The sequence below is a fragment of the Falsiroseomonas sp. genome (assembly GCF_041690465.1).
GTDB lineage: Bacteria > Pseudomonadota > Alphaproteobacteria > Acetobacterales > Acetobacteraceae > Falsiroseomonas.
This window is the reverse complement of the sequence record NZ_JAWLHG010000028.1, coordinates 1-55,918: the sequence shown is the minus strand read 5'-3', so window position 1 is coordinate 55,918 and position 55,918 is coordinate 1. Positions and strand designations below refer to the sequence as shown.

General features: G+C 71.6%; 55 protein-coding genes. 37 read left to right on the top strand and 18 right to left on the bottom strand.

Going from position 1 to position 55,918, the window contains the following annotated elements:
- Nucleotides 1–156: 156 nt before the first annotated feature.
- From mbfA to ACESM1_RS21725, 3 genes are all read right to left on the bottom strand, one after another.
- Entirely contained in the window at nt 157–1,146 is a 990-nt protein-coding gene (mbfA, locus tag ACESM1_RS21735; RefSeq protein ID WP_372623306.1) for an iron exporter MbfA, read from the bottom strand.
- Between the two features lie 107 nt (nt 1,147–1,253).
- Nucleotides 1,254–1,817, bottom strand: a complete 564-nt coding sequence (locus ACESM1_RS21730) for a cytochrome b (RefSeq protein ID WP_372623305.1) — start codon at nt 1,815–1,817, stop codon at nt 1,254–1,256.
- Nucleotides 1,818–1,833: 16 nt separating this feature from the next.
- Nucleotides 1,834–2,157, bottom strand: a complete 324-nt coding sequence (locus tag ACESM1_RS21725) for a PepSY domain-containing protein (protein WP_372623304.1) — start codon at nt 2,155–2,157, stop codon at nt 1,834–1,836.
- A gap of 155 nt (nt 2,158–2,312) precedes the next feature.
- Between ACESM1_RS21725 and ACESM1_RS21720 the strand changes: the two genes are divergently transcribed.
- The 3 genes from ACESM1_RS21720 to ACESM1_RS21710 are packed head-to-tail and all read left to right on the top strand — an operon-like array spanning nt 2,313 to nt 4,602.
- Nucleotides 2,313–2,600: a PepSY domain-containing protein gene (locus tag ACESM1_RS21720; RefSeq protein WP_372623303.1), complete on the top strand. Its 288-nt coding sequence runs from the start codon at nt 2,313–2,315 to the stop codon at nt 2,598–2,600.
- A complete protein-coding gene (locus ACESM1_RS21715; protein WP_372623302.1) occupies nt 2,600–3,259 on the top strand; it encodes a response regulator transcription factor in 660 nt (219 codons plus the stop codon). The genes ACESM1_RS21720 and ACESM1_RS21715 overlap by 1 nt, the downstream gene beginning before the upstream one ends.
- A complete protein-coding gene (locus tag ACESM1_RS21710; protein WP_372623301.1) occupies nt 3,256–4,602 on the top strand; it encodes a sensor histidine kinase in 1,347 nt (448 codons plus the stop codon). Before ACESM1_RS21715 ends, ACESM1_RS21710 begins: the two co-directional genes overlap by 4 nt.
- A gap of 153 nt (nt 4,603–4,755) precedes the next feature.
- On the opposite strand, the gene ACESM1_RS21705 is transcribed toward ACESM1_RS21710, so the two are convergent.
- Complete coding sequence (locus ACESM1_RS21705; RefSeq protein ID WP_372623300.1) at nt 4,756–5,175, bottom strand: c-type cytochrome; 420 nt, start codon at nt 5,173–5,175, stop codon at nt 4,756–4,758.
- 537 nt (nt 5,176–5,712) lie between these two features.
- Here ACESM1_RS21705 and ACESM1_RS21700 point away from each other — a divergent pair.
- Both ACESM1_RS21700 and ACESM1_RS21695 read left to right on the top strand, forming a co-directional pair.
- Complete coding sequence (locus tag ACESM1_RS21700) at nt 5,713–6,516, top strand: IS5 family transposase (protein WP_372623299.1); 804 nt, start codon at nt 5,713–5,715, stop codon at nt 6,514–6,516.
- A 246-nt stretch (nt 6,517–6,762) separates the two neighbouring features.
- A complete protein-coding gene (locus ACESM1_RS21695) occupies nt 6,763–7,773 on the top strand; it encodes a manganese catalase family protein (RefSeq protein WP_372623298.1) in 1,011 nt (336 codons plus the stop codon).
- 569 nt (nt 7,774–8,342) lie between these two features.
- On the opposite strand, the gene ACESM1_RS21690 is transcribed toward ACESM1_RS21695, so the two are convergent.
- The 4 genes from ACESM1_RS21690 to ACESM1_RS21675 form a co-directional block, all read right to left on the bottom strand.
- The gene (locus tag ACESM1_RS21690) at nt 8,343–10,715 is read right to left on the bottom strand and encodes a heavy metal translocating P-type ATPase (RefSeq protein ID WP_372623297.1); all 2,373 of its coding nucleotides are present in this window, start codon (nt 10,713–10,715) and stop codon (nt 8,343–8,345) included.
- Between the two features lie 438 nt (nt 10,716–11,153).
- On the bottom strand, nt 11,154–12,086 hold the full coding sequence (locus tag ACESM1_RS21685; RefSeq protein WP_372623296.1) for an AEC family transporter: 933 nt from the start codon (nt 12,084–12,086) through the stop codon (nt 11,154–11,156).
- Nucleotides 12,087–12,136: 50 nt separating this feature from the next.
- Nucleotides 12,137–12,757, bottom strand: a complete 621-nt coding sequence (gene gmk / locus ACESM1_RS21680) for a guanylate kinase (RefSeq protein ID WP_372623295.1) — start codon at nt 12,755–12,757, stop codon at nt 12,137–12,139.
- Nucleotides 12,758–12,762: 5 nt separating this feature from the next.
- Nucleotides 12,763–13,665 carry a YicC/YloC family endoribonuclease gene (locus tag ACESM1_RS21675; protein ID WP_372623294.1) on the bottom strand — a complete coding sequence of 301 codons (903 nt, stop codon included), beginning with the start codon at nt 13,663–13,665 and terminating at the stop codon, nt 12,763–12,765.
- A 39-nt stretch (nt 13,666–13,704) separates the two neighbouring features.
- On the opposite strand from ACESM1_RS21675, the gene ACESM1_RS21670 reads away from it, so the two are divergent.
- Together ACESM1_RS21670 and ACESM1_RS21665 are read left to right on the top strand one after the other, a co-directional pair.
- Nucleotides 13,705–14,490 carry an SDR family NAD(P)-dependent oxidoreductase gene (locus ACESM1_RS21670; RefSeq protein ID WP_372623293.1) on the top strand — a complete coding sequence of 262 codons (786 nt, stop codon included), beginning with the start codon at nt 13,705–13,707 and terminating at the stop codon, nt 14,488–14,490.
- Nucleotides 14,491–14,595: 105 nt separating this feature from the next.
- Complete coding sequence (locus ACESM1_RS21665) at nt 14,596–15,090, top strand: Hsp20/alpha crystallin family protein (RefSeq protein WP_372623292.1); 495 nt, start codon at nt 14,596–14,598, stop codon at nt 15,088–15,090.
- Nucleotides 15,091–15,171: 81 nt separating this feature from the next.
- On the opposite strand, the gene ACESM1_RS21660 is transcribed toward ACESM1_RS21665, so the two are convergent.
- From ACESM1_RS21660 to ACESM1_RS21645, 4 genes are all read right to left on the bottom strand, one after another.
- A complete protein-coding gene (locus ACESM1_RS21660) occupies nt 15,172–16,038 on the bottom strand; it encodes a DMT family transporter (protein WP_372623291.1) in 867 nt (288 codons plus the stop codon).
- A gap of 169 nt (nt 16,039–16,207) precedes the next feature.
- On the bottom strand, nt 16,208–17,194 hold the full coding sequence (gene mltG / locus ACESM1_RS21655) for an endolytic transglycosylase MltG (RefSeq protein ID WP_372623290.1): 987 nt from the start codon (nt 17,192–17,194) through the stop codon (nt 16,208–16,210).
- Nucleotides 17,195–17,287: 93 nt separating this feature from the next.
- A complete protein-coding gene (gene fabF / locus ACESM1_RS21650; RefSeq protein ID WP_372623289.1) occupies nt 17,288–18,571 on the bottom strand; it encodes a beta-ketoacyl-ACP synthase II in 1,284 nt (427 codons plus the stop codon).
- A gap of 191 nt (nt 18,572–18,762) precedes the next feature.
- Nucleotides 18,763–19,002 carry an acyl carrier protein gene (locus ACESM1_RS21645; protein WP_372623288.1) on the bottom strand — a complete coding sequence of 80 codons (240 nt, stop codon included), beginning with the start codon at nt 19,000–19,002 and terminating at the stop codon, nt 18,763–18,765.
- Between the two features lie 244 nt (nt 19,003–19,246).
- Here ACESM1_RS21645 and ACESM1_RS21640 point away from each other — a divergent pair, with 244 nt between their 5' ends.
- On the top strand, nt 19,247–19,756 hold the full coding sequence (locus ACESM1_RS21640) for a 2'-5' RNA ligase family protein (protein WP_372623287.1): 510 nt from the start codon (nt 19,247–19,249) through the stop codon (nt 19,754–19,756).
- Between the two features lie 29 nt (nt 19,757–19,785).
- Here ACESM1_RS21640 and fabG read toward each other — a convergent pair whose 3' ends face one another.
- From fabG to fabD, 3 genes are read right to left on the bottom strand one after another with little or no spacing between them, the layout of a single operon-like run.
- Nucleotides 19,786–20,526, bottom strand: a complete 741-nt coding sequence (gene fabG, locus ACESM1_RS21635) for a 3-oxoacyl-[acyl-carrier-protein] reductase (protein ID WP_372623286.1) — start codon at nt 20,524–20,526, stop codon at nt 19,786–19,788.
- A gap of 17 nt (nt 20,527–20,543) precedes the next feature.
- Entirely contained in the window at nt 20,544–21,440 is an 897-nt protein-coding gene (locus ACESM1_RS21630; protein WP_372623285.1) for a GNAT family N-acetyltransferase, read from the bottom strand.
- Nucleotides 21,437–22,396: an ACP S-malonyltransferase gene (fabD, locus tag ACESM1_RS21625; protein WP_372623284.1), complete on the bottom strand. Its 960-nt coding sequence runs from the start codon at nt 22,394–22,396 to the stop codon at nt 21,437–21,439. Before fabD ends, ACESM1_RS21630 begins: the two co-directional genes overlap by 4 nt.
- Nucleotides 22,397–22,802: 406 nt before the next feature.
- On the opposite strand from fabD, the gene ACESM1_RS21620 reads away from it, so the two are divergent.
- From ACESM1_RS21620 to radA, 13 genes are all read left to right on the top strand, one after another.
- Nucleotides 22,803–22,991 (top strand): hypothetical protein, encoded by a 189-nt coding sequence (locus ACESM1_RS21620; protein WP_372623283.1) that lies wholly within the window; start codon nt 22,803–22,805, stop codon nt 22,989–22,991.
- A gap of 362 nt (nt 22,992–23,353) precedes the next feature.
- A complete protein-coding gene (rpsF, locus tag ACESM1_RS21615; RefSeq protein WP_372623282.1) occupies nt 23,354–23,827 on the top strand; it encodes a 30S ribosomal protein S6 in 474 nt (157 codons plus the stop codon).
- Between the two features lie 6 nt (nt 23,828–23,833).
- Nucleotides 23,834–24,121, top strand: a complete 288-nt coding sequence (rpsR, locus tag ACESM1_RS21610; RefSeq protein WP_372623281.1) for a 30S ribosomal protein S18 — start codon at nt 23,834–23,836, stop codon at nt 24,119–24,121.
- A 36-nt stretch (nt 24,122–24,157) separates the two neighbouring features.
- On the top strand, nt 24,158–25,126 hold the full coding sequence (locus tag ACESM1_RS21605) for a hypothetical protein (protein WP_372623280.1): 969 nt from the start codon (nt 24,158–24,160) through the stop codon (nt 25,124–25,126).
- A 14-nt stretch (nt 25,127–25,140) separates the two neighbouring features.
- A complete protein-coding gene (rplI, locus tag ACESM1_RS21600; protein WP_372623279.1) occupies nt 25,141–25,710 on the top strand; it encodes a 50S ribosomal protein L9 in 570 nt (189 codons plus the stop codon).
- Between the two features lie 151 nt (nt 25,711–25,861).
- On the top strand, nt 25,862–27,103 hold the full coding sequence (locus ACESM1_RS21595; RefSeq protein ID WP_372623278.1) for a class I SAM-dependent methyltransferase: 1,242 nt from the start codon (nt 25,862–25,864) through the stop codon (nt 27,101–27,103).
- Nucleotides 27,104–27,177: 74 nt separating this feature from the next.
- Nucleotides 27,178–28,731: a replicative DNA helicase gene (locus ACESM1_RS21590; RefSeq protein WP_372623277.1), complete on the top strand. Its 1,554-nt coding sequence runs from the start codon at nt 27,178–27,180 to the stop codon at nt 28,729–28,731.
- Between the two features lie 145 nt (nt 28,732–28,876).
- A complete protein-coding gene (gene alr / locus ACESM1_RS21585; RefSeq protein WP_372623276.1) occupies nt 28,877–29,968 on the top strand; it encodes an alanine racemase in 1,092 nt (363 codons plus the stop codon).
- 4 nt (nt 29,969–29,972) lie between these two features.
- Nucleotides 29,973–30,758 (top strand): MlaE family ABC transporter permease, encoded by a 786-nt coding sequence (locus ACESM1_RS21580; protein WP_372623275.1) that lies wholly within the window; start codon nt 29,973–29,975, stop codon nt 30,756–30,758.
- Nucleotides 30,755–31,552, top strand: coding sequence for an ABC transporter ATP-binding protein (locus ACESM1_RS21575; protein WP_372623274.1), 798 nt, complete (start codon nt 30,755–30,757; stop codon nt 31,550–31,552). The genes ACESM1_RS21580 and ACESM1_RS21575 overlap by 4 nt, the downstream gene beginning before the upstream one ends.
- An 82-nt stretch (nt 31,553–31,634) precedes the next feature.
- On the top strand, nt 31,635–31,835 hold the full coding sequence (locus ACESM1_RS21570) for a type II toxin-antitoxin system HicA family toxin (protein WP_372623273.1): 201 nt from the start codon (nt 31,635–31,637) through the stop codon (nt 31,833–31,835).
- Between the two features lie 14 nt (nt 31,836–31,849).
- On the top strand, nt 31,850–32,296 hold the full coding sequence (locus tag ACESM1_RS21565; RefSeq protein ID WP_372623272.1) for a type II toxin-antitoxin system HicB family antitoxin: 447 nt from the start codon (nt 31,850–31,852) through the stop codon (nt 32,294–32,296).
- Nucleotides 32,297–32,376: 80 nt separating this feature from the next.
- Complete coding sequence (radA, locus tag ACESM1_RS21560) at nt 32,377–33,813, top strand: DNA repair protein RadA (protein ID WP_372623271.1); 1,437 nt, start codon at nt 32,377–32,379, stop codon at nt 33,811–33,813.
- A 3-nt stretch (nt 33,814–33,816) separates the two neighbouring features.
- Here radA and ACESM1_RS21555 read toward each other — a convergent pair whose 3' ends face one another.
- Entirely contained in the window at nt 33,817–34,380 is a 564-nt protein-coding gene (locus ACESM1_RS21555) for a hypothetical protein (protein WP_372623270.1), read from the bottom strand.
- A 121-nt stretch (nt 34,381–34,501) separates the two neighbouring features.
- Between ACESM1_RS21555 and ACESM1_RS21550 the strand changes: the two genes are divergently transcribed.
- The 4 genes from ACESM1_RS21550 (at nt 34,502) to ACESM1_RS21535 (ending at nt 37,689) form a co-directional block, all read left to right on the top strand.
- Nucleotides 34,502–35,062: a CvpA family protein gene (locus ACESM1_RS21550; protein WP_372623269.1), complete on the top strand. Its 561-nt coding sequence runs from the start codon at nt 34,502–34,504 to the stop codon at nt 35,060–35,062.
- A 9-nt stretch (nt 35,063–35,071) separates the two neighbouring features.
- Nucleotides 35,072–36,586 carry an amidophosphoribosyltransferase gene (gene purF / locus ACESM1_RS21545; RefSeq protein ID WP_372623268.1) on the top strand — a complete coding sequence of 505 codons (1,515 nt, stop codon included), beginning with the start codon at nt 35,072–35,074 and terminating at the stop codon, nt 36,584–36,586.
- The gene (locus tag ACESM1_RS21540) at nt 36,583–37,311 is read left to right on the top strand and encodes an SDR family NAD(P)-dependent oxidoreductase (RefSeq protein ID WP_372623267.1); all 729 of its coding nucleotides are present in this window, start codon (nt 36,583–36,585) and stop codon (nt 37,309–37,311) included. Before purF ends, ACESM1_RS21540 begins: the two co-directional genes overlap by 4 nt.
- 126 nt (nt 37,312–37,437) lie before the next feature.
- Entirely contained in the window at nt 37,438–37,689 is a 252-nt protein-coding gene (locus ACESM1_RS21535) for a hypothetical protein (protein ID WP_372623266.1), read from the top strand.
- A gap of 24 nt (nt 37,690–37,713) precedes the next feature.
- Here ACESM1_RS21535 and xrtA read toward each other — a convergent pair whose 3' ends face one another.
- A complete protein-coding gene (gene xrtA, locus ACESM1_RS21530) occupies nt 37,714–39,231 on the bottom strand; it encodes an exosortase A (protein WP_372623265.1) in 1,518 nt (505 codons plus the stop codon).
- Between the two features lie 264 nt (nt 39,232–39,495).
- On the opposite strand from xrtA, the gene ACESM1_RS21525 reads away from it, so the two are divergent.
- The 6 genes from ACESM1_RS21525 (at nt 39,496) to ACESM1_RS21500 (ending at nt 47,996) form a co-directional block, all read left to right on the top strand.
- Complete coding sequence (locus ACESM1_RS21525) at nt 39,496–40,683, top strand: glycosyltransferase family 4 protein (protein ID WP_372623264.1); 1,188 nt, start codon at nt 39,496–39,498, stop codon at nt 40,681–40,683.
- Nucleotides 40,684–40,917: 234 nt separating this feature from the next.
- A complete protein-coding gene (locus tag ACESM1_RS21520; RefSeq protein WP_372623263.1) occupies nt 40,918–43,068 on the top strand; it encodes an NAD-dependent epimerase/dehydratase family protein in 2,151 nt (716 codons plus the stop codon).
- Between the two features lie 5 nt (nt 43,069–43,073).
- Complete coding sequence (locus tag ACESM1_RS21515; protein ID WP_372623262.1) at nt 43,074–44,174, top strand: glycosyltransferase; 1,101 nt, start codon at nt 43,074–43,076, stop codon at nt 44,172–44,174.
- Nucleotides 44,175–44,178: 4 nt separating this feature from the next.
- Nucleotides 44,179–44,907, top strand: coding sequence for a YdcF family protein (locus ACESM1_RS21510; RefSeq protein WP_372623261.1), 729 nt, complete (start codon nt 44,179–44,181; stop codon nt 44,905–44,907).
- 87 nt (nt 44,908–44,994) lie between these two features.
- Nucleotides 44,995–46,788 (top strand): right-handed parallel beta-helix repeat-containing protein, encoded by a 1,794-nt coding sequence (locus ACESM1_RS21505; protein WP_372623260.1) that lies wholly within the window; start codon nt 44,995–44,997, stop codon nt 46,786–46,788.
- Between the two features lie 50 nt (nt 46,789–46,838).
- The gene (locus ACESM1_RS21500) at nt 46,839–47,996 is read left to right on the top strand and encodes a M20 family metallopeptidase (RefSeq protein ID WP_372623259.1); all 1,158 of its coding nucleotides are present in this window, start codon (nt 46,839–46,841) and stop codon (nt 47,994–47,996) included.
- A 9-nt stretch (nt 47,997–48,005) separates the two neighbouring features.
- Here the strand turns inward: ACESM1_RS21500 and ACESM1_RS21495 are convergent, their stop codons facing one another.
- A complete protein-coding gene (locus tag ACESM1_RS21495; RefSeq protein WP_372623258.1) occupies nt 48,006–49,610 on the bottom strand; it encodes a dihydroxy-acid dehydratase in 1,605 nt (534 codons plus the stop codon).
- 302 nt (nt 49,611–49,912) lie between these two features.
- Between ACESM1_RS21495 and ACESM1_RS21490 the strand changes: the two genes are divergently transcribed.
- From ACESM1_RS21490 to ACESM1_RS21465, 6 genes are read left to right on the top strand one after another with little or no spacing between them, the layout of a single operon-like run.
- Nucleotides 49,913–50,842 carry an alpha/beta hydrolase gene (locus ACESM1_RS21490; protein WP_372623257.1) on the top strand — a complete coding sequence of 310 codons (930 nt, stop codon included), beginning with the start codon at nt 49,913–49,915 and terminating at the stop codon, nt 50,840–50,842.
- 41 nt (nt 50,843–50,883) lie between these two features.
- Nucleotides 50,884–51,897: a tripartite tricarboxylate transporter substrate-binding protein gene (locus ACESM1_RS21485; protein WP_372623256.1), complete on the top strand. Its 1,014-nt coding sequence runs from the start codon at nt 50,884–50,886 to the stop codon at nt 51,895–51,897.
- Nucleotides 51,898–51,899: 2 nt separating this feature from the next.
- Nucleotides 51,900–52,418 (top strand): hypothetical protein, encoded by a 519-nt coding sequence (locus tag ACESM1_RS21480; protein WP_372623255.1) that lies wholly within the window; start codon nt 51,900–51,902, stop codon nt 52,416–52,418.
- Between the two features lies 1 nt (nt 52,419).
- Entirely contained in the window at nt 52,420–53,919 is a 1,500-nt protein-coding gene (locus ACESM1_RS21475) for a tripartite tricarboxylate transporter permease (RefSeq protein ID WP_372623254.1), read from the top strand.
- The gene (locus ACESM1_RS21470; protein WP_372623253.1) at nt 53,916–54,599 is read left to right on the top strand and encodes a substrate-binding domain-containing protein; all 684 of its coding nucleotides are present in this window, start codon (nt 53,916–53,918) and stop codon (nt 54,597–54,599) included. The genes ACESM1_RS21475 and ACESM1_RS21470 overlap by 4 nt, the downstream gene beginning before the upstream one ends.
- Before the next feature lie 22 nt (nt 54,600–54,621).
- Complete coding sequence (locus ACESM1_RS21465; protein ID WP_372623252.1) at nt 54,622–55,617, top strand: aldo/keto reductase; 996 nt, start codon at nt 54,622–54,624, stop codon at nt 55,615–55,617.
- The last annotated feature ends 301 nt before the right edge of the window (nt 55,618–55,918 follow it).

Genomic DNA, 55,918 nt, shown 5'->3' with positions numbered 1-55,918 from the left:
CCCCTCGGCGCAGACCCCGCTGCGGAGCGCAACGGCGGAGGGAGTGCGCCGGGATTCGAACCGTCGCGGCCGCCCCGACAGGCGCCATGCGCCGGGCGAAGCCGACCACTGCGGGCCCTGCTGCGGGCGGGCACACCGGCCATCCGTCCGAACGGGCTACGCCCCCCCGATCAGGATTCCGGTGGCCAGCACAAGCCCGCCGCCCAGCAGGATCTGGAACATGGCGCGCCCGATCGGCGTCTCCATGTAGCGGTTCTGGATCCAGACGATCGCCCATAGCTCGACGAAGACGACCACGAGAGCGATGGCGGTCGCCGTCCAGAAGGACGGGATCAGGTAAGGCAGCGCGTGGCCGAGCCCGCCGATCGCCGTCATCACGCCCGAAGCGAGGCCCCGCTTCCACGGTGCGCCCCGGCCTGAGAGCTTGCCATCGTCATGCGCGGCCTCGGTGAAGCCCATGGAAATCCCGGCCCCGAGCGAGGCCGACAGGCCGACCAGGAAGGTCGTCCAGGGGTCCTGCGTCGCGAAGGCCGTCGCGAAGATCGGCGCCAGGGTGGACACCGATCCGTCCATGAGGCCAGCCAGGCCAGGCTGCACCCAGGTCAGCACGAATTGCCGCCGGGCGACGCTGTCCTCCTCGGCGCCGGCGCCGCCGCCCAGACGGTCCGCGATCAGCGCGTCCGCCCCCTTCTCGTGCTGCGCCTCCGCCGCCTCGAGGTCGCCGAGCAGGCGGCGCACCTCGGCATCCGTGCTGCGGGCGGCGGCGGCGGCGTAGAAGGCCTGTGCATCCCGCTCCATGATGCGGGCCTCTTCCCGGATCCGATCGAGGCCCAGGTTCTCGATCAACCAGACCGGCTTGCGCCAGTAGAAGTCGGCGACATGCTCCCGCCGGATCGGCAGGATCAGGTCGCTGTAGCGGGCACGATAGAGGTCGATCAGCCGACGGCGGTGGTCGTTCTCCTCGGCGGCCATGGCGTCGAAGACCTCGGCCGAGGCGGGGTAGCTCTCGCGCAGCCGGCTCGCATAGAGCGCGTAGATGCGGCCATCCTCCTCCTCCGAGGCGATGGCGAGCGCGAGGATCTCCTGCGCGGACAGGCTGTCGAAGCGGCGGCGGGCGCCGCCGAGCGTGGCAAGGAGCGATCGCATCCGGACGAGTCCCTCATCGGCTATCGCACCACGGCGCCCGCGCCGCTGGCGGCGTCGGGCGCAATGGCGCGCGCAGGGCAGGCAGGTGGCAGGCCCCTGCGATCCTATCAGGAGCCGGGCGGCATGATCGACCGGCCGCGCAGCCAGGGCAGCATCCGCGCCAGGGATCCGTCCCTGAGCACGAAGTGGTGCCAGAGCGCTGCCGCCACATGCAGCGCGATCGCCGCCAGCAGCAGGTTGGCCAGCACCTCATGGGCCTCCCCCCACAGCCGGCGGCCGGGGATGGGCATCGGCGCGGGCAGCGGCAGCCCGCCAAGCACCGTCACCGCCCTGCCACGCGCCCAGCGATCGAAAAGCCCGCTCAGCGGCAGCGCAACCGTCAGGCCGAGCAGCGCCAGATGCATCGCGGTAGCTGCCAGGCGCTGCCAGCCAGGTGCCTCGGTGCGTGGCGGCGGCGCAACCGTTCGCCAGGCGACGCGCAGCGCCGCGAAGCCGAGCACGAGGACACCGAGGCTGTAGTGCACCTGCATGGCCAGGTCGCGGCTGCCGCCGCGCGGGAACTCCTCCATGGTGCTGCCGACCACCCAGGCCGACAGCACCAGCAGTGCAGTGCCCCAATGGATGGCGCGTGCCGTCGCGCCACAGGGCCGCACCTCGACATTCGTCGCCATCCTGCGGGTCCTCCGATCAGCGGTCGCGGCGGGTGACGGCGCCGGTGGCGGCATCCACACGCAGTTCGACGCGCCGGCCCTCGGCGGTCGTCGACTTCACCTCCCAGGCGCCACGCTCCCACTCGATGCTGCGCACGGGACCGTAGCCGGCGGCGCGGACCGCCGCCGCCGCGCCGGCGGCGTCCACCGCCGCGCGGGCCAGGGCCTCGCGCTCCGCGCCGCGGCGCTCCTCGGTGCGGCGCCCATCGCGGTTGTCGTCGGCCGACGCCATGGCCGGGGCGAGGGGAAGGGCGGCGGCGATGGCAAGGGCCAGGGCGCCGGCAGGAAGGAAGCGCGTCATCGGGAAATCTCCAACAGGTCTGCATTGCGGGACATCCGCAATGAGGGGCAGTCTCCTGCCCCGCACCTGAACCGCCGCTGAGCCGTCCGTTCAGCCAGCGTTCAGCTTGCCCCTGCGAGCCTTTCTCGATGCGTCGTGCTCTCCTGCTACTGCCGTTGCTCCTGCTCCCCGCGCTGCCGGTTCGGGCCGATGACCGGCGCGACCATGAGCGTGCCCGCGCCGCGCTCGCTGCCGGCGAGATCCGCCCGCTCGCGGAGCTGCTGGCGGAGGTCGAGCGGCGCTACGTCGGCCGCGTCATTGAGACCGAGTTGGAGCGCGACGATGGCCGCTGGATCTACGAAATCACGCTCCTCCCGCCATCCGGCCGCGTCTTCGAGCTGAAGCTCGACGCCGCGACCGGCGCCCTGTTGCGCGCCCGCGGGCCGGTGCAGGAGCGGCGCTGATGCGCGTCCTTGTCGTCGAGGACCATGTCGCGCTGGCACGACAGGTGGCGGACGCGCTTCGCGATGCCGGCTTCGTCGCCGACCAGGCCGCGGATGGCGAGGAGGGCCACTTCCTCGGCGACACCGAGCCCTATGATGCGGTCGTCCTCGATCTCGGCCTGCCCGTGCTGGACGGGCTGACGGTGCTGCGGCGCTGGCGCGCGGCGGGCCGCGACATGCCGGTGCTGATCCTGACCGCGCGCGATGGCTGGACCGAGAAGGTCGCGGGCCTGAACGCCGGGGCGGACGACTACCTCGCCAAGCCCTTCGTGATGGCCGAGCTGGTCGCGCGCGTGCAGGCGCTGGTACGCCGCGCGCATGGGCGGAGCCGGCCCGAGATCGCGCTCGGCCGCCTTGTCGTGGACACCGCCGCGCAGCGCGTGCTGTTGGACGGCGCCGGCGTGAAGCTGACCGGGCTGGAGTACCGGCTGCTCGCCTACCTTGCACTGCATGCAGGGCAGGTGGTGTCCAAGACCGAGCTGACCGAGCACCTCTATGCGCAGGATTTCGACCGTGACAGCAACACGCTCGAGGTCGTCGTGGGACGGCTGCGCAGGAAGCTCGGCGATGGCTTCATCGAGACGATCCGCGGCCAGGGCTACAGGCTCTCGGCCGGATGAGGTGGCCGCGGTCCCTCGCGCTGCGGCTCGCCCTGGCGGCGGGGTTGTGGGTGGCGGCCGGGCTCGGCGCCGCCGCCTGGTTCGTCGCCGACATCGCCGTGCACCAAGTTGAGGCGGCTTTCGACGGGCGCCTCGCCGCGCTTCTCGACGCCGCCGTGGCCGTGGCGGCGACCGATGCCGATGGCGGGATCGTGCTCTCGCGTGCGCCTGCGGGCGCGGATTTCGAGCGCCCTTTCAGCGGTGCCTACTGGCAGGTGACGGCGCCCGATGGATCGGTGAAGACCTCCCGCTCCCTGTGGGACCAAGTGCTTCCCGCTGCGGCGACGGGCCATGACGGCGTGCTGCTGCGCGATGCCTCGGGACCACGTGGCGAGATGCTCCGCGTCGCGGAACGGGACCTTCTGCTGCCCGGTGCATCGGCGCCGGCGCATGTCGCGGTCGGGCTGTCCCGCATGGAGACGGAGGCCGAGATCGCGCGCCTGCGCCGCACGCTGCTGGTCACCTTCGCGGTGCTGGGCCTTGGCCTCGTCGGCGGCGTGGTGGCGACGGTGGTGGCCGGCCTCGCCCCGCTGCGACGGGTGCGCCGGGCCCTGGTCGAGGTCCGCGAGGGCCGGCGCGCGGCGTTCGAGATCGACGCGCCCTCGGAGATCGCGCCACTCGTCGCCGAACTGGATGCGCTGGTCGCCGCGAACCGCGCGACGGTGGAGCGCGCCAGGTCGCATGTCGGCAACCTCGCCCATGCGCTGAAGACGCCACTCGCGGTCCTGCGGAATGCCCTGGACGGCGCGGCGCCGGACCTGCCCGTCGCGCGGGGCGAGGCGGCGGCGCTGGAGCGGCTCGTGCACCACCATCTGGCGCGCGCGAGGACCGCGGCCCTCGCCTCCGCGGCCGCGGGGGCCGTGCCGATGGAGGCGGCCACGCAGGTCGCAAGGGCGCTGCGGCGGCTCTTCGCGGAGCGTCATCTCGCAATCGAGGTGGGCGGCGATGCGGCGCTGCGCGTGCGCCTGGACCCGCAGGACCTGACGGAGATGCTCGGGAACCTGATGGAGAATGCATGCACCTGGGCGCGCTCCCGCATCACGGTATCCGTGGCCGCAGCGGGACGCGAGGTGATCATCGCCGTGTCGGATGACGGGCCGGGCCTGCCCGACGGGGATCGGGACGCTGCGCTGGGCCGCGGCGTGCGTCTTGACGAAGCTGTGCCCGGGAGCGGGTTGGGCCTTGCGATCGTCGCGGACCTTGCGGCGCTGCATGGCGGCCGGCTCGATCTCGGGCGTGCCGCCGATGGCGGGCTCCGTGCCGTGCTGCACCTGCCTGGACAGGCGATGACCGTGGGGGCGTGACTGCGGCACCTCTGCCATCCACCCTGCCGAGATGGCGTCCGGTGGCGCGCCGCTTGACGACCGAGACGGTCGCTCACGGCTGCGCCGCCTGCCCGGTCGAATTTGGGGCCGCTCCAATCGGGGCGAGGGCAACCCACCCCGCTTCGCGCGTCCCTATTGCTGGATCGAGTTCAGGTAGAGGACGAGTTCGTAGATGCGACCCTGGACATAGACCTCGCGCACGGTCGTGCCAAAACGGTCACCCGCCTCGAAGCCGAACATGTCGCCCCAGAACGGCATCTCGCGGCCGCCATGCAGTGCGATGTCCTCACGCCCGTCGATGATCTGGCCGACGCGGAAGAACGGGAACGCGCCGTTGTTGCGCCGCGCGAGCGTCGTCAGGTCGGACGGCTTGGTGGCGAGAAGGTGGGCCACCGGCCCGCCGCCCTTGCCGTCGTTGCCGTGACACTGGGCGCAGGCAGTTCGGTAGAATTCCACCGCTCGTGCGGGCGGCTCCGGCGCCTGGGCGGAGGCAGCGCCGACATTGATGGTCACGGCAAGCCCACAGCCGAGAGCGAAACTGGAGATGCGCACGATCGTCCCTCCTTGTTTGTTTGCAGCGGTGTTTGTTTGCAGCGGTGTTTGTTTGCAGCGGTGTTTGTTTGCAGCGGTCGGAAGTGTGCGACAGAGAGAATATAACATCCTGTGCACGCTCCGCCTGCTGACCTCTGCGTGCTCCGCCTGCTGATCGATGTAAATTGATGCTGCGGGGCAGTTTCCCCTTTCAGTAAGCTTCTCCAGAAATCGGACATCGCTACGGTCCCTCCCGGGCTCACTCCGGCGGAGGCCGCGTGTCGTTCCCGCTCCTCAACCGCTTCCGCAGCGCCCTCGGCCGCAGGAGTACCGACAACAGGCCCGCCTGAATCGCCTCTTACGAGACCTGGGCGCAGCTGTGTTCATGCTGATTCTTTTGTGGGATCGAACACGGGGAGGATGCTGTGGCGCGGCGGCGATCGGCCAGGGGGACCTCATTGCGCGGCAGGAGCCGCGGGCGGCGTCGTTGCTGTCTGAATCGGCGCGCTGCTCGATTGGGTTCAGATCGAGCGTGCCCTTGCCGGTGTCTCGGCTGCGGTGAAGGGCGAGCCCGGCTGGCCGCCGCTGGCGCTGTTCCGGGCGCTGCTGCTGGCGACCCGGCACGACCTCTCCGACGTGAGGCTCGCCGAGGCGCTGGACGACCGTGCCAGCTTCCGCCGCTTCTGCGGCTTCGCCGCGCACGAGGCCACTCCCGAGCGCACCGCCTTCGTCCGCTTCCGGCGCGAACTCGTCAGGCGGGGTCTGGATCGCGCGCTGTTCGAGGAGGTGACCCGCCAGCTCGAGGCCAGGGCGGTGACGGTGAAGACCGGGACGCTGATCGATGCGACGTTCATCGCCTCGGCCAGCCACGCGGATGGCGAGGCGGCCCGGGCCGCTCATCAGCGGCGCAGGGCGATCCACGGCTTCAAGGCGCATGTGAGCGCCGATGCTGACACGGTCCTCGTGGAGGAACTCGCGGTGACGCCCGGCAACGTCCATGACGGCGGTGCTGGGGGTGCTGCCCTGCCCGAGGATCCGGGCGACGTCCATGCCGACAGCGCCTATCGTGGCGAGGTCTTCGCCTCCGCAATACGGGCCAAGGGAGGCACGCCCAGGATCGTCGCGACGGGCATGTGGGGCCGGCCTGGCGACGACACGGCGCGCAAGCTCTGCCGCTGGAACCACGACATCCAACGTGTCCGCTGCCGGATCGAGAAGGTCTTTGGGACCTGGAAGCGCAGCTATGGCCTGCGACGCATGCGATGGCGAGGGCTGGCCAAGGCGGGCCTGCAGGTCCGCCTTGCCGTCATCGCCTACAATCTCCGGCGCACCCTTGCTCTGCTGCAGGCCTCGGCCGCCTGATGCGGGACGAGTCTGCCCGCATGACCACCAGCGCTCCGCTCAGAGCAGATCGGCCAGGCATCGCCGCCTTCGACCGCCGTCAGAACCCAGAAACATGCGACCACGGAGCGCTTGACCTCCCTGACCGACCGCATCGTGCCGGCCGGTCAATCCGCCCAGCGCGGCAACCCTTGCAGGCGGCGCCCGTTGGCCACCGAGTCGGCGCAAGCAGATCCGCCTGCGGCAGAACGAAGGAGGCCTGCGGCCATGTTCCATCATGCCAAGGAACTGCAGTTCAACGCGCGGGTCAGTCGGCCCGATCCGCGTTTCGCAAGACTGCTGCTCGAACAGTTCGGCGGCGGGAACGGAGAGCTGAAGGCGGCCATGCAGTATTTCGTGCAGGCTTTCGCCGCCCGCCGCCCATACCCCGACAAGTACGACATGCTGATGGACATCGCGACCGAGGAGCTCTCCCACCTCGAGATCGTCGGCGCCACCATCACCATGCTGCTCGACGGGGTGAATGGCGAGCTGAAGGACGCAGCCGGAACCGAGTCGATCTCGACGCTGAGGGAAGCGGCCGAGGCCAACCCCATCTCCAAGCTGATGAGCGGCGGCACGGGCGAGAAGGAGCGGCTGATCCACGAGGCGCTGTTCAACCCGCAATTCCTGGTGCTGACCGGCGGCGGGCCGGCGCTGACCAACAGTCAGGGCGTGCCCTGGCAGGGCTCCTATGTGAACGCCAATGGCGACCTGACGGTGGATCTGCGCTCCGACATTGCCGCCGAGAGCCGGGCGAAGATCGTCTACGAGTACCTGATGAAGTTCACCGACGACCCGGCGGTAAAGGACACGCTCGGCTTCTTGATGACGCGCGAGATCGCGCACTTCAAGATGTTCCAGGCGGCGCTCGAGACGATCCAGCCGAACTTCCCGCCCGGCGTGCTGCAGGGCGATCCGCGGCACACCCACACCTACTTCAACATGTCGAACGGCGCCGATGCGCGCGGCCCCTGGAACCAGGGCCAGGGCCCGTGGGGCAAGGGCGAGCAGTGGCAGTACGTTGAGGATCCACACAAGCACGTCGTGGAGACCAAGGGCGAGGTCGAGCACAAGCCGCAAGGCACGAAGCACACGATGGAAGAGGTCCAGAAGAAGGACGCGGAGCTCAGCCGCGTCCGCAGCCAGGAGGTGAAGTCGGCGACACCGAAGGGCGAGCAGCACTGGTCCGACTACCCGCAGACCAGCATCGCCGCACCGGGCAGCGTGGCAGGCTGACGCGCCCCGGCCGAACCTCGCGGGCGCCCCGGCGCTCCCGCTCGGGAAGCACAAGGTGGATGCGCGGCCGAGGACCATGTCCTCGGTCCGGTGCCCGTGAGGTGCGCGGACATACACGGTCCCCGGACTGTCCGACGACGGCGCGGCGGACGCAGTCCGTCGGGCCCTCGTGGAGCACTACGGAGGAGCACTACGGAGACGACGTGACCATCTAGGTCGATGCGGGCAAAGGAGCGGTCCGCATCGACAGCTCCGCCGCGTGGTTGCGGCCGGTGACTAGCGCATCTGCGTCTCCGTGCTTCGCCGACTTCGAGCCGGATGTCGGCCGTGGAAGCGATGCCGACCGTGAAAGCCATGCAAGCCGTCACCCGGTGAGTCGACGTCCGCATCAGGGATTGCGACGCCCGCCGCCCCCGCGGCTCGCCCGGTCCGCGCCGCATTCAGAACCGCGCTTGCGCCATGCCCTCGAAACCCTCGCAACGCCGTTCGGCTCGCGGATCGCCTCTGGCCGAAGCTTGCCTCGCCGTCGGGAGCAGGCGGCGCGCCCTTCTGCGCGCCGATGAGCGCGCTCATCCGACGTTCGAGGCCCGCAGCCTGAGCGCGTTGGCGACCACGCTGACCGACGACAGCGCCATCGCCGCTGCCGCGATCACCGGCGAGAGCAGGATGCCGAAGACGGGATACAGCACCCCGGCGGCGACCGGCACGCCGGCGGCGTTGTAGGCGAAGGCGAAGAACAGGTTCTGGCGGATGTTGCGCATCACCGCCCGCGAGAGCCGGCGCGCGCGCAGGATGCCTGTCAGGTCGCCGCCGAGCAGCGTCACGCCCGCGCTCTCGATCGCCACGTCCGTCCCCGTGCCCATGGCGATGCCGACCTCGGCTGCGGCGAGCGCCGGCGCGTCGTTCACCCCGTCGCCCGCCATCGCCACGCGCCGACCCTCGGCCCGGAGGCGCTCGACGATGCGCTGCTTGTCCTCCGGCAGCACCTCCGCCTCCACCTCGGCGATGCCGAGGCGCTTGGCCACCGCCTCGGCCGTGGTGCGGTTGTCGCCGGTCAGCATCACCACCCGGATGCCCGCCTCGGCGAGGCCCGCCAGCGCCGCCGGCGTCGTCTCCTTCACCGGGTCGGCGACCGCGACGATGCCGGCGGGCCGGCCGTCCACCGAGACGAAGAAGGCGGTCGCGCCCTCGGCGCGCAGCCGCTCGGCCTCGGCGGCGAGCGGGGCGGTGTCCACCGAGAGCTCCGCCATCAGCCGGGCATTGCCGACCGCGACGCGGCGCCCCTCCACCGTGCCGGTGACCCCGCGCCCCGAAGGCGCGTCGAAGCCCTCCACCGCCGGCACGGCAAGGCCACGCGCCTCGGCCGCCCGCACCACCGCCTCGGCCAGCGGGTGCTGGCTCGGCCGCTCGAGCCCGGCGGCGAGGCGCAGCAGCTCACCCTCCGCGAAGCCTGCCGAGGGCGATACCGCCACCACCTCGGGCCGCCCCTGGGTCAGCGTGCCGGTCTTGTCCACCACCAGCGTGTCGATGCCCTCGAGCCGCTCCAGCGCCGCGGCGTTCTTGATGAGCACGCCGGCCTGGGCGCCGCGGCCGACGCCGACCATGATCGACATCGGCGTCGCCAGCCCGAGCGCGCAGGGGCAGGCGATGATCAGCACCGTCACCGCCGCGACGATGGCGTAGGCCGCCCGCGGGTCGGGCCCCCAGACCAGCCAGGCGACGAAGGCGATGGCGGCGATCGCCACGACGGCCGGCACGAACCAGGCGGACACCCGGTCCGCCATGCGCTGGATCGGCGCCTGGCTGCGCTGCGCCTGCGCCACCATCTGCACGATGCGCGAGAGCACGGTGTCCTGCCCGACGCGGTCGGCACGCATCACGAAGGCGCCCTGGCCGTTCAGCGTGCCGCCGATCACCCGCCCCCCCGGCTCCTTGCGCACCGGCACCGGCTCGCCGGTGACCATGCTCTCGTCGACATTGCTCCCGCCTTCCAGCACCTCGCCGTCGAGCGGCACCTTGTCGCCGGGGCGCACGCGCAGGCGGTCGCCGACGGACACCGCCGCCAGCGGGACCTCCTCCTCCGAGCCGTCCTCACGGATCCGGCGTGCCATGTCAGGCGCCAGGTTGAGCAGGGCCTTGATCGCGCCGCCGGTGCGCTCGCGCGCGCGCAGCTCCAGCATCTGCCCGAGGAGCACCAGCACAACGATCACCGCCGCCGCCTCGAAGTAGACGGCCACCGAGCCGTCCGGGCCGCGGAAGGCGGGCGGGAAGACGCCGGGCGCAAGCGTCGCGACCACGCTGTAGACCCAGGCCACGCCGGTGCCGAGCGCGATCAGGGTGAACATGTTGAGGCTGCGGTTCACCACCGAGAACCAGCCGCGCTGGAAGAACGGCCATCCCGCCCACAGCACCACCGGCGTGCCGAACAGCAGCTGCAGCCAGTTGGAGGTGGAGCGCTCGATCAGGTGGTCGAGCCCGAGCAGGTGCCCGCCCATCTCCAGCACCAGGACCGGGAGGGTCAGCGCTAACCCGATCCAGAAGCGCCGCGTGAAGTCCACCAGCTCCGGGTTAGGGCCGGCGTCGGCGGTGGCCATCTCCGGCTCGAGTGCCATGCCGCAGATCGGGCAGCTGCCGGGGCCGATCTGGCGGATCTGGGGGTGCATCGGGCAGGTGTAGATGGTGCCCGGCGCCACCGGCTCGGCCTGGCGCTTCGGCGCGTCGGGCCCGCCGAGGTAGCGCGCCGGGTCGGCGACGAATTTCGACCGGCAGCCGGCCGAGCAGAAGTGGAAGGTCTGCCCGGCGTGCTCGGCGCGGTGGGGCGTCGCGTGGGGATCCACCTTCATGCCGCAGACGGGATCGGTGACGTGTCCCCCGTGCTCCGCCTCCCTGGAGGAGTGGCCGTGCCCGTGATGACCGTGTCCGTGATGCGTGCTGTCGCTCATGACTGCTGCCCGGAAGGACCCGCAACGGCGCGGGTCGGTGTGAGGTTGCGCCGAGGGTGGGGCTTCCCGTGATGGGAAGGTCAAGCCCGAAGTGTGGCCTGGGTTCGATGCTCGTCCCTCCCGCGATGGGAAGCCCTGCATCGGGGCGAGCCGCTGGGGTCAGGCGGTCCGCAGCGGATGCGGACATGAACATCGGGCAGGCCGCGAGGCTTCCCGGGTTGCGGCAGTGGCGCGGCCGGCGAAGATGCTCCGGCGCGCGGCTTGACCCGAAACACGGCGCGGCGATGCGCTCAGCGTCCATCGTTGGGCGTTCCCGCACAACTTCGAGGATGCCGCCCGCATCCACGATCACCTGCACGCCGGCGTGCGATCCGGCTTCGGCGTCCTACGCCCGGCCGGGCGCGATGACCGCGATGGTTTCGCGCGCCGCGCGAAGGGTCATGGCAGCATCTCCCGGAACCAAGCGATGAGCACGGAGAGCGTCAGCACCGACAGCGCGGTGGAGACCACCACGGCGCTGCCCGACTGGTCCGCCCCCGTCGCGTAGCGGCGCGCGAGGATGAAGGCGTTGGCGCCGGTCGGCATCGCGGCCATGGTCACCGCCACCGCCATGTCGATCGGCGGGAGGCCGATGGCGATCCCGATCGCCGCCACCACCGCGGGCAGCAGCAGCAGCTTCACGAAGGTGATGCCCAGCGTCTCCTTCCACATCGCCGCGGCCGACATGCCGGCGAGCCCGCCGCCGAGGCAGAACAGCGCCAGCGGCGGCGCGGCGCCGCCGAGGAATTCCAGCGTGCGCCGCGCGACCGCCGGCACCGGCAGCGAGAGGGCGCTCCACAGCAGCGCGGCAATGACGGCGAGCACCACCGGGTTGCGGCCGATGCCGGTCAGCGTCGCGCGGATCAGCTGCTTCCACGGCGCGGCGGCGTTCAGCCCGATCTCGGTCATCACCGTCGCCAGGCCGAGCAGCGCGATGGTCTGCAGCGCGAGGATGGCGAGCATCGGCGGCACGCCGGCCTCGCCATAGGCGGCGACGATGATCGGCACGCCCATCATCACCGAGTTGCCGAACACGCAGGAAAGCCCGAACAGCGCGGCCTCCGCCGGGCTCTGCCGCATCACGCGGCGGGCGAGGAGGACGACGGCGAAATAGACCAGGACCGAGCCGCCGATCTGCGCCACCGCCGCGCCGCCGCCGCCCTCATGCGGGCGGGTGCCACCGGCGAAGAGCAGTGCCGGCGCGGCGAGGCCGAAGACGAAGAGCGTCATTCCCTTCAGCGCCGCCTCGTCGATGAAGCGGCGGCGGATGGCGAGGTAGCCGAGCGCGATCAGCGCGAAGACCGGCGCGACGACTTCGAGGATGACGGACACGGGATGTCAGCGCCTCGTCGCGACGCGAGGGAGGGGAAGCGCGCCCGATGTCACCCCTTCAGCAACCCGTCCACGAAGCCCGCCAGCCAGGGCTGTCGCGCACGGCTGCTGCGGGCGGCGTGCAGGATGGCGCGCACCTCGGCGACGGTGCGGTCGAAGTCGCGGTTCACCACCACATGGTCGAAATCGGCCCAATGCGCGATCTCGGTGCGCGCGACGTCCAGCCGGCGTGCGATCTCCGCCTCGCTCTCCTGCGCACGGCCGCGCAGCCGGCGTTCGAGCTCGGCCATGGAGGGCGGCAGCAGATGCACGCCGACCACGTCGCCCGGCAGCTTCTCGCGCAACTGGCGGTGGCCCTGCCACTCGATGTCGAACAGCACGTCGCGCCCGGCGGCGAGGGCCTGCTCCACCGGGCCGCGCGGCGTGCCGTAGGAGCGGTCGAGGAAGCGCGCATATTCCAGCAGCTCGCCGCGCGCGATCATGGCGTCGAACTCGGCCTCGCTGCGGAAGAAGTAGTGCACGCTGTCGAGCTCGCCGGGGCGGCGCGCGCGGGTGGTGGCGCTGATCGAGAGCGAGAGGTCGGGCTCCATCTCCAGCAAGGCGCGGGAGACGCTGGTCTTGCCGACGCCCGGCGCCGAAGCGAGCACCAGGCACACACCGCGTCGCGTCAACTCACCTACTCCACATTCGCCGCCTGCTCGCGCAGCCGCTCGATCGCCGCCTTCAGCTCCAGGCCGAGTCGCGTCAGGCCGACGCTGGCGCTCTTGGAGCACAGCGTGTTGGCCTCGCGCACGAACTCCTGGGTGAGGAATTCCAGCTTGCGGCCCACCGCCTCGCCGGCCTTCAGCAGCCGTCGCGCCTCGGCCACATGCGCGGCGAGCCGGTCCAGCTCCTCGCGCACATCGGAGCGCTGGGCGAGCATCGCCACTTCCTGCGCCAGGCGTTCCTCCGGAATGCGGGCGCGGGCATCGGCCTCGCCGAGCAGCTTCGCAAGATTTTCCATCAGCCGCTGGCGTTGCGCTTCCGGCTGGTTCGCGGCTTCGGCAGCGGAGGCTTCGCGCAGGGTGTCGATCTCGTCGAGCAGCGCACCGAGGATCTTCTCCAGCTGCGCACCCTCGCGCGCGCGGGCGCCGTACAGGCCGGCGAGCGCCGTCTCGAAGGCGGCGAGCAGCGCGGCCCGCTTCGCCTCCTCCGCCGCCTCGTCGGGCTCGACGGCCTCGGCGCGCAGCACGCCGGGCAGGGCGAGGATCGCCTCGGCGCGCGGCGGCGGGGCGCCGAGCCGCTGCGCGACGCTGGTGGCGAGCGCGATGGCCTGGTCCAGCGCGGCGGGGTCCGGCGTCAGCCGCGGCGCGCGCTCCTCGCGCTTCAGCGTCAGGCTGGCGGAGACATTGCCGCGCTTCAACCGCTTGCCGGCGGCCTCGCGCAGCGCGGGTTCCAGCGCATCCATCCCGTTCGGGACGCGCAGGCGGAGATCGAGCCCCCGCCCGTTGACGCTGCGCAACTCCCAGACGAAGGAGGTACCGTCCGGCAGCGTGCCGCTCTCGCGGGCGAAGCCGGTCATGGAGGCAAGCGTGCTCATCGGGCGGTTTGTCCTCCCTGGCGCGCGGGAGGGCAAGCGGTGACGAAATGGCCGTGGCGGAGCGTCCTGGTCACCGGCGCCTCCTCTGGCCTCGGGCGGGCACTGGCGGAGGCTTGCGCGGCGCCGGGTGTGACGCTGCACCTCTCCGGCCGCGATGCGGCCCGCTTGGCGGCAACCGAGGCCGCCTGCCGTGCGCGCGGCGCCAGCGTCGCGGCGCGGGTGCTCGACGTGACGGATGCGCCGGCCATGGCAGAGTGGGTCGCTGGCGCCGGGCGCCTGGACCTCGTGATCGCCAATGCGGGCGTTTCCGGCGGTACCGGGGGAGCAACCGAGCCGGCGGCGCAGGCGCAGCGGATCTTCGCCACCAACGTCACCGGCGTGCTGAACACCGCACTGCCGGCGATCGCGGCGATGGCGGAACAGCCGCCGGGGCCGGACGGGCTGCGCGGACGGGTGGCGGTGGTCGCCTCGCTCGCCGCCTTCGTCGCGGCGCCGGGCGCGCCGGCCTATTGCGCCTCGAAGTCGGCGGTGCAGCGCTGGGCGGAGGCGCTGGATGCGGCCGAGCGCATGCGGGGGATCCGCCTGCATGCTGTCTGCCCGGGCTACATCCGCACGCCGATGACCGCCCGCAACCCGTTCCCGATGCCGTTCCTGATGGATGCGGAAGAGGCGGCGCGGCGGACGCTGTCGGGCATCTCGCGCGGGCGGTTGCGCGTTGCCTACCCGCTGCCGCTCTATCTCATGGCGCGCCTGGTCGGGGGGCTGCCGCCGGCTTGGCGCAATGCGCTGATCGGCCGGCTGCCGGCAAAGCCAGCGTCGGATTGATCAGCATCAATGCATGAACCGGGCGGCGGCGGTAGTCGATCCACGCGCCCGGCCACCGCCCCCGTGCGTGCGGTCGCGTCGCGCGAAGCACACGGAGACAACGCCATGAGCACGTCACAGCCCCCCAATGCCGGACAGAACCAGCTCGGCCGCAGCGAGTCCGATCCCTTCACCTCATTGCGCCGCGGCATGGACCGCCTGTTCGATCAGGTGATGGGCGGCTTCGGCGGCTTGCCCGCACCCTTCACCGGACCGGGCGTGATCAGCCCGCGTGTCGACGTGTCCGAGAGCAAGGACAAGCTCGAGGTCACCGCGGAACTGCCGGGGATCGAGCCGAAGGATGTCTCGATCGAGCTCGAGGACGGCGTGCTGACGCTGCGCGCGGAGCGCAGCAGCGAGCGGAAGGAGGAGGACAAGGACAAGCGCTGGCACCTGGTGGAGCGTCAGTCCGGCACCTATCTCCGCCGCTTCGCGCTGCCCTTCGACGCGGACCCGGAGAAGGTGCAGGCGCATTTCGACAAGGGCGTCCTGCACATCGCCATCCCGCGCCCGGAACAGCCCCGGCCGCAGGCCAAGCGCATCGAGATCAAGGGCGGGTAGCGCACCTGGCGGCATCAAGGACGGGTAGCGCGCCTGACGGCATCAAGGGCGGGTAGCGCGCCTGACGGCGCGACCGGCCAGCTATCGCCGGCCGGTCGCGAGCCATACCCCGGCGAGCACCACCACGCCGCCGGCGAGCACAAGTGTCGAGGGCACCTCGCCCAGCATGAGTGCGCCGAGGGCGGCCGCGAAAGGTGGCTGGATATAGCCCACCATCCCCGCATCGGTGGCCCGCGCGCGCGCCAGCAGCGAGAGGAACATGGTCAGCGGCAGCGCCGAGGCGAAGACGCCCAGCACCGCCACCACGCCGTAGATCCAGAGCGGCTGGTCATAGGCCTCGCCCGGCGAGAACGGTGCCGAGAGCAGCCCCGCCGCGGCGCCCGAGACCACCTGCTGCCCGAGTGCGAGCTGCGCCGGCGCCCCGGGCCGCACCCGGCGCGCATAGACCGTGCCCGCCGCGTAGGAGACGCCCGAGGCCAGGATCAGCAGGCCGCCGGTGAAGGAGGCGCGGCCGGCCACCGCATCCGGCCCGAGGATCACCGCGATGCCGGCGAAGCCGAGCAGCAGCCCGGCAACGGAGCGCGGCCCCTGCCGCTCCTCGCGCAGCAGGACGGAGGCGAAGATGGCGACCAGCAACGGCGTTGCGGCATGGATCAGCGCCGCCGGCGCCGCCTCGATCCGGTCGAGCGCCAGCGCGGTCAGCACATTCGGCACCCAGCCATTGGTGGTGCCGAGCACCAGCCAGTGCCGCAGCTGCAACGGACCGCCGAGCCGGCGCGTCAGGACGAGGAAGGCGAACACCGCCAGCGCCGCGAAGCTGCCGCGCAGCGCTGCCAGCGCGAAGGGCGGCATCTCCACCGCCACCAGCCTGAGCAGCGGGAAGGACGCGCCCCACAGCCCCCCGATGACCAGCAGGCGCCACCAGAGCGCAGGGCCGGTCAGCGTCATACCTTCCTCATCGCGGCCTGACCTGCGCCGTGCGGAGCACGGCGAGCGGCCGAATGGCCGCCGCCGCTTGTGCGTCATGCGACCGCATGCCTTCGGCATGACGAAGCCAAGGCCCGGAGGGCCGCCGGCGATTGAGGATGAAGTGCTTCAGCACTTCATAAGCCAAGTATCATCTGGTGTTGCCGGCCGCCCGTTCCCGCTCGATGCGGCGCCAGCGCGCCACGTTGCGGTTGTGCTCGTCCAGCGTGCGGGCGAAGGCGTGCCCGCCGGTGCCGTCGGCGACGAAGTAGATGAACTCGGTGGCTTCGGGCTGCGTCACGGCCTGCAACGCCTCCCGCCCCGGGCTGGCGATCGGCGCCGGCGGCAGGCCGCGCACGCGGTAGGTGTTGAAGGGGTGCTCGCGGTCAAGGTCGGCGCGGGTCAGCGGGCGGTCGAGCACGCCGCCATCGGCCGCGGCATAGGCCACCGTCGGGTCCGATTGCAGCATCATCCCGCGCCGCAGCCGATTGATGAAGACGCCCGCCACCAGCCCGCGCTCCTCCGCCTGCCCGGTCTCACGCTCGACGATGGAGGCGAGGATCAGCGCCTCCCGCGGGGAAGCCAGCGGCAGCTCCGGCTGGCGCGCGGCCCAGAGCTCGGCCAGGGCGGCCTCCATCGCCTGGCCGGCGCGGCGGATGATGGCGGCCCGGGGATCGCCCCATTGATAGGCGTAGGTCTCGGGCAGCAGGGCGCCTTCCTCGAAGGCCGGCACCTCGCCGGTGAGCCCTTCGGCACGCTCCAGGATGGCGGTGATCTGGCCGACGGTGAGGCCCTCGGGGATGGTGATGCGCCGCTGCACCGGGCGGGCGCGGCGCAGGACCTCCAGCACCTCGCGCAGGCTGGCGCCGGCGGGGAAGGCGAATTCGGCGGCGCGAATCGGTCCCTCGCCGCGGGTCAGCCAGGCGGCGGCAACGAAGGCGCGCGGATCGGCGATCACGCCCCGCGCGGCCAGTGCCTCCGCGATGGCAGTGGTGCCGCCGCGCGGGACCACCATCTGCGCCGGCTCGGCCAGCGGGCCGGGGGCGGCATAGGTCTCGCGAGCGTACCAGAACGCGCCGGCACCGAGGCCGGCGAGGATCAGGAGCAGCAGGAGGAGGAGGGCAGGGAGGCGGCGCATCACCCGCCCCCTGTGGCAAGCCGGCGCGCGCCGGGCAAGACGCGCGCGGCCGCGATCACGGAAGGCTCAGGCGGCAACCCATGTCCCGCGCGCCTATGCGGCGCGTTTGAACACGATGCTCGCGTTGGTGCCGCCGAAGCCGAAGCTGTTGGACAGCGCGACCTCGATCTTCCGCTGCTGCGCGCTGTTCGCCACGCGGTCGATCGGGCTTTCGCGGGACGGGTTGTCGAGGTTCAGCGTCGGCGGCGCGATGCCGTCGCGGATCGCGAGCACCGAGAAGATCCCCTCCACCGCGCCGGCCGCGCCGAGCAGGTGCCCGATCGCCGATTTGGTGGAGGACATCGCCAGCCGCTTTGCGGCATCGCCCCACAGCCGCTCGACCGCCGAGAGCTCGATGTCGTCGCCCATCGGGGTGGAGGTGCCGTGCGCGTTGACGTACTGCACCTGCTCCGGCGTGACGCCGGCGCTGGCCAGCGCCGCCTTCATGGAGCGGAAGGCGCCGTCGCCATCCTCGGTCGGTGCGGTGATGTGGTGCGCATCGCCCGACATGCCGTAGCCGACCACCTCGGCGTAGATCTTCGCGCCGCGCTGCTTCGCGTGCTCGTATTCCTCGAGCACCACCACGCCGGCGCCCTCGCCCATGACGAAGCCGTCGCGGTCCTTGTCCCAGGGGCGGCTCGCCTTGGTCGGCGTGTCGTTGAAGGAGATGGACAGCGCGCGGGAGGCGCAGAAGCCGGCCATGCCGATCTCGCTGACCGCGGCCTCGGCACCGCCGGCGACCATCACCTCGGCGTCGCCGAGCGCGATCAGCCGCGCCGCGTCGCCCAGCGCATGCACGCCGGTGGCGCAGGCCGTCACCACCGCATGGTTCGGGCCCTTGAAGCCGTATTTGATCGAGACATGGCCGGAGGCCAGGTTGATCAGCGCCGAGGGGATGAAGAAGGGCGAGAGGCGGCGCTGCTTGCCCTGGAAGATCTGGATGGACGCCTCGTAGATGGTCGGCAGGCCGCCGATGCCGGAGCCGATCATCACGCCGGTGCGGCAGCGATCCGCCTCGCCCTCCGGCTTCCAGCCGGAATCCTCCACCGCCTCCTCCGCCGCGACGAGCGCGAGCTGGATGAAGCGGTCCATCTTCTTGATGTCCTTGACCGGGATCCACTCCGCGATGTCGAGCTTGCCCTCGGCCTTCGGGCCCTGCGGCAGCTGGCCGGCCACCTTCGAGGGCAGCTGGCTGACATCGAAGGACTGGATGGCGCCGAGGCCCGATTCGCCGGCGGTCAGCCGCTTCCAGACATTCTCGACCCCAAGGCCGAGCGGGCAGGCGATCCCCATGCCCGTGACGACGACGCGCCGCGGCGCCGAGAGATGAGCGAACACGGTTAGCTTCCCCGTCCTAGCATGGCATCCGCCCCGCTTGTGCTGGCGGCCGGCGAAGGCGGCCCGCGCCAAGCGTGCCGGCCGCCGCACGAAGCCGCGATCGCGCAGCGTGCGCGACGACGCCGAGGCCGGCGGAAGCCGGCCGCCCGGCGACCGAGGGGCATGAACGCAGCGCGTTCATGCCCGGCACATCAAGCCGCCTTCTGCTTCTCGATGTACTCGATCGCATCCTTGACCGTGGTGATCTTCTCGGCGGCGTCGTCCGGGATCTCCACCCCGAAGGCCTCCTCGAAAGCCATGACCAGCTCGACCGTGTCGAGGCTGTCGGCGCCGAGGTCGTCGATGAAGGACGCCTCCGGCGTCACTTTCCCCTCGTCAACGCCGAGGTGCTCCACGACGATCTTCTTCACCTTCTCCGCGGTGTCGCTCATGGACCGGGGTCTCTCCTGCTGCGTCGTGCCGTGCCCGCCGTGGCGGGGATCTGGTGCGGTGGTCGGAACTGGTGGTTCAACGGAACTGCATGCCGAGCCTGCAGGCACGGCCGCCCGGGGCCAAGGCCTGGGCGGCGCGGCTCTAACATGGAAGCGTCACTTGGCCTAGGCGGCGCGGTTGCGCAAGCCGGGGGAATGTGGCGGGCGGCTTGGCGGGGCGGATGGCCGAGCCAGATGGGGAGGCATGGCGGCGCCGCTGATCCTGACCCTCGGCCTCGATCCGGCCGCCTTCGCCCGGCTGGACGCCGCAAGGCGCGCGCATTTCCCACCCGCCCGCAACCTGATCCCGGCCCATCTGACGCTGTTCCACGCCCTGCCGGGCGAGCAGGCGGAGGCGGTCTGCGCGGTGCTGGAGGCGGAGGCGGCGGCGACTCCGACCTTCGATCTGGACATCGCCGGGCTGCGCTTCCTCGGCCGCGGTGTTGCCTATGCGGCCGCGTCGGCGCCGCTCGCCGCGCTGCGGGGCAGGCTGGCCGGCCACTTCGCGCCCCGGCTCGGTGCGCAGGACCGGCAGGGGTGGCGGCCGCATGTGACGGTGCAGAACAAGGTCGCGCCGGAACTCGCGCGGGCGACCCTGCGGGAGCTGGAGGCCGGGTTCGCACCCTGGGCGGCGCGCGGCGAATCGCTGCTGCTGTGGCGCTATCTCGGCGGCCCGTGGGAGGCGGCGGGGGAGTTCCGATTCGCCGGGGCGTAGGCTGGCGGCCCGGCCCCGGGCACCGCGATTCACACCATCGCCATCCCGCCATTCACGTGCAGCGTCTGCCCGGTGACCCAGGCGGCCTCGGTGCTGGCAAGATAGGCGACGGCGGCGGCGACATCCTCAGGCGCGCCCATGCGCTGGGTCGGGATGCGGGAGAGCAGGGTGGTGCGCGCGGCCTCCGGCAGGGCGTCGGTCATCGCGGTCTTGACGAAGCCGGGAGCCACCACGTTCACCGTCACGCCGCGCGTCGCCACCTCCTGCGCGAGGGACTTGCTCATGCCGATCAGCCCGGCCTTGGCGGCGGCGTAGTTGGCCTGGCCGGCATTGCCGGTGACGCCGACGATGGAGGCGATGGAGACGATCCGCCCCCAACGCCGCTTCATCATGCCGCGCAGCGCCGCGCGCGCCAGGCGGAAGGGGGCGGTCAGGTCCACCTCCAGCACCGCGTTCCAGTCGGCATCGCCCATCCGCAGCGCCAGCATGTCGCGCGTGAAGCCGGCATTGTTCACCAGGATGTCGAGCGAGCCGAGCGCGCCCTCCACCTTCTCCACCAGCGCCGCCGGGGCGGCGGGATCGGCGAGGTCGGCCGGGGCGACCAGCACGCGGTCCCCGCCCAGCGCCTCCGCCAGCTGCGCCAGTTCCGCCTCGCGCCGGCCGGTGATCGCAACCGAGGCGCCTTGCGCGTGCAGCGCGGTGGCGATGGCCGCGCCGATGCCCCCCGTCGCGCCGGTCACCAGGGCGGTCCTGCCGGTCAGGTTGAACATGGCGCGGGCTCCTTCGATCATGCGGGCGCCCCGTCGAGGCGCTTCATCAGGTAGTGCCGGGCATGGCCCGGCGGGAAGTCGTCGAGCGTGGCGAAGACGCGGTAGCCCAGGCGTTCATAGAAGGGGCGGGCCTGGAAGCCGAAGGTGTCGAGCCAGATGCCGATGCAGCCCCTCGCGCGCGCCTCGGCCTCCGCACGCCGCATCAGCTCGGCGCCGAGCCCGCCGCCGCGCAGATCCTCCGGCAGATAGAGCAGGCGGACGAAGAACCAGCGATAGAGCACATGCCCGCTGAGCCCGCCGACCGGATGCGTGTCGCCGAGGCGGCGGACCACCAGGTTCAGCGGGTGGAAATCGTCTGAGCCGGCGAAGGGCGCGTTGAAGGCGGTCAGCCCGTCCTCCAGCACGCCGACCACCGGATCCCAGTCGATCGCGGTGGCGGTGATGGTGACGCGCGGCGCCTCGGCGTCGGGCCAGGGCTCGGCGGTGGCGACGCCGTCCAGGCGCTTGACCATGGTGAAGCGGGTCTGGCCGGGCGGGCAATCCTCGATAGCGCCGGCCAGCGCATAGCCGCGCCCCTCGTAGAAGCCGCGGGCCTGGAAGGAATAGGTGTCGAGCCTGGCGCCGATGCAGCCGCGCATGCGCGCCTCGGCCTCCGCCATCGCCAGCATGCGCCCGCCGAGCCCCTCGCTGCGCAGCGCCGGCGGCACCGCCAGGTTCTCGACATAGAGCCAGGACCAGCCGGTGCGGCCCCAGAGCCCGCCGACCACCGCACCCGCATCGTCGCGCAGCAGCACGACGAGCGGCTTCGAATCATGCGGGAAGCCCGCGGCTTCATTGGCCTCGCGCAGCGCCGCCCGCACCGCTTCCTCTTCGGCGGCGGTGGGCGTGGCGGTGAGCGCGAGGGAGGGGGTCACAGGCTTTTCAGGAAGCTCTCGATGTCGGCGGGCGTGCCGACCGCCTCTGCCTTCGCCTCCGGCGCCAGCCGCTTCATGAGGCCCGTCAACACCTTGCCGGAGCCCACTTCCACGAAGCGGTCGCAGCCCATGGCGGCCATGGCGAGCACGGATTCGCGCCAGCGCACGGTGCCGGTGACCTGCCTGACCAGCAGTTCGCGGATCTCGGCCGGGTCGGTCGCCTTGGCCGCCGAGACATTGGCGACCACCGCGACGGCGGGGATGTGCATGGTGGCGCGCTCCAGCGCCTCGGCCATTGCCTCGGCAGCGGGCGCCATCAGCGCGCAGTGGAAGGGGGCGGAGACCGGCAGCTTCATCGCCCGCTTCACCCCGGCCTCCTTGGCCTTCTCGATGGCGCGGTCCACCGCGGCGACGTGGCCGGATATGACGATCTGCCCGCCGCCATTGTCGTTGGCGACCTCCACCACCTCGCGCTTGCCGGTCTCCGGGTCGGTGGCGGCGGCGGCGCAGATCTCGCGTGCCTGGTCGAATTCGGCGCCGAGCAGCGCGGCCATGGCGCCGGTGCCCGGCGGCGTCGCCTTCTGCATCGCCTCGCCACGCAAACGCAGCAGGCGGGCGGCGGTCGGCACGTCGAAGGTGCCGGCCGCGGCGAGCGCGGCATACTCGCCGAGCGAATGGCCGGCGACCAGCGCGACGCGGTCCTTCAGCGCGAAGTTTCCTTCCTTTTCCAGCACGCGGATGACGGCCAGCGACATCGCCATCAAGGCCGGCTGGGCGTTGGCGGTGAGGGTCAGATCCTCGGGCGGGCCTTCGAACATCAGCTTCGAGAGCTTCTGCTTCAGGGTTTCGTCCACCTCCTCGAACAGCTCGCGCGCGGCGGGGAAGGCGGCCGCGAGGTCGCGCCCCATGCCCGGGGCTTGGCTGCCCTGTCCGGGGAAGGTGAAGGCGAGCGCCATTGGGTCTTGTCCTGGCCGTGCGAGGGAAGGTCGCGCCGCCTAGGGCTCGGGTGGGGCAGGCGTCAAGGGGCGGCGCGGGGCGGGCCGTTGCGCCGCCAGGCATTCCCGGCGATGCCGGGGGGAGGGGGGCATCGGGATGGGCTTGCTCGCGAAGCTGGCGCAGGCGCGCCGGGGTTTCTCCGACTGCCGCGAGGCAGCGGCGCGGCTGCATGCGACGCTCGCCGAGCGGCTGGCCATGGGGCTCGCCGCCAGTCACGGCCTCGGCGCTGCGGTGGGCGGCGGATGCGTCGGTCTCCTGCGCCGGGAGCTGGATGTGCCGGCTGATCCCGGGGGCGCCGGCGCGGCATTCCGGCGTGGACCAGGCGATCCACGACCACGTCCTGCTGGATAGGCTGGTGGCCGGGCGATGCGGGTGCCGAACGGCCAGGCGGTGATGACGGTGCCCGATGATGCGCCGCACGGCCTGCTCGCCGGCCCGGACGGGCTGCTCCGCCATGAAGATGGACGGGCGAGCGCCGTGGTGCACCAGTACGACCGCGACGCGGCATTGCGCGCAGCGGTTGCGGCGCGCTGGGGTGCGCCCGCCGGCGGCTGACGCAGCGGTGTGGGCCTGGGAACATTCCACCCTTGCCCCCCCCCCTCCCGTGCTTCAAGCCGCGCTTCCCTGCCGGGATCCGAGGCATCGGTCCCGGCTATGCCCGCTTGCGCGTCGCTCCGGCATTGCGCGCAGCGGTTGCGGCGCGCTGGGGTGCGCCCGCCGGCGGCTGACGCAGCGGTGTGGGCCTGGGGACATTCCACCCTTGCCCCAGGACCCCCTCCCGTGCTTCAAGCCGCGCTTCCCTGCCGGGATCCGAGGCATCGGTCCCGGCTATGCCCGCTTGCGCGTCGCTCCGGCATGGTGCCGGCGAAGGCAAGGTAGCCGTGAGGCTGGGGCTGAGACAGCCGAAGGGAGAACAGATGCCCCTATATGAATGCGTGCTCATTGCACGCAACGACATCACGCAACAGCAGGTCGACGCGATCGCCGACCAGGTGGAGCAGACCGTCAAGGCCGGTGGCGGCGAGGTCCGCAAGCGTGAGTACTGGGGCCTGCGCGGCCTCGCCTACAAGATCAAGAAGAACCGCAAGGCGCATTACATGCTGCTCGGCGTGGATTCGCCGGCCGCCGCCCTGCAGGAAGCCGAGCGCCAGCTCGGTCTGCATGAAGACGTGCTGCGCACGCTGACCATTCGCGTCGAGGCGCTGGAGGAAGGGCCCTCGGCCATCCTCGCCCGCCGCGGCGAGGACCGCGAGCGCGACCGCGGCTTCCGCGGCCCGCGCCCGGCCGGCCGCTTCAGCTCCGGCCGCACCGGCGGGCGCGAGCGCGACGACCGCGAGGAATTCCGCGCCCGCCCGCGCGACGAAGTCGAACCCGGCATGGACGGGGAGTGATCTGACATGTCCGACCGCACCGAAGAGACCGCCAACAACCCCGCCGCGCGCCGTCCGGCCGTCGGCGCCCGCCGGCCCTTCTACCGGCGCAAGAAGTCCTGTCCCTTCTCCGGCCCGAACGCGCCGAAGATCGACTACAAGGACGTGCGGCTGCTCTCCCGCTTCCTGTCGGAGCGCGGGAAGATCGTGCCGAGCCGCATCACGGCGGTGAGCGCGAAGAAGCAGCGCGAGCTGGCGAACGCCATCAAGCGCGCGCGCTTCCTGGCGCTGCTGCCCTACGTCATCAACGACTGAGCAAGCCACCGGGTATTGGGGGCGAGGCCACGCGCCATGCCGACGGACCGGACAGGACCGGGGAAGGAAGGGCAGGGCACCCAGCCGCGCGCTGGGGGCCCGCTCGCCGATCCGCGCCTGCTCGCCGCCGGCGCGGCCGGGCTGGTCGCGGCCATCCTGGCGCTCTGGGCGTTCCGCGGCATGCCGCTCGGCGTCGTCGCCTTCTGGGCGGTGCCGCTGCCGCTGTTCCTGGCCGGCATGGGCTTCGGGACGGCGGCGCTGCTGCTGGCGGCGGGCCTGGCGGGGCTGCTGGTCTGGCTGGCGGGCACCGCCATCGGCGCCTGGCTGTTCCTGATCGCCTTCGGCGCGCCGGCGGCGTTGCTTCTCATCGCTGCGCGGGCAAGTGGCGGGCTCGGCCTGCCGCTGGCCATGCTCGGCCTGCTGCCGGCCGCCACGATCGTCGGCGCGGCGCTGTGGCTGGCGGACATGCCGGGCGGGCTCGAGGGCACGCTGCGGGCGCTGACCGAGGCGGCGCTCGACAGCTTCGACCTGGCGGATTCCGCCGGCCTGGTCGCCGAGATCGTGCGGGTGCAGGCGGCGGCGATCGGCTTCTGGGTGGCGCTGGCGCTGCTCGCCAATGGCTGGCTGGCGGGGTGGATGCTGGCGCGCGCCGGCATCGCGGCGCCACCGGCCTGGAGCAGCGCGCGCCTGCCGGGCTGGTACGCGGTGGCGCCCGGCCTTGCCTTCGGGCTCTGGCTGGCGGCGGCTGAGGGGGCGGATGCGGTGCCGCTCTCCCTCGTCCTGGTGCTGCTGGTGCCGCTGATGCTGCACGGCCTTGCCGCGCTGCATCGTCGCACGCGCGGGCGCGGCGGCCGGCCGCTGCTGCTCGGCGGGGTCTACATGGCGCTGCTCCTGATGTTCGTGCCGACTTCCCTCGCGGTCGTGGGCTATGGCGCCTTCGACCTGCTCCGCTCTTCATCCAACAACGGGGGAGGCGGGCGCGGCGCGCCCCCGCCCCGCAGCTAGAGACGGGTACCGTCATGATCGAAGTCATCCTGATGCAGCGGGTCGAGAAGCTCGGCCAGATGGGCGAGCGGGTGAAGGTCCGCCCCGGCTTTGCCCGCAACTACCTGCTCCCGCAGGGCAAGGCGATCCGCGCCAGCAAGGACAACCTCGAGCGCTTCGAGCGCGAGCGCGTCCAGCTCGAGGCGCAGAACATCAAGCGCCGCGAGGAGGCCGAGCGGATCGCCGAGCGGGTGTTCGGCCTGGCGGTGGTGATCATCCGCGCCGCGGGCGAGAGCGGCAGCCTCTACGGCTCGGTCAGCTCGCGCGATATCGCCGATGCCTGCAAGGCCAATGGCCTGACGGTGGACCGCAGCCAGGTTCTGCTGGAGCAGCCGATCAAGACCACTGGCATCACCCAGGTCCGCGTCGAGCTGCATCCCGAGGTGGTGATCCCGATCGACGTGAACGTCGCGCGGAGCCAGGAAGAGGCCGACAAGCAGGCGCGCGGCGAGGATCTCCGCGCCGCCGAGCAGGACGAGACCGAGAGCCTGGAGGCCGAGCTGGCCGCCGAGCTGGCGGAGCTCGGCTCCGCGATGGAGCGCTGAGGACGCCTTCCAGCTCACGCACCTCCCGGTGGCCGGGGGGCATCTGCCCCCCGCGCACCGTGCCGTGTCTGGAATTCGTGCGTGCATCTGCCTTAATGGCACCCGCCCGGGTGCAGCACCGGAGAGGACACCCTGGCAGGAGGGGTGCCCCATGTTCCAGAAGCTGCTGCACGCCGCACTGGACCGTCTGGTCGTGCTCGGGCGTCTGACCGTCCGCTATCCCGATGGCACGCGGCGCAGCTACGGCCGCGAGCCGGGCCCGGAAGCCGCCTTCGCCATCCGCCACCCTGCCGCGCTGCGACGGCTGGTGCTGAACCCGGCGCTGGCCTTCGGCGAGCACTACATGGACGGCATGGTGGAGCCCGAGGGCTGCACCATCGCCGATGTCCTGCACCTGCTGGTGCTGAACAACTACCGCGGCGGCCGCCATCCGGCCGAGGCGTTGCTGGCGCGCTGGCGGCGGGCCAGGCGCCGGCTCGACCAGCGCAACGCCATCGCCCGCGCGAAGCGCAACGTGGCGCACCATTACGACCTGAGCGGGCGCCTCTACAGCCTCTTCCTCGACCGCGACCGCCAGTATTCCTGCGCCTATTTCCCGACCGGCACCGAGACCTTGGAGGAGGCGCAGGCGCTGAAGAAGCGCCACATCGCCGCCAAGCTGCGGTTGGACCGGCCCGGCCTCGACGTGCTCGACATCGGCTCGGGCTGGGGCGGCATGGCGATCACGCTGGCGCGCGACTTCGGCGCCCGCGTCACCGGCATCACCCTCTCACAGGAGCAGCTGGCGGCCTCGCGCCGGCGCGCGGCGGAGGCGGGGGTGGCGGACCGCGTCCGCTTCGAGCTGGTGGACTACCGCACATGGGACCGGCCGGTGGACCGGATCGTCTCGGTCGGCATGTTCGAGCATGTCGGCATCGGCAACTACGCGACCTTCTTCCGCAAGGTCCGCGATGCGCTGAAGCCCGACGGCGTGGCGCTGATCCACGCCATCGGCATGATGGAGGGGCCGGCCAGCATCAATCCCTGGATGGCGAAGTACATCTTCCCCGGCGCCTACTGTCCGGCGCTGTCCGAGATCATGCCGGCGATCGAGCGTGCGGGGCTGTGGGTGACCGACCTCGAGATCCTGCGGCTGCATTATGCGCTGACGCTGGCCGAATGGCGCCGCCGCTTCGCCGCCAACCGCGATGCCATCCAGTCGCTCTACGACGAGCGCTTCTGCCGTATGTTCGAATTCTACCTGGCCGGCTGCGAGATGGCCTTCCGGGTGGGCGACCACATGAACTGGCAGGTGCAGCTGACGCGCGACAAGGCCGTGCTGCCGCTGACGCGCGACTGGATGATGGAGGCCGAGCGCGCCGCGCCCTCGCATGCCCGGCTGGCGGCAGAGTGATCCTCCCCGCTATCCACAGTGATCCCCAGGCTGAGGGGGAAGGCACGACTCGCCCGCCGGGGTAGAGTGTGAGGATGAACACTTTCGGTCCCGGCGGCGGTTCTTCTGGTGGCCCCCTGGGGGGGCCGCTGGCTGGCGATGGCGGGGGGCTGTTCGGCCTGTCGCAGCGCCTGCCGCCGGCCAATCTGGAGGCCGAGCAGGCGCTGCTCGGCGCGCTGCTCGCCAACAACAAGGCCTATGAGCGCGTCGGCGAGTTCCTCGCCGCCGAGCATTTCGCCGACCCCGTGCATGGCCGCATCTTCGCCGCCATCCAGCGCCGCATCGAGGCCGGGCAGCTCGCCGATGCGGTGACACTGCGCGCCGAGTTCGAGCATAACGGCCTGCTCGACGAGGTGGGCGGCTCCGCCTATCTCGCGCAACTGCTCTCGGCGATGGTCGGCGTGATCAATGCCGGCGAATACGGCCGCGTCATCCACGATGCCTGGCTGCGGCGGCAGCTGATCGACGTCGGCGAGACGGTGGTGAACCGCGCCTTCGGCGCCGAGCCGGAGCTCGATGCGCGCCAGCAGCTGGAAGCGGCCGAGCAGAACCTGTTCGAGCTGGCCAAGGACAACGGCGCCGAGGGCGGCTTCGTCAGCTTCGAGCGTGCACTGGCCACCGCGGTGAACCATGCGGCGACGGCCTTCTCGAATCCGGGGGGCGTGTCGGGGCTGTCCTCCGGGCTGCGCGACCTCGACAAGAAGACGGGCGGGCTGCACCCGTCGGACCTGGTGATCCTCGCCGGGCGGCCTGGCATGGGCAAGACGGCGCTCGCCACCAAGGTCGCCTTCGGTGCGGCGCGGTCGGTGCTGCGCAAGGCGCGCGACAAGGACCCGAACGCGGTTCCGCGCGGCGGGGTGGCGATCTTCTCGCTGGAAATGAGCTGCGACCAGCTCGCCACCCGTATCCTCTCCGAGGAAGCACGCATCTCCGGCGACCGCATCCGCCGCGGCGACATCGCGCAGCGCGATTTCGACCGCTTCGTGGAGGTCAGCCGCGAGTTACAGGGGCTGCCGCTGTTCATCGACGACACGCCCGCCATCACCATCAGCGCGCTGCGCACCCGCTGCCGGCGATTGCAGCGGACCAAGGGGCTCGACCTGGTCGTCGTGGACTACCTGCAGCTGATGCGCCCCGCCGCCGGCACCAAGCCGGAAAGCCGCGTGCTGGAGATCAGCATGATCACCCAGGGGCTGAAGGCGATCGCCAAGGAGCTCTCGGTGCCGGTGATCGCGCTGTCGCAGCTGTCCCGCGCGGTCGAAAGCCGGGAGGACAAGCGGCCGCAGCTTTCGGACCTGCGCGAATCCGGCTCGATCGAGCAGGACGCGGACATGGTGATGTTCATCTATCGCGACGAGTACTACCTGGCGCAGCGCCAGCCGAAGGAGATGACCTACGACAGCTCGGACAAGTTCTCCGGCGCCATGGACAAGTGGCAGAAGGACATGGAGGAGGCGCACAACAAGGCGGAGCTGATCATCGCCAAGCAGCGCCACGGCCCGACCGGCACGATCAAGCTGTTCTTCGAGGGCGAGTTCACGCGGTTCGGGGATCTCGATACGCAGCATGATGGGGGGTATGGCGATTAGGTGCGCTTCGCCCTGATCTCCATGCGGCTTCCCCCCACCGCGGCCAGCCTGCGGCGTCGCGGCACTGGCGTCGGCGCCGGGGCCGAGGCAGTGCCGGCGCCGCCTCTTGCGCAGGCTGGCTAGGGTGGGGGAGAACCCCCGCCCGATGCCCTTCCCCGGCCGAGCCATCCTCCACATCGACCTCCCCGCCATCGTCGCCAACTGGCGCGACCTGGCGGCGCGCCACGGCGGCCCCACTGCCGGCGTGGTCAAGGCCGATGCCTATGGCCTCGGCGCCGCCCCGGTGGCCCGCGCCCTGCGCGACGCAGGCTGCGCCACCTTCTTCGTCGCCCACCTCACGGAAGGCCTCGCGCTCCGCGCCGCCCTCGGTGCCGCGTCGCAAGGCGCTCGGGAGCGGACGCCCGACATCATCGTCCTCAACGGCTTCCCGCCCGGCGCCGACGAGGACGCCGCGCTGATCCCGGTCCTGAACCACCTCGGCGACGTGTCCGCCTATGCCGGAAGCGGCCGCCCGGCGGTGCTGCATCTCGATACCGGCATGTCCCGCCTCGGCCTCGATGCGCGGGAGCAGGCAACCCTGGCGCAGGAACGCAACCGGCTGGACGGCATCGCGCTGCGCTACGTGATGACCCATCTCGCCTGCGCCGACGAGCCCGGCCATCCGATGAACGAGGCCCAGCGCGCCCGCTTCGCCGAGGCCGCGGCGCGCATCGCGCCCGGCGTGCCGCGCAGCTTCGCCAATTCCTCCGGCATCTTCCTCGGCGAGGGCTTCCGATCCGATCTCGCGCGCCCTGGCTGCGCGCTCTACGGCATCAACCCGACGCCGGGCGCCGCCAATCCGATGCGCCAGGTGGCGCGGGTGGAAGCGGAGGTGCTGCAGGTGCGGGAGGTCGGCGCCGGCGACACGGTGGGCTATGGTGCGTCCTGGACCGCGCCGGGCCCGCGCCGGATCGCCACCGTTGCAGCGGGCTATGCCGATGGCTACCTTCGCGCGCTCTCCGGCCGGTCCTTCGGCATCCTTCACGGCCGAGAGGCGCCCCTGGTGGGCCGGGTGTCCATGGACCTGACGACCTTCGACGTGACCGAGATCCCCGAGGCCGCGCCCGGCGACCGGCTGCTGCTGATCGGCGGCGACGGCAACACGCCGGACGAGATCGCCGCGCGCTGCGGGACCATCGGCTACGAGATTCTCACCTCGCTGGGGCGCCGCTATCACCGCGCCTATGAAGGCGGCTGACGTCTTGGACCGCACGCTGGACCTGACGGCCTGGATCGGTCGGGCGGTGCTCGATCTGCTGCGCGGCGCCGGCGCGGTGGCGATCTTCGCGGCGGAGGCGATCAGCCACCTGTTCCGCCCGCCCTTCTACGGCCGCCTGTTCGCCCGCGCCTTCGTCGAGATCGCATGGTTCAGCCTGCCGGTGGTGGCCCTGACCGCGATTTTCACCGGCATGGTGCTGGCGCTGCAATCCTACACCGGCTTCGCCCGCTTCAACGCCGAAGGCGCGGTGGCGAATGTCGTCGTGCTCTCCATCACGCGCGAGTTGGGCCCGGTGCTGGCGGGGCTGATGGTGGCCGGGCGCATCGGCGCCGCCTTCGCCGCCGAGATCGGCACCATGCGCGTGACCGACCAGATCGACGCGCTGACCACGCTCTCCACCAACCCGATGAAATACCTGGTCGCGCCGCGGCTGCTGGCGGGCACCATCGCGCTGCCGCTGCTGGTGATGGTGGCGGATATCCTCGGCGTGATGGGCGGCTGGCTGATCGGCACCCAGCAACTGGGCTTCTCCTCGGGCGCCTACCTCAAGGCGACCTTCGACTTCCTGGAGACCTGGGACGTGATCTCCGGCCTGATCAAGGCGGCGGTGTTCGGCTTCGTGGTCACGCTGATGGGCTGCTGGTTCGGCTACGGCTCGGGCGGCGGCGCGCAGGGCGTCGGGCGGGCGACGACCTCGGCGGTGGTGGCGAGCTCCATCCTTATCCTCGCCAGCGACTATGTGCTGACGGCGATGATGTTCAGCCGATGAGTTCCGCGCGCCAGGGCACGACGAGCGAGACGCCGAAGATCCGTCTGCGGGGGCTCGCCAAGTCCTTCGGCCCGAAGCTGGTGCTGGACGGGGTGGACCTGGATATCCGCGCCGGCCATTCGATGGTGATCCTGGGCGGGTCCGGCTCCGGCAAGTCGGTGACGCTGAAATGCATCCTCGGCCTGATTACGCCGGACAGCGGCCTGATCGAGGTGGATGGCCGCGACCTGTCGAAGCTGAACCGGCGCGAGCGGGAGGCGGTGAACGACCGGATCGGGATGCTGTTCCAGAACGGCGCGCTGTTCGATTCGCTGCCGGTCTGGGAGAATGTCTGCTTCAAGCTGCTGGCGCAGAACCGCATCACCCGCCGCGCGGCGCGCGACAAGGCCGCCGAGGTGCTGGCGCAGGTCGGCCTGGCGGCTTCGGTGGGCGACCTTTCGCCGAGCGAGCTCTCGGGCGGGATGCAGAAGCGCGTCGGCCTGGCGCGGGCGATCGCGGCCGAGCCCGACATCATCTTCTTCGACGAGCCGACGACCGGGCTGGACCCGATCATGGGCGCGGTGATCGACGGGCTGATCGTGGACGTGGTGAAGCGGCTGGGTGCGACGGCGGTCAGCATCACGCATGACATGGCGAGCGCGCGGCGGATCGGCGACGACGCGGCGATGATCCACAAGGGGAAGATCGTCTGGACCGGCGCGGCGAGGACTCTGGGCGCGACGGGCAACGCGATGGTGGACCAGTTCGCCAAGGGCGAGCGCGAGGGGCCGATCCAGATGGAGTTGCGGCGGTAGATCAGTTGACTGTCACTGCGGCGATGGGCATAAAGTGTGTAGGGGGAGTCGCCCAGCCGTGGGGCTGCGGAGACCTAAGCGCATGAAGGCGCACGATGTTGTTCGCGTTCTGCTGAGGGCCGGCTGGCTCGAGGCTCCAGGGAAGGGAAGCCATCGCAATTTCCGTCACCCGGACAGGCCAGGAAAGGTGACCGTGCCGTTCCACGGCAGCCGCGATCTCTCGATCGGCGTTATCCGCTCCATCGAGAAACTGACGAGCTTGACCCTCTTGCCCAAGCGCTGAATTGCGAGGTTGACGTGACCACGCAGGTCTATCCTGCCATCCTTCTGAAGGACGCAGGCGCGGCCGCAGACGCGCCCATCGGTGTCGTCTTCCCGGACCTGCCCGGCTGCACGAGCCAGGGCGACGACCCGCGTCACGCGGCGGAGATGGCAATGGAGGCGCTGGCCGCGCACGCCGAAGCCACCGCCGCAGATGGGGAAAACCTGCCTGAACCCTCCGCCCCCGGCACCACACCCGACTGGCTTGACCCGCGCGAAAGCGAGGTCGTTGCTCATCTGCTCGTCCCGGTCGAACTGCCTGGCCGCAGCGTCCGCGTGAACATCACCATGGATGAAGGCCTTCTCCAGCGGGTGGACCGGGCAGCGGCCAGCCACGGCTTCACGCGCTCCGGCCTCCTTGCCGAGGCAGTGCGAACCTGGCTTAGGCGCGACAAGGACACGCCGCGTCGGCGTCGCGCCTGACAGCGCGCCAAGCCTCTTCTACCCTCGCGCTGCCGGGGCTAACAGGTAGGATGTTCGCGTCTCGTTCTTGAGGGCAGCTTTTGGCCAAGGACCGCAACCGCTTCGTCTGCCAGGCCTGCGGGGCGCTCGCGCCGAAATGGCAGGGCCGCTGCGACGCCTGTGGCGAATGGAACACGCTGGTCGAGGAAGTTGCCGAACCCCGCGGCCCTGGCCCGGCGGCCAAGGCGGCGGGTGGGCGGCGGCTGGAATTCGTCGGGCTGGAAGGGAAGTCGGCGCCGCCGGCGCGGATGCTGACCGGCATCGCGGAACTCGACCGCGTGCTCGGCGGCGGCTTCGTGCCGGGATCGGCGGTGCTGGTCGGCGGCGATCCGGGGATCGGCAAGTCCACCATCCTGCTGCAGGCCGCCGCGCGCATCGCGGCCGCGGGCCGGCGCGTGCTCTATGTCTCGGGCGAGGAAGCGGTGGAGCAGGTGCGGATGCGCGCCGCGCGCCTCGGGCTGGCGAAATCGCCGCTCGGCCTCGCCGCCGCCACCAGCCTGCGCGACATCGCCGCCGGGCTGGAGGCGGAAAGCGAGGCGGCGGTGGTGGTGATCGATTCGATCCAGACCGTCTGGCTGGATGCGCTCGATTCCGCGCCCGGCACCGTCAGCCAGGTCCGCGCCTGCGCCGCCGAGCTGATCCGCCTCGCCAAGACCCGCGGCTTCGCGCTGGTGCTGGTGGGGCATGTGACCAAGGAGGGCACGCTCGCCGGCCCGCGCGTGCTGGAGCACATGGTGGATGCGACGCTGCATTTCGAAGGTGATCGCGGCCACCAGTTCCGCATCCTGCGCGCGGTGAAGAACCGCTTCGGCGCCACCGACGAGATCGGCGTGTTCGAGATGACCGAGCAGGGACTGGTGGAGGTCGCCAACCCCTCCGCCCTGTTCCTGGCGGAGCGCCGCGGCAATGTCTCGGGCAGCGCGGTCTTCGCCGGGATCGAGGGCACGCGGCCGGTGCTGGTGGAGGTGCAGTGCCTGCTCTCGCCCTCCGCGGGCGGGCAGCCGCGCCGGCAGGTGCAGGGGTGGGAGTCCGGGCGGCTTTCCATGCTGCTGGCGGTGCTGGAGGCGCGCTGCGGCATGGGGCTCGGGATGAACGACGTGTTCCTCAATGTCGCCGGCGGGCTGCGGATTTCCGAACCGGCCGCGGACCTCGCGGTGGCGGCCGCGCTGGTCAGTGCTGCCACCGACCGCCCGACCGATCCGGGCACCGTCTATTTTGGCGAGATCGGCCTCTCCGGCGAAATCCGCCAGGTGGCGCAGGCCGAGGCACGGCTGCGGGAAGCCAAGAAGCTCGGCTTCGAGGCTGCGACCCTGCCGCGCCGTGTCGCTCGTGGCAGCGCCCCGCTGGCAGCGGTGCCGGGCCTGAAGCTGAAGGAGGCCGGGCACCTGACGGAGCTGGTGGCGGAGTTCGCCGCCGGCACGGTGAAGCGGAAGAAGGAGGCGGCGACCGCAGGCCCGCAACCCTCGGCCGCCTCCTGATCGTCAGGGGCGCCGGGCCTCGTCGCGGACGACGTAGCGGCGCGCATGCCTCGCCTCGTCCGCGGCGGCGTCCTGTGCGGCCGCCATCTCAAGGCGCCCGAGCCATCCGGCGGGCGTATCGTCATGGTGCCGCTTGGGAATGCGGCGGAACACGGCGTCGCCACCATAGGTGGCGAAGCCGATGTCCTCGTCGTGCCCTGTATAGCCGGTATCCGGGTTGCGTCCCGTCCAGCCCTCCGCGCGCCACGCCGCCTCGCGCGCCTGGAGGTCGATGGCGCCACAAGCCCCGAAGATGGCGACCACGCGGCTCGCGGTGGCGTCTTCCGCCAGGACGGCGACCGGCACGCCGCCGCGCCGCAGCCCCTCCTCGTAGAAGCCATGGTCCTCGGCTGGCAGCGACGAGAGCAGAAGGGGAGGGGCGATGGCCTCGTCGCGGGGCTCCGCCTCGGCCGAATGCACCACCACATCCCGGGGCGGGAGGCCGAGTTCCCGCACCGCACGGTCCGCCGCGCGATCCGCATCCGCACGGCTGTCGAACAGCCCGACGACGACCAGAACTTCCGCCATGGCGATACCTCCTCGCTTTCGGGGCTAACGCGGGTGGGCCTTTCCGGATCGCCAGCAGGGCAGGTCTCCCTCATGGCCCCAAGATGACACCCCACCCCCCACCCGCTATACCGCCTGCGCGATGACCTGGATTGACGGTGTTGTGCTGGCGGTGCTGCTGATCTCGGCGGTGCTGGCCTATTTTCGTGGCATGGTCCACGAGGTGCTGAGCATCGGCGCCTGGCTCGGTGCCGCCATCGTCGCCATCATCGCCGAGCCGTACAGCCGGCCGATCGCCGCCCAATACGTCCAGCCCGACTGGCTCGCCACCGGCATCGCCCTCGGCGCCGTCTTCCTCGTCGTCCTGCTGGTGCTGAAGATCCTGATCCACTGGATCGCCGGCAGGGTGCAGCGCTCCGCGCTCGGCGGGGTGGATCGGGCGCTTGGCTTCGTCTTCGGCCTGGCCCGGGGTGCTTTCATCGTCGTGCTTGCCTATATCGTGGCAGGGATGGCTTTTCCCGGTGTCAGTCGCTGGCCGCAGGATGTGCAGCAGGCCCGTTTCCTGCCGCTCGCCGCGGATGGCGCCAGATGGGTGGTCGAGAAGCTGCCGCCGGATTTCCGCCCGCCCTTGCCCGATGGCAGCGGCGGGCGCGCCCCTACGCTGGACGAGCTGCTGCGCCCCCCGGCCCGCAGCCGGACGTGAAAGAGCATCATGGACGATCTGACCACCAACCCCTGGGGTGATCCTTCCGCATTCCTTCCGGATGCTCCCCCCGCATCCCTTTGGGATGACGACAAGCCGCATGAGGAATGCGGCGTGGTCGGCATCTGGGGAAGCGCCGATGCCGCGGCGCTGACCGCGCTCGGGCTGCATGCGCTGCAGCATCGCGGGCAGGAGGCGGCGGGCATCGTCTCCATGGAGGAGGACGGTGTTTCCCACGCCCACAAGGGCCGCGGCCTGGTGGGTGACAATTTCGGCGACGCCGCGGTGATCGCCGGCCTGCCGGGCCGCGCCGCGGTCGGGCACAACCGCTACGCCACCACCGGCGAGACGGCGCTGCGCAACGTCCAGCCGCTCTACGCCGATTTCGAGTTCGGCGGCTTCGCCGTGGCGCACAACGGCAATCTGACCAACGCGAACACGCTGAAGCGCGCGCTGGTCCGCCGCGGCTGCCTGTTCCAGTCCACCACCGATTCCGAGGTGTTCGTCCACCTCATCGCCATCAGCCTCTATTCCAACGTGACGGACCGGCTGATCGATGCGCTGAAGCAGGTGCAGGGCGCCTACAGCCTGGTGGCGCTGCACAACGGTGCGCTGATCGGGGCGCGCGATCCGCTCGGCGTGCGGCCGCTGGTGCTGGGGCGGCTGCCGCAAGGCGGCTTCGTCCTGGCGTCGGAGACCTGCGCGCTGGATATCGTCGGCGCCGAGTTCGTGCGCGACGTCGAGCCGGGCGAGATCGTGGTGATCGACGACAGCGGCCTCAAGTCGCTGAAGCCCTTCGCGAAGCAGCAGAGCCGCTTCTGCATCTTCGAATACATCTACTTCGCCCGCCCCGACAGCCTGGTGGAGGGCACGCCGGTGTACGAGACGCGCAAGCGCATCGGCGCCGAGCTGGCGCGCGAAAGCGGCGTAGCCGCCGACGTGATCGTGCCGGTGCCCGATTCCGGCGTGCCGGCGGCGATGGGCTATGCGGCCGAGGCGGGCATCCCCTACGAGCTCGGCATCATCCGCAACCACTATGTCGGCCGCACCTTTATCGAGCCGACCGACCAGATCCGCCATCTCGGCGTGAAGCTGAAGCACAGCGCCAACCGCGCGGTGATCGAGGGCAGGCGCGTGGTGCTGGTGGACGATTCCATCGTGCGCGGCACCACCAGCCGCAAGATCGTGGAGATGGTGCGCGCCGCCGGCGCGACCGAGGTGCACATGCGCATCTCCTCGCCGCCCACCACGCATTCCTGCTTCTACGGCATCGACACGCCGGAGCGCAGCAAGCTGCTGGCGGCCAAGCACGACGTGGCGGAGATGGCCCGCATCATCGGCGCCGACAGCCTGGCCTTCATCTCGCTGGATGGGCTCTACCGCGCGCTCGGCCGCACCGGCCGCGACCCGGCCAGCCCGAGCTATTGCGACGCCTGCTTCACCGGCGACTACGCCATCCCGCTGGTGGACCAGCGCGACAATGCGGAGCGCCCCGTCTCGCTTCTGCGGGCCGCCAACGGATGAGCGACCTGCCTCTGAAGGACCGCGTCGCGCTCGTCACCGGCGCGTCGCGCGGCATCGGCGCGGCGCTGGCCGTCGAGCTGTCCCGCCTCGGCGCGCATTGCGTGCTGATCGCGCGCAGCCAGGGCGGGCTCGAGGAGACCGACGACGCGATCCGCACCGCCACCGGCCGCAACGCCACGCTGCTGCCCTTCGACCTGCAGAAGCAGGAGAAGGAGCTCGACATGGTCGGGCCTTCCATCGTGGAGCGGTTCGGGCGGCTCGACATCCTGGTCCACAATGCCGCCACGCTGAACAAGCTGACGCCGGTGGCGCATATCGAGCCGAAGGACTGGGCGGAGACGGTGGCGGTGAACCTCACCGCCGCCTGGCGGCTGATCCGCACCTGCGATCCGCCGCTGCGCGCCTCCGATGCCGGGCGGGCGGTGTTCGTCACCACCGGCGGGCTCGACCGGCCTTCCGCCTACTGGGGCATGTACGGCGCTACCAAGGCGGGGATGGAGCAACTGGTGCTGACCTGGGCTGCCGAGGTGGCGAAGACGAAGCTGCGGGTGAACCTGGCCGATCCGGGCGTGGTCGCCACCCGCCTGCGTGCCACCGCCTTCCCGGGCGAGGATCCGACCCGGCTGCGCCGGCCGGCCGATGTCGCGCCGGGCCTCGCCGCACTGTGCCTGCCCGCCGAGGCGCGGCACGGCGCGCGGGTGGAGATCGCCGCCGCCTCGCGCTGACGGGCGGCAACTTCCGAGTGAGCCTGGCCGGCCGCCACGCCGTGGCGGTCGAAACCGCTTGCCTTCCGGGGGAGGGGGCTGGGAAGCTTCCCGCCCCGCGGCGCGTTTCCGCCATCGGGAGGCGCCATGTCCTTGCAGAGAAAGCCCAGATCCTACTCAATCACCGGCGAGCCGATCCCGCGATGGCGGGCCGAGTTGCCCTTCGCCCTGTTGGCCGCCTCGGCGCTCGCCGCGCCGTTCGTGGTGCTGGGCCAGGGCGGTGACTGGCACACCGCGATCCTGGCCGGCTGTGTCGTGCTCGGCGTCCCCGGTGCGGCGGTGGACAGCATGATCGGCGCGGCGCGCTTCGCGGCGCTGCTCAGGGGCGAGCAGGGCTGAGCCGAACCCGCGGCGCGGCGGGATTCAGCGCACCGGGCCGGAGAGCGCCGCCGCGCGGCTGGCGATCGCTTCGCCCTGCGCCTGCAGCACCGCCTCGACCACGGCGCGCTGCCGGGGCGCGTGGGCGAGCTGGCCGGCGGTGGGCGGGCGCAGCGCGATCGTGACCATCACCGGCCGGCCGCGACCGCCGCCGAGGCTGTTCCAGGCCTGCTCGATCCGGGCGCGGATGCCGGAGCCGGTGGGCTGGCCGTTGAGGAAGGTCGCCATCGCCACCGTCTCGCCGCTGCCGCGCAGCTGCCGCGCGCGCCAGGCGGCGCCCGGCGCCCGCACGGTGAACTGGATGTCCTGGTCGCCGCCGGACAGGCGGCCCATCTCGGCCGCGACCAGCCGCCATGTGGCCTGGGCCGGGAAGACGACCGCCTCGGCTGCGAGGGTGTAGTCGCCGCAGCGCAGCATCGCCTCGCCGGGTGCAGGCGCGCATCCCTCCACCGCGGCGAGCGCCACGGCGCTGCGCTGCGGCGCCCGCGCACCCGCCTGGTTGAGCGAGAGCGCCACCACCGGCGCGGCCGCGGCAAGCCCGGTCGCGACGATCGCGGTCACCGCCAGCGCCACCGGGCTCGGCGCCGGCCATGCCCGTGGCGCCGCCGCCGGCTGCGCCGCCACCGGGCCGTCCTCGCGGAAGGGCAGGCCAGCCAGGATCAGCAGCAGCATGACGATCGAGAAGAAGATCCAGCCATAGAGGATGTGGTCGGCCGCCGCCGCCTCGGCGCTGCCGAGATAGCTGCCGAGCACCACGATGCCGAGCGCGCGCAGGCCGTTGGCGAAGATCGGCACCACCACCGCCAGCGCCATCACCGCCAGCCGGCGGCCGGGGCTGCGGAACATCACCAGGGCGTAGAGCGCGCCGAAGGCGATGGCGGCGATCAGGAAGCGCAGCCCGGCGCAGGCCTCGGCGACCAGGAAGGTGCCGGCCGGCGTCTCGATGATCAGCTCGTCCACGTAATGGGGAATCCCCACGACATCGAGGCCGAGATCCACCATCCGCGCGGTGATGGTCTGCAGCATCGGCGTGGTGAAGGCGCCGAAGGGGACGAGGAAGAACAGGTAGGCGAGCGGCGCCGCCATCGCCCGGGCCACGCGCCAGCCCAGCACCGACAGCACCAGGACCGGCAGCAGCGCCACCACGGTGAGCTGCCGCCCCTCCATGATGCCGAGCCGCTCCGCCGCCAGCCAGGCGAGCCCGATGGGCAGGGCGAGCAGGGCGAAGGCCGGGTTGGGCTGGGGCGGCAGGCCCGCCAGCCGGTCGCGCCGGGTCCAGGCGAGCCAGGCGGCGATCGGCAGCACCAGCCAGCAATGGTTGTAGGTTTCGGAGTTCTCCCACACCCTCACCGCCGCCGCGCCTTCCTCAAAGAAAAGCACGCCGAGGCCCAGCAGCCCTGCTCCGAGCAGCGCCAGCGCCAGGGGCCAGCCGGACGGGGCCGCCGGGGTGACGGGCAGAGCCTGATCGGGCGGGAGCTGGTCGAGCGGGAGCCGGCGGGACATCGGTTCGATCCTACACCGGAACGCGCCGGACGGCCACGGGCGGCGCCGGGCGCCGCCGGGGCGCCGGCAGGCCTGCCCTCGGCCGGTGCGGGCCGCTGCTCATGCCGTTCTCGCCTCTTTCATCTTCGGTGATGCTTCCCAGGAAGTATTGGTCAAGCTACAGCAAATTGCATTAAAGGTTGATATGGGAACTCATCCTTGCCCAGCGGCGTGACCGGCGATCCGCAGAGGGACGATTTGGCCGCGGCGGCATCTGCCCCGGCCATGCCGCCGATGCGCATCCTCTACAGCCACCGCATCCAGTCCCGCGATGGCCAGGGCGTGCATCTGCAGGCGCTGGTGGATGCGTTGACGGAGCAGGGGCATGTGGTGCGCGTCGTCGGCCCCTCCGGCTTCGAGAAGGCGGAGCTCGGCGGCGAGAGCCGGCTGGTCGCGCTGCTGCGCCGGGTGCTGCCGCCCTCCGCGGCGGAGCTGGCGGAGCTCGCCTACAGCATCCCAGCCTATCTGCGCCTCAAGCGCGCCGCGGCAGAGTTCCGGCCGGACGTGATCTATGAGCGCTACAACCTGTTCTACCTGTCCGGCGCGGTGCTGGCGCGCAAGCTGCGCCTGCCCTTCCTGGTGGAGGTCAACGCGCCGCTGGCGGAGGAGCGAACGCGCTTCGGCAATCTCCGCCTGCAACGCTTGGCTCGCTGGTCGGAGGCCTTCGTCTGGCGGCGCGCGGACCGCGTGCTGCCGGTGACGGAGGTGCTGGCCGGCCATGTCATCGCCTCCGGCGCGGATCGGGCGCGGATCACCGTGATCCCCAATGGCATCCACCTGGAGGAATTCCCCGAACCTCCTCCGCTGCCTGCCGATCCGAAGCCGGAGCTGACGCTCGGCTTCATCGGCTTCGTGCGGGACTGGCACGGGCTGGACGGCGTGGTGCGCGAGATCGCCGCCTTCCCGGGCACGCCGCGCCTGTCGCTGCTGGTGGTGGGCGAGGGGCCGGCGCGGCCGGGGCTGGAGAAGCTGGCCGCCGAGCTCGGCATCGCCGACCGCGTGCGCTTCACCGGGCTGGTGCGGCGCGAGCAGGTGCCGGGGCTGATCGTCGGCTTCGACATCGCCCTGCAGCCAGCCTCGGTGGCCTATGCCTCGCCGCTGAAGGTGTTCGAATACATGGCCGCCGGCCGCGCCATCGTGGCGCCCGACCAGCCGAACCTGCGCGAAGTGCTGGAGGATGGCCGCACCGCGCTGCTGTTCGACCCGGCGCGGCCGGGCGCGATGCAGGAGGCGGTGATGCGGCTCGCCACCGATGCGGCGCTGCGTGCGCGGCTCGGCGCGGCGGCGCGGGCGGAGGTGCTGCGGCGCGACCTGACCTGGGCGGGCAATGCGCGGCGCGTGGCGGCACTCGCCGGGTGCGAGATCGCGGCCCCCGGCGCAGGCCGGCGCGGCGGTGCAGGCAGGCTGACATGACCCACCGAGGGAAGCGGTCCACCCGAAATTCTCCTTACGGTTGCGCCGGGGCGGTGCGGGTGCCAAGAGCCGCGGCAACCGGATGCCGCACCGAGCGGTGCCGGGCCGCGGCACACGCAGGGAAGCAGCGATGATCCCGATACCGATGATCCTCACCCCCGTGGTCAGCGAACCGGTACGGCCACATGTGCCCATGGCTGGTGGCCTCCGCGATGCGGCGCCAGGGGGCCGCGCGTGACCCCCGGGACGCGGCGCATCTGCCTGGTCGGTGCCGGCTACATCGCCGGTATCCATGCCGAGGCCCTGAAGTCTCTCCCCGGCGTGCGCATCGAGGCGATCGTGGATCCGAACGCCGAGGCCGCACAGCGCCTCGGCGAGGCCCTCGGCGTCTCGCGCCGGCACGGCTCGGTGCGCGAAGCGCTGGGGGCGGGCGCCCTCGATGCGGCGCATGTGCTGACGCCCCCCGACACGCACCATGACGTCGCGCTTTCCTTCCTCGAGGCCGGGCTGCCGGTGCTGCTGGAAAAGCCCCTGGTCACGAGCACGGCGGAAGGGGAGGCACTGCTCGCTGCCGGCAGTGCAGGCGGCGCAACGGTGGGGGTGAACCAGAACTTCCTCTTCCACCCGGCCTTCGCTCGGCTCCGCGCACGCGTCGCGGCGGGTGAGTTCGGCCGTCCCTGCTTCGTGGACTGCATCTACAACGTGGCGCTGCGGCAGCTTGCCGCCCGCCAGTTCGGCCACTGGATGTTCCGCGCGCCCGGCAACATCCTGCTCGAGCAGGCGGTGCATCCGCTCTCGCAGATCGCCGCGCTGGCCGGGCCGATCCGGGAGGTCCGCGCGATGGCCGGGCAGCCGATCGGGATCGCCCCCGGCCTCCACTTCTACCCGAGCGTGACGGCCACGCTGCAGGGCGAGCGGCTGCCTGCCCAGCTGCGCTTCGCCGTCGGCCAGTCCTTTCCCTTCTGGCAGGTTTCCGTGGTCTGCGACGACGGCGTCGTCGTCGCGGACATCCTGGCCAACCGCGTCTTCGTCCATGGGCGCACGTGCTGGCTCGAGGCGGTGGACGGTCTGTTCGCGGGCACCGGGACGGCGGCAGCGATCGCCGGCGGCGCGGTCCGCAACGCGATGGATTACGGGCTCTCCACGCTGCGCCTGAAGGGTTCGACCAACCCCTTCTTCCTCAGCATGCGGGACAGCATCGCCGCCTTCCACCGGGCGCTCGATGCAGGCACGGCGCCCGAGAGCGATGCCGCCTTCGGCACCATGCTCGTGACGACCTGCGAGATGATCCGGGACGCCGCCTTCGCAGATGCGGCTCCGGTGGCGGGCACATCGCGGCCGGACGCGCCCGCTGTGCACCGGGAGCGGGAGGCCTTCACCCCCGACGCGGTGGTGCTTGGCGGCACCGGCTTCATCGGCGCGGAACTCGTGCGCCGCATGCTCGGACAGGGGATGCGCGTCGCGGTGATGGCGCGCTCCGTCCGGAACCTCGCGCCGGTGTTCGGCGACGCCGAGCGCGTCGCACTGCACCGCGGCGACATCCGCGACGGCGAGGCGGTGCTGCGCGCCGTCGGCGACGCGCCTCTTGTCGTCAACCTCGCCCATGGCGGTGGCGGAGGAAGCTTCGAACAGGTGCGCGCGGCGATGGTCGGCGGTGCGGAGACGGTGGCGCGCGCCTGCCTCGCCCGTGGCGTGCGCAGGCTTGTGCATGTCGGCTCGATCGCCTCGCTCTACCTCGGCCCCGATGCGGGCGTGGTGACGGGCGCCACGCCGCCGGACCCGCGTGCCGAGGAACGTGCCGAGTATGCGCGCGCCAAGGCGCTCTGCGACCATATGCTGCTGGCGATGCATGCCGCGGAGCGGCTGCCAGTCTGCATTCTGCGGCCGGGCCTGGTGGTGGGCGAGGGAACCTCGCCCTTCCACAGTGGCCTCGGCTTCTACAACAACGACCAGCATTGCATCGGCTGGAATGACGGGCGCAACCCGCTGCCCTTCGTGCTGGTGGGCGACGTGGCCGAGGCGATCCTGCTCGCCTGCCGCGCCGGGCCGGAGATCGAGGGACGCTGCTACAACCTGGTGGGCGATGTCCGGCCGAGCGCCCGCGACTACATTGCCGACCTCGGTCGGGCGCTGGGGCGCCCGCTGCGCTTCCATCCGCAGCGCCCGCTCGCGCTCTGGGGCGGGGAAGTCGCCAAATGGGTCATCAAGCGCGCGGGCGGTCGGAAGGTGCCGCTCCCTTCGCGCCGTGACATCCTCTCGCGCGGCCTCGCGGCGCGCTTCGACTGCGCGGACGCGATCCTCGACCTCGGATGGCGCCCGACGGCGGATCCGGCTGCCTTCGCGGCACAGGCCATCGCGGTGCACGCCCCAGCATCGCGGGCCTAGGGCGGATGCCGGCCTCGCCGCCGCTGCTCCTCCATGTCTTCTCGACCTTCGCGGTCGGCGGCCCGCAGGTGCGCTTCGCGGCGCTGGTCAACCGCTTCGGTCCGCGCTGGCGGCACGCCATCGTCGCGCTGGACGGCCGGACCGGGTGCGCCGAGCGGCTCGGGCCGGAAGTCCGCTTCGACTTGCTGCCTTCGCCAGTCCGCAGCGGCGATAGCCTGCCGCGGCGCCTGCTCAAGATCCGCACGATGCTGCGCCGGGTAGGGCCCGCCGCGCTGGTGACGAGCAACTGGGGCAGCATCGAATGGGCGATGGCCGATCTGGCCCCGCCCCGCATCCGCCACCTCCACATGGAGGACGGCTTCAACCCCGATGAGGCCGCCGGCCAGAAGCCGCGCCGCGTGCTGACGCGCCGCGCCGTGCTGCGCTGGAGCGAGGTCATCCTGCCTTCCACCGTCCTGCTGCGGGCGGCGCGCGAGACGTGGCGCCTGCCGGAGCGAAGGCTGCACCACATCCCGAACGGCCTCGACATCCGCCGCTTCCGCCCGGACGGGCCGCGCGCGGGGATCGCCGTGCCGGGGGAGGGGCCGGTGATCGGCACCGTGGCGGCGCTGCGGCGCGAGAAGAATCTCGGCCGGCTGCTGCGGGCCTGCGCCCTGCTGCGCGGCGAGGGGCACCACTTCCGCCTGCTGGTGATCGGCGACGGCGGCGAGCGCAGCGCGCTGGAGGCGCTGGCGGGGGAACTCGGCCTGGCGGGCTGCACGCTGTTCGCCGGCCATGTGCCGGACCCCGCGGCGGCCTATCGCGACATGGACCTGTTCGCGCTGTCCTCCGACACCGAGCAGATGCCGTTCTCGGTGATGGAGGCGATGGCGAGCGCGATTCCGGTCGCCGCCACGGCGGTCGGCGATGTGCGGGTGATGCTGCCGGCGGAGGCGGCGCCGCACCTGGCGGCGCTGGACGATGCGGCGCTGGCGACGGCGATCCGGCCGCTGCTGGGCGATGCCGGCCTCCGCGCACGGCTGGGTGCGGCCAACCGCGCCAAGGCCGAGCGCGACTATGACGAGGAGACGATGTTCCAGGCCTATGCCGCGCTGATCGGCGTTTGAAGGGATGCAGGGCGCGCTGACCGGCCTGCTGCTGCCGCCGCTGCTGCTGGTGATGGCGGTGCTGGCGGCAGGGCTGCTTGCCTGGCGCGGATGGCGGGCGATGGGAGGGCTGGCGGCGCTCTGTGCGCTGCTGCTGCTGTTGCTCTCCACGCCTTTCGCGGCCGGATCGCTTGCCGTCGCGGTGGCGCGGCTGGCGCCGGCTGAGGCCAGCATCCAGCCGGCGGCCATCATCGTGCTCGGCGGGGAGATGGTGCGCGGCGAGGCCGGGGCGGAGGTCGGTCCGCTGACGCTGGAACGGCTGCGTGCCGGCGCCGCACTGCATCGGCGCACCGGCCTGCCGCTGCTGGTCAGCGGCGGGCCCGTCGGGCGCGACGCGCCGCCGGTCGCCGAGCTGATGGCGGCGAGCCTGCGCGAGGATTTCGGCGTGCCGGTCCGCTGGGTGGAGCCGCGCGCCCGAGACACGCGGGACAATGCCGTGCTCGCCGCGGCGATGCTGCGGGCGGAAGGGATCGAGGCAGCCCATCTCGTCACCCATGCCTGGCACATGCCGCGCAGCCTCGGCGCCTTCGCCCGCGCCGGGCTGCCGGTGGAAGCCGCGCCGGTGCGCCAGGAGGTGCAGCCCCGCGGCACCGCCAGCGACTGGCTGCCCCGCCCCGACCACCTGGCGCGGAGCTGGTTCATGCTGCGCGAAGCGGCGGGGCTGCTGGTGTATCGCATCCGGGACGGCAACTAACCGGCTTCGACACAACTCGAAGTTGACTCGCGCTTGCGTGTGTATACAAACCGCCGCGGTGCCATCGCAGCAGGGGGGAGATGCATCTTGGCGACACTCAATGTCGGGTCCGGACAGCAATACGCGACCATCGCCGCGGCGGTCGCCGCCTCGCGCGATGGCGACGTGATCGCCGTGCAGGCCGGCACCTACACCAACGACTTCGCCACCATCTCGACCGACATCACCATCCAGGCCGTCGGCGGCGTGGCGAAGCTGGTGGCGACGGTGGCGCCGCCGAACGGCAAGGCGATCTTCGTCACCCGCAGCGACGTCACCATCCAGGGGCTGGAGTTCACCGGCACCAAGGTGCCCGACGGCAACGGCGCCGGCATCCGCTTCGAGGGCGGCAACCTGACCATCCTCGACAGCCACTTCCACCACAACGAGAACGGCATCCTCTCCGGCGCGTATCCGGACGGCACCATCACCATCCGCAACTCGGAGTTCGGCCACAACGGCGCCGGCGACGGGCGCACCCACAACCTCTACATCGGTGCGATCGGTCGGCTGACCATCGAGGACAGCTACCTGCACGACGCGGTGGTCGGCCACGAGGTGAAGAGCCGCGCCTACGAGACCATCATCCGCAACAGCCGCATCCAGAACGAGGACGGCAACGGCAGCTACGAGGTGGACCTGCCCAATGGCGGCCGCGCGGTGCTGACCGGCAACGTGATCCAGCAGGGGCCGGCCTCGCAGAACCCGGCGATCGTGCATTTCGGCGGCGAGGGCACGCCGTATGCGGGGTCGAGCCTGGAGATCTCCGGCAACACCGTGATCAACCAGCTCGCCTCGCCCAGCCAGCGGCTGCTGCTGAACCAGACGACCTACACGGCCACCATCACGGACAACGCGGTGTTCGGCCTGTCCTCCGCGCAGATCGCCTCCGGCCCGGCGACTGTGAGCGGCACCACCTATCTCGCGACCGCGCCCGCGCTCGACACCTCTCCCCCCGGCTCCGATACGACGCCCGCGCCCGGCAATGGCGGGGATGACGTCGTGCGGCTCGATGCGCCGATGAGCGGCGGCACGGTGGATCTCGGCGACGGCGCGGACCGGCTGGTGCTCTCCTCCGCCGGGCCGAACACGCTGACGGCGAGCAATGTGGAGGTGATCATCGGCGGCAAGGCGGCCGATGCGGTGACGCTCGGCACCGCCGGCGTGCGGGTGGATCTTCGCGACGGCGCGGACCGGCTGGTGCTGTCCTCCGCCGGGCCGAACAACATCGCCGTGCTGAATGTCGAGACGATCCAGGGCGGCGCCGCGGACGACCTGGTGCGCCTGCTCACCGCCGCGAACGGGGCGAGCGTGGAACTCGGCGGCGGCACGGACCGGGTGCGACTGTTCGCGGATGGCGCCAACACGCTGACCGTGCACGATGTGGAACTGGTGTTCGGCGGCAAGCTCGGCGATCGGGTGACGGTCGCGACCAGCGGGCCGGCCATGCTGGACGGGGCGGCGGGCGACGACACGCTGATCGGCGGCGGCGGCGCGGATCGCATCTTCGGCGGCGCCGGCGCCGACGAGATGACTGGCGGTGCGGAGCGGGACCGCTTCTTCTTCCGCGCCCCCGCCGAGAGCAGCGCCGCGGCGCCGGACCACATCACCGACTTCGTGGCCGGCCTGGACGACCTGGTCTTCGTCGGCCTGCTGCAGGGCAGCTTCGCCTGGCGCGGCAGCGGCGCCTTCACCGCCAGCGGCAATTCCGAGGCGCGCTTCGTCGCCGCGACCTCCGTCGTGCAGGTGGATGCCGATGGCAACGGCATGGCGGAGATGGCGGTGGACCTGACCGGGGGCTCGCTGTCCGGGCTGTCGGCCAAGGACTTCATCTGGAGCTGATCGCGTTGCCGTGATCTTCTCCCGCCGGGGTAACGACGGGCGGGAGAGGCATGCGTGAACTGACCGAGGCGGCGCTGCTCGAAGCGGTGCGCGGCTGGGTGGAGATCGAGAGCCCGACCCAGGACGCGGCCGGCGTGAACCGGGTGGCCGACCACGTGGAAGCGAAGCTGCGCCGGATGGACGCGCGCATCGAACGGCGTTCGGGCGTGGATGGCTTCGGCGACATCCTGCTCGGCCGGCTGGAGGGCGAGCGGCAGGGGCCGGGGCTGCTGCTGCTCGGCCATATCGACACGGTGCATCCGCTCGGCACGCTGGCCGGCCCGCTGCCCTTCCGCGTCGAGGGCGACCGGGCCTATGGGCCGGGTATCTACGACATGAAGGGCGGCAACGCGATCGCGCTCGCAGCGCTTGAGCATCTGCACGCGCAGGGGCGCAAGCCGCTGCTGCCGGTGACGGTGATGATGATCCCGGACGAGGAAGCCGGCAGCCCGACCTCCCGCGCGGCCATTGAGGCGGAGGCGCTGCGCCATGCCGCGGTGCTGGTGCCGGAGCCTTCCGGCGAGGGCGGCAGGCTGACCATCGCGCGGCACGGCATCGCGCGCTGGCAACTGCGCACCATCGGCCGCCCCGCGCATGCCGGCGCCTATCATGCCAAGGGCCGCAGCGCGATCCGCGAGATGGCGCACCAGATCCTGGCGGTCGAGGCGCTGACCGACCACGCGCGCAACTTCTTCGTCAACATCGGCATCGTTGCCGGCGGCACGCATGAGAACATGGTGCCCGCCGAGTGCCGTGCGGTCTGCTACGCGCTGGTGCCGACCGCGCGGGAGGAGGCGGAGTTGCGCGAGGCGCTGCTCGCGCTGCGGCCGCATGATCCGGAGGTACGGCTGGAGGTGGTGCAGGGCATCTCGCGCCCGCCCTATGCGAAGACGCCGGCGATCCAGGCTCTCTACGGCCACGCCGCCGCGCTGGCGCGCGGGATCGGCTTCGATCTGGCGGGCGAGCGCGTGGCGGGCGGCGGCAGCGATGGCAACTTCACCGGCGCGCTCGGCGTGCCGACGCTGGACGGGCTCGGCGTGATCGGCGACGGGCCGCATACGCTGGAGGAGCACCTGCTGGTCTCCTGCCTGGTGCCGCGCACGCGGCTGCTGGTGCGGATGTTCGAGACGCTTGGCGAGGCCGGCACGATGGCCGACAGCAAGCGGTAGCCCGCGCCACTACCGGGCCGCAGGCTGGGCGCCATGCGGCGGAAGGCGCGCGCGGCGGGCATCGAGCTCGGCGGCATCGACCCGCAGCTCCGCGCGCCGTGCCTCGAGGTTGATCTCGATGCGGTCACCATCCTCGATGAGGCCGATCGGCCCGCCCGCCGCGGCGTCGGGAGCCACCTCGGCCATGACCAGGCCCTTGCTGGCCAGGCCCGAGACATGGCCGTCCGTCACCACCGCCACGTCGCCGGCGAGACCTGCGCCATCCAGCGCGAAGACCAGCGGCGAGACGACGACGCCGCCGTCGCTGCCTGAGCCGCGCAGCACCACCACGTCGCCGGCGCGGATCACGCCGCCGCGCAGGCCCGCCATCGCGTCCTCCACCCGCGTGAAGCAGCGGGCCCGGCCGGCGAAGCGCACCGGCTGCCCAGCGCCGAGCGCCGGCCGCACCAGCCCACCGCCGGGGCAGAGCGAACCGCGCAGCAGCACGATGCCGGGACGCGGCGAGAGCGGACGATCGAGCGGGCGCACCACCGCCTCGTCCGCTACCTCGGCCGCTGCGACCTCCTCGCCCATGCTGCGACCGGTGACCGTGAGCGTCTCGCCATGCAGCAGCGATTCCAGCCGCTTCAGCACGGCCATGGTGCCGCCGGCGGCCTCCAGCGCCTCGGTGCGCAGGCTGCCGATCGGGCGTATCGCGGCGAGCACGGGCACGCGGTCCATCGCCTGTTCCAGCAGGCGGCGCGGGTCCGCCGTGATCCCCGCCTCGCGCGCGAGCGCGCCCAGCAGCCGGAGGCAGCCCGGCGGGCCGGCGACGGCCATCAGTGCCATCACGGCATTGGCGAAGGCCGCCTCGGTCAGGATGGCGCGCGGGCGGATGTCATCCGAGACCAGGCGCATGATCTGCGTGCCGGAGCGGCGGGCGAGGTCGAACATGCGCGGGCTGTTGGCCAGCACCGGCGCAGACCCCGGCAGCGAGAGGCCCAGCGCCTCGGCGACGATGTGCAGCGCATTCGCCGCACCGAGGCCGGCACAGGCGCCCGGGCCGCGGATGGCGGTGGCCGACATGCCTTCCAGCTCCGACAGCGGCAGGGCGCCGGCGGCGTGGTGCCCGGCGGCGAGCAGCAGCCGTCCGACATCGTTCGGATCGCCGCGCCACTCGCCCGCCGGCTGGTACCCGCAGCAGACGACGATGGCCGGGATGTCGAGCCGCGCCGTGGCCAGCAACTGCCCCGGCGTGGTCTTCTCGCAGGAGGCCAGCACCACCATGCCGTCGAGCTGGGCGCCTTCCACCTGCGCCTCGATGTCGCGGGCGATGAGATCCTGCGACGGGATGCGATAGCTGCCGCGCCGGCCGGCGGCCTGGATGAAGTCGGCGGGTGCGGCGGTGCGGATCTCGAGCGGCAGGCCGCCGCCGGCGCGCACCGCCTGCTTCACCACCGCCGCCACGCCGTCCAGGTGGATGAAGCAGCTCGCCAGATCGGAGGAGGTGTTCACCACCGCGATCTTCGGCTTCTCCATGTCCGCATCGGAGAGGCCGAGCGCCAGCCACTGGGCGCGACGCAGCGCCCAGGCGGCGCTTCCGCGCTCGAAATTGCTGCGCAGCGGGCGTTGCATGCCTTCTGCCGGCCTCCGGAGCCCCGTCAGGCGATTAGCCTGCGCCGTTTTCGCGCAAAAGTTAACCTTTGGCGATGCAACCCTGGCCAACCGTGAACGAACCCGGTCGGTGTCGCTCCGACCGTGGCGATCTTGACACGCCGCGCGCCGGCACGTTGTTTGGGCGGCACAGGCGGGTCCGCGCGCGGAAAGATGGATCGCAGGGAAACATCCATGAACCATCGGCGCGCGTTGCGATGCGCTGCGCTTCCCAGTGTCCGGGCCCTCAGCCACTCGCACCGCGACCAGAGGAACCCGGCCGCATGAGCCAGCCCGTCACCGGCATCGAGCATTGGACGAACAAGGGCGATGTCCGCCTGTTCCTGTGGGAGAAATTCACCGGCGAGCCCACCGCCGGCAAGCGCGGCACGATCCTGTTCATCCACGGCTCCTCGATGGCGTCGCAGCCGACCTTCGACCTGCAGGTGCCGGGGCTGCCGGACGTTGCGGTGATGGATGTCTTCGCCCGCGCCGGCTACGATTGCTGGTGCCTGGACAATGAGGGCTACGGCCGCTCATCCAAGCACCGCGACATCACCTGCGACATCTCGAACGGCGCCGACGACATCGCAGCTGCCGCCGACTACATCGAGAAGACGCGCCAGGCAGGGCCGCTGCTGGTCTATGGCATCTCCTCCGGCGCGCTGAAGGCGGCACTCTTCGCGCAGCGCAACCCGGGGCGCGTCGCGCGGCTGGCGCTCGACGCCTTCGTCTGGACCGGCGAGGGCAGCCCGACTTTGGCGCAGCGGCGGAAGAAGCTGCCGGAGTACCGCGCCGCCGGGAACCGTCGGCCGATCGACCGCGCCTTCGTGCATTCCATCTTCACCCGCGACCACCCCGGCACCGCCGACGACCGGGTGGTGGACGCCTTCGCCGAAGCGATCACCGCGCTCGACGACAGCGTGCCGATCGGCACCTACATCGACATGTGCCTGCACCTGCCGGTGGTGGACCCGAAGAAGATCACCTGCCCGACCATCGTGATGCGCGGCCAGTACGACGGCATCGCCGGCGTCGAGGACCTGCTGGAATTCTTCCGCCTGCTGCCCAACCCCGACAAGCAGTTCGCCGTGATGCCCGGCATCGCCCATGCGAGCTTCCAGCAGAAGAACTACCGTCTCGTGCAGCACATCCTGGCTTCGTTCTTCGCGCAGCCGGAGCCTGTCTACCTGGGGCCCGCAGAGGAACACTGACCGCCGGCGGCAGGCCGGCACCATCTGGGAGGAGAGAGAAGATGACGTCCGGGAACAGCATCACACGGCGCGGTCTGGGCCTCGCCGCGGCGGGACTCGGCCTCGCGGCGGCGCTGCCGCGCGACGCCGCCGCGCAGGCCGCTTTCCCCACGCGCAATTTCCGTGTGGTGATCCCGACCGGCCAGGGCGGAGGCGCGGAGCGCCTGGCGCGGAGCTTCGACGATGGCTGGTCGAAGCAGCTCGGCGGGCGGCGCTTCGAATACGAGTTCTTCCCCGGCGCCTCCGGCCAGGTCGGCTACGAGCTCTACGTGAACAGGCGCGACAAGGACGGCTACCACCTGCTGTTCGGCAACATGGGGCCGGAGATGCTGATGTACGCCCTCCAGCGGCCGCGCTTCCGCTTCCCCGAGGACATCACCTATTTCTGCCGCATCGACGTGGATGACAGCTGCGTCTTCGTCCGCGCCAACAGCCCGTTCCGCCGCATCGAGGACGTGGTGGCGGAGGCGAAGAAGCGGCCGCTCAACGTGGCGACCAGCCGCATCCCGCACCCGGCCTCGATCGGCATCCTCGCCCTCGGCGAATCGCAGAATGCCCGCTTCAACCTGGTGCCCTATGCCGGCGGCAATCCGACAGTGGTGGCGGTGCTGAACGGCGAGGCGGACATCGGCGTGCTGCCGATCGCGCTGGTGATCCGCCAGGGCGAGCGCATGCGCACCCTCGGCGTGTTCAACAACGAGAACATCGTCGCGGCGAAGTCGAACGACGCGCCGCCGATCAACCAGGTGTTCGGCACGCGCATCCCGCCGCTGCCCTCCTCCCGCTCCTGGGCGGTCCACACCGAGGTGATGGAGCGCTTCCCCGACCGGTTCAAGACGCTGGAGGAGAGCGCGGCCAAGGTGTTCGACGACCCCGCCTTCCGCGAGGCCTACGACAAGCAGGGGCTGCCGGTGGAGACCATCCGCTACGGTAATCGCGCGGCCTGCACCGAATACGCTCAGGGCATGCTGGAGTTGGCCAACCGCTACCGCGCGCAGCTCACGGCCCAGCGCTGAGCATGGCGGCACAGCGCCACGGCAGCGAGCGCAGGCGGGTCGGCCAGGAGCTGGTCATCCCGGCGCTCGCGGTCGGCTTCACCGTCTATTACTTCTGGACGGTGCGCGAGCTGGCCTGGGAGGCGAAGGCGAACGGCATCGTCATCGGTGCCATCCTCCTCGTGCTCGTGGCGCTGCTGCTGGTGCGGATCGGCTGGCAGCTGGCAATGCTGCAGGTGACGCTCGGCTTCACGCTGGGTGGCGACGCGCCCACCAACCGGCTGCGGCTCGCGCTGATGGCGCTGTGCGCGGCCTTCCTGGTGGCGCTGCCGCTGCTCGGCACCTCCATCGCGCTGGCGCTGCTGCTCTTCGCCGGCATGTGGCTGCTGGGCGCACGGCACTGGCCGAGCCTGATCGGCGTGTCGCTCGTCACGCCGGTGCTGGTCTGGCTTTCGTTGATGGTCGTCCTCGGCACGCGTTTTCCGATGGGGCCGTTCGAACACGCGATGGCCGCCCTGTTCGGCCTGCCGGGGCTGGACTGACGTGGAGCTGGATCTCGCGACGCTGGCCGAGCTGTTCGGCCGGTCCTTCTCGCTCTGGTGGGCGATCATTCCCGGCGTGGCGCTCGGGCTCGCGGTCGGCATCCTGCCGGGCTTCTCGCCGCAGAATACGCTGATCATCCTGCTGCCGGTCACGCTGGCGATGGATATCGAGGCGGCGCTGGCCTTCATGATCGCGCTCTACTGCGCGAACCACATGGCCGGCGGCATCCCGGCGATCCTGGTGAACATCCCCGGCAGCGCGGGGGCCGCGGCCACCTGCCTCGATGGCTACCAGATGACGAAGAAAGGCAAGGCGCAGCAGGCGCTGGTGCTGTCCTTCGTCGCCTCGGTGGCGGGCGGGCTGATCACCTCCGTCGCCGTGCTGGCGCTGCTGCCCTGGCTCGCCGAGATCGGGCTGGTGCTGCGCTCGGTCGAGATGGTCGTGATCATCCTGTTTGGCCTGACGCTGATCGCCGTGCTGGCGGCGAAGGACATGATCAAGGGGCTGATCGGCGGCATGTTCGGGCTGATGCTCGGCTCGATCGGCACCGACGCCGTCTTCTCCACGCCGCGCGCCACCTTCGGCCTGCTCGAGCTCTATGATGGCCTGCCGCTGGTGCCGGTACTGATCGGCCTGTTTGCCGTCAGCGAGGCGCTGGTGATGCTGGAGGAACGCTTCGCCGCCACCCCGCCCGAGCAGAGCCGCGCAGCGCAGTGGAAGGACACGCTGGAAGGCCTAGCCATCGCTGCGAAGCATTGGTGGCAGATCGTCTGGACGTCCCTCATCGGGCTGATCGTCGGCGTCATCCCGGGCGCGGGCGCCTATATCGCCGCCTTCGTCGCCTATCAGCAGTCGCGGCTGTTCTCGAAGACGCCGGAGCTCTACGGAACCGGCCACCCGGCGGGCGTGATCGCGCCCGAGAGCGCCAACAACGGCGTCACCTCCGGCACGCTGGTGCCGACCATGGCGATCGGCATCCCCGGCGGATCGACTGCGGCGGTGATGATGATCGTGCTGCAGTACCAGGGCATCACGCTCGGCCCGCGGCTGTTCCAGGAACAGCCGAACATCGCCTTCGGCGTCTTCGTGATGATGACCGTCGCCTACATCATGATGATCCCGCTGGTGCTGCCGATGGCGCGCTATGCCTCGCGCGTCGTCGCCGTACCGGTGCACACCATCGTGCCGCTGATCCTCGGGCTGACCATCATCGGCGCCTTCGCGGATCGCGAGTACATGTTCGACATGGTGCTGGCGCTGGTGTTCGGCGTAATCGGCTACATCGCCATCCGCACCAACTACAACGTCACCTCGATCCTGATCGGCGTGCTGCTGGGGCCGATCTTCGAGCGCTACCTGCTGCGGTCGCTGCGCATCGGGCAGGGCGACATCATGGTGCTGTTCTCCTCGCCGATCGCCAATGTGCTGTGGGCGCTGCTGGTGGTCTCCGTCGTGCTGCCGCTGTGGCGCGAGCGGCGCCTGGCGAGGGCGGCCGCATGAGCGCTCCGGTGCTGCTCGCCGCCGGCGCGGTGAAGACCGCGGTGGAGCGGCTGCTGGAGGGCGGCGCCTGGCGGGGCGAGCTGCCTGTCGTGCACTACGGCACGGCCGGCGCGCTGCGAGACCGCGTGCTGGCCGGCGAGGCGGCCGATGTCGTCGTCACGAGCGACGAGGGGCTGGCGAAGCTGCGCGAGGCCGGACTGCTGAAGCGGGTATTGCCGCTCGGTTCCGCCGGCACCGGGCTCGCGCTGCGCGGCGGCGCGACGGCGCGGCCGGTCGACACGGTGGAGGGCTTCCGTGCCGCGTTGCTGGATGCCGCAAGCATCGGCTGGGCCGATCCCGCGCGCGGCGCCACCGGGGGGCGGCATTTCGAGAAGGTCATCACCGCGCTCGGCATCGAGGCGGAGGTTCGCGCCAAGGGCACCCGCTTCCCCTTCGGCGTCGAGGCGGTGGCCGCCTGCGGCCGCGGCGAGGTGGAGCTTGCGGTCAGCCAGGCGACGGAGATCATCGGGCGGCCGGGCGTCTCGCTGCTCGGCCTGTTTCCGCCGCCGCATGCGCTCTCCACCGCCTATGCCGCCGCCGCGCTGCGCGAGGGGGCGGCGGCGGAGGCGCTGATGGCGCTGTTCGGCAGCGGCGCCGCGCGCCGGGCGATGGCGGAAATCGGCTTCACGCCGGCGGCATGACCACAGGCAGGGGAGACAGGCGATGACCGCGACGGGTTCCATCGAACGGCGTCCACTGGGACACGGCGGGCCGCCGGTTTCGGCGGTCGGGCTCGGCTGCATGTCGCTCTCCGGCGTCTATGGCGATGCCGAGGATGCCGTATCGGAGGAGCTGGTCCACCACGCGCTCGAGCTCGGCGTGAACCACCTCGACAGCTCGGACATGTACGGTTGGGGCCACAACGAGGAGCTGCTGGGACGGGCGCTGAAGGGGCGGCGCGACCAGGCATTCCTGGCCACCAAATTCGGCCAGATCCGGCGCGAGGGCGGCGGGAATGCCGTGGATGGCAGCGCCGGCTACGTGCAGCGGGCCTGCGAGGCGAGCCTGAAGCGCCTCGGCGTCGAGGTGATCGACCTCTACTATCAGCACCGCGTGGATCCGAACGTGCCGGTGGAGGAGACGATCGGCGCCATGGCGCGGCTGGTGGAGCAGGGCAAGGTGCGCTTCCTCGGCCTGTCGGAAGCGGCGCCGGAGCGCATCCGCCGGGCGCATGCCGTTCACCCGATCGCCTGCGTGCAGACCGAGTATTCGCTGCTCTACCGGGACGAGGCGGAGGCGACGCGCGCGGTGACGCGCGAGCTCGGCATCGCCTTCGTCGCCTATGCGCCGCTCGGCCGCGGCCTGCTGACCGGAGCGATCCGCAGCCTGGAGGATGTGGGCGGAAGGCGTGCGCAGCATCCGCGCTTCATGCCGGAGAATTTCGGCCACAACCGCGAGTTGGTCGCGCGTATCGAGGGCTTCGCGGCGGAAAAGGGCTGCACGCCGGCGCAGCTCTGCCTGGCCTGGCTGCTGGCGCAGGGCGAGGACGTGCTGCCGATCGTCGGCACGCGCAGCCAGGCGCGGCTGGAGGAGAATCTCGATGCGCTCGGCGTGCGGCTTTCGGACGAGGAGGTCGCGCGGATCTCGGCCGCGGTGCCGGCGGGCGCCGCCGCCGGCACGCGCTATCCTGCGGGAAACATGAAGGGCGTCTTCATCTGAACGCGCCCACGCGCCGTGGCGCAGGCGCTTGGAGACGATCTGGCCGGTCATGAAGCGGCACGCCGTGCCGGCGAGGAAGGTCGCCATGTCGGCCACGTCCGCCCGGCGCGAAGCCGTCGCCTCCGGCCGTCATTTCCGGCCTTGACGAGCGGACCGCCGGCGGCCCGTCGTGCGTCAGACGAACATTGTGTGCGCTTCGTGAGCGCTAGGTCCTGTGGACATTCACCTGAGCCAGAGGATGGTGGCTGCGATGGTGATGATGGCGAGGTAATTTCTCGCGGTCTTCTCGTAGCGAGTTGCG

Bases quoted from the DNA above. Each gene is read 5' to 3' on its own strand.
- mbfA (WP_372623306.1), bottom strand. From the start codon at position 1,146: ATGCGATCGCTCCTTGCCACGCTCGGCGGCGCCCGCCGCCGCTTCGAC.
- ACESM1_RS21730 (WP_372623305.1), bottom strand. From the start codon at position 1,817: ATGGCGACGAATGTCGAGGTGCGGCCCTGTGGCGCGACGGCACGCGCC.
- ACESM1_RS21725 (WP_372623304.1), bottom strand. From the start codon at position 2,157: ATGACGCGCTTCCTTCCTGCCGGCGCCCTGGCCCTTGCCATCGCCGCC.
- ACESM1_RS21715 (WP_372623302.1), top strand. From the start codon at position 2,600: ATGCGCGTCCTTGTCGTCGAGGACCATGTCGCGCTGGCACGACAGGTG.
- ACESM1_RS21710 (WP_372623301.1), top strand. From the start codon at position 3,256: ATGAGGTGGCCGCGGTCCCTCGCGCTGCGGCTCGCCCTGGCGGCGGGG.
- ACESM1_RS21695 (WP_372623298.1), top strand. From the start codon at position 6,763: ATGTTCCATCATGCCAAGGAACTGCAGTTCAACGCGCGGGTCAGTCGG.
- ACESM1_RS21690 (WP_372623297.1), bottom strand. From the start codon at position 10,715: ATGAGCGACAGCACGCATCACGGACACGGTCATCACGGGCACGGCCAC.
- ACESM1_RS21675 (WP_372623294.1), bottom strand. From the start codon at position 13,665: ATGAGCACGCTTGCCTCCATGACCGGCTTCGCCCGCGAGAGCGGCACG.
- ACESM1_RS21665 (WP_372623292.1), top strand. From the start codon at position 14,596: ATGAGCACGTCACAGCCCCCCAATGCCGGACAGAACCAGCTCGGCCGC.
- ACESM1_RS21660 (WP_372623291.1), bottom strand. From the start codon at position 16,038: ATGACGCTGACCGGCCCTGCGCTCTGGTGGCGCCTGCTGGTCATCGGG.
- mltG (WP_372623290.1), bottom strand. From the start codon at position 17,194: ATGCGCCGCCTCCCTGCCCTCCTCCTCCTGCTGCTCCTGATCCTCGCC.
- ACESM1_RS21645 (WP_372623288.1), bottom strand. From the start codon at position 19,002: ATGAGCGACACCGCGGAGAAGGTGAAGAAGATCGTCGTGGAGCACCTC.
- ACESM1_RS21640 (WP_372623287.1), top strand. From the start codon at position 19,247: ATGGCGGCGCCGCTGATCCTGACCCTCGGCCTCGATCCGGCCGCCTTC.
- fabG (WP_372623286.1), bottom strand. From the start codon at position 20,526: ATGTTCAACCTGACCGGCAGGACCGCCCTGGTGACCGGCGCGACGGGG.
- fabD (WP_372623284.1), bottom strand. From the start codon at position 22,396: ATGGCGCTCGCCTTCACCTTCCCCGGACAGGGCAGCCAAGCCCCGGGC.
- ACESM1_RS21620 (WP_372623283.1), top strand. From the start codon at position 22,803: ATGCGGGTGCCGAACGGCCAGGCGGTGATGACGGTGCCCGATGATGCG.
- rpsF (WP_372623282.1), top strand. From the start codon at position 23,354: ATGCCCCTATATGAATGCGTGCTCATTGCACGCAACGACATCACGCAA.
- rpsR (WP_372623281.1), top strand. From the start codon at position 23,834: ATGTCCGACCGCACCGAAGAGACCGCCAACAACCCCGCCGCGCGCCGT.
- ACESM1_RS21605 (WP_372623280.1), top strand. From the start codon at position 24,158: ATGCCGACGGACCGGACAGGACCGGGGAAGGAAGGGCAGGGCACCCAG.
- rplI (WP_372623279.1), top strand. From the start codon at position 25,141: ATGATCGAAGTCATCCTGATGCAGCGGGTCGAGAAGCTCGGCCAGATG.
- ACESM1_RS21595 (WP_372623278.1), top strand. From the start codon at position 25,862: ATGTTCCAGAAGCTGCTGCACGCCGCACTGGACCGTCTGGTCGTGCTC.
- ACESM1_RS21590 (WP_372623277.1), top strand. From the start codon at position 27,178: ATGAACACTTTCGGTCCCGGCGGCGGTTCTTCTGGTGGCCCCCTGGGG.
- alr (WP_372623276.1), top strand. From the start codon at position 28,877: ATGCCCTTCCCCGGCCGAGCCATCCTCCACATCGACCTCCCCGCCATC.
- ACESM1_RS21575 (WP_372623274.1), top strand. From the start codon at position 30,755: ATGAGTTCCGCGCGCCAGGGCACGACGAGCGAGACGCCGAAGATCCGT.
- ACESM1_RS21570 (WP_372623273.1), top strand. From the start codon at position 31,635: ATGAAGGCGCACGATGTTGTTCGCGTTCTGCTGAGGGCCGGCTGGCTC.
- ACESM1_RS21555 (WP_372623270.1), bottom strand. From the start codon at position 34,380: ATGGCGGAAGTTCTGGTCGTCGTCGGGCTGTTCGACAGCCGTGCGGAT.
- ACESM1_RS21550 (WP_372623269.1), top strand. From the start codon at position 34,502: ATGACCTGGATTGACGGTGTTGTGCTGGCGGTGCTGCTGATCTCGGCG.
- purF (WP_372623268.1), top strand. From the start codon at position 35,072: ATGGACGATCTGACCACCAACCCCTGGGGTGATCCTTCCGCATTCCTT.
- ACESM1_RS21540 (WP_372623267.1), top strand. From the start codon at position 36,583: ATGAGCGACCTGCCTCTGAAGGACCGCGTCGCGCTCGTCACCGGCGCG.
- ACESM1_RS21535 (WP_372623266.1), top strand. From the start codon at position 37,438: ATGTCCTTGCAGAGAAAGCCCAGATCCTACTCAATCACCGGCGAGCCG.
- xrtA (WP_372623265.1), bottom strand. From the start codon at position 39,231: ATGTCCCGCCGGCTCCCGCTCGACCAGCTCCCGCCCGATCAGGCTCTG.
- ACESM1_RS21525 (WP_372623264.1), top strand. From the start codon at position 39,496: ATGCCGCCGATGCGCATCCTCTACAGCCACCGCATCCAGTCCCGCGAT.
- ACESM1_RS21515 (WP_372623262.1), top strand. From the start codon at position 43,074: ATGCCGGCCTCGCCGCCGCTGCTCCTCCATGTCTTCTCGACCTTCGCG.
- ACESM1_RS21510 (WP_372623261.1), top strand. From the start codon at position 44,179: ATGCAGGGCGCGCTGACCGGCCTGCTGCTGCCGCCGCTGCTGCTGGTG.
- ACESM1_RS21500 (WP_372623259.1), top strand. From the start codon at position 46,839: ATGCGTGAACTGACCGAGGCGGCGCTGCTCGAAGCGGTGCGCGGCTGG.
- ACESM1_RS21495 (WP_372623258.1), bottom strand. From the start codon at position 49,610: ATGCAACGCCCGCTGCGCAGCAATTTCGAGCGCGGAAGCGCCGCCTGG.
- ACESM1_RS21490 (WP_372623257.1), top strand. From the start codon at position 49,913: ATGAGCCAGCCCGTCACCGGCATCGAGCATTGGACGAACAAGGGCGAT.
- ACESM1_RS21485 (WP_372623256.1), top strand. From the start codon at position 50,884: ATGACGTCCGGGAACAGCATCACACGGCGCGGTCTGGGCCTCGCCGCG.
- ACESM1_RS21480 (WP_372623255.1), top strand. From the start codon at position 51,900: ATGGCGGCACAGCGCCACGGCAGCGAGCGCAGGCGGGTCGGCCAGGAG.
- ACESM1_RS21470 (WP_372623253.1), top strand. From the start codon at position 53,916: ATGAGCGCTCCGGTGCTGCTCGCCGCCGGCGCGGTGAAGACCGCGGTG.
- ACESM1_RS21465 (WP_372623252.1), top strand. From the start codon at position 54,622: ATGACCGCGACGGGTTCCATCGAACGGCGTCCACTGGGACACGGCGGG.